This window comes from Streptomyces sp. NPDC051664 (assembly GCF_044453545.1).
In the GTDB taxonomy this organism is placed as follows: Bacteria; Actinomycetota; Actinomycetes; order Streptomycetales; family Streptomycetaceae; genus Streptomyces.
In genome coordinates, this window is sequence record NZ_JBITCU010000008.1 from 1 (window position 1) to 57,671 (window position 57,671).

39 protein-coding genes and 2 rRNA genes (1 of these 41 running past the window's edge) are annotated in these 57,671 nt (G+C 70.0%); 23 read left to right on the forward strand and 18 right to left on the reverse strand.

What is annotated here, in order from left to right:
* Both ACIA8E_RS17035 and rrf read left to right on the forward strand, forming a co-directional pair.
* Positions 1–73 (forward strand): 23S ribosomal RNA (locus tag ACIA8E_RS17035); the annotation flags it as partial.
* 79 nt (positions 74–152) lie between these two features.
* Positions 153–269, forward strand: a 5S ribosomal RNA gene (rrf, locus tag ACIA8E_RS17040).
* Between the two features lie 118 nt (positions 270–387).
* On the opposite strand, the gene ACIA8E_RS17045 is transcribed toward rrf, so the two are convergent.
* The 5 genes from ACIA8E_RS17045 to ACIA8E_RS17065 are packed head-to-tail and all read right to left on the reverse strand — an operon-like array spanning position 388 to position 5,823.
* The gene (locus ACIA8E_RS17045) at positions 388–1,698 is read right to left on the reverse strand and encodes a DUF58 domain-containing protein (protein WP_399299155.1); all 1,311 of its coding nucleotides are present in this window, start codon (positions 1,696–1,698) and stop codon (positions 388–390) included.
* Positions 1,699–1,708: 10 nt separating this feature from the next.
* Positions 1,709–2,710 carry an AAA family ATPase gene (locus ACIA8E_RS17050; RefSeq protein WP_399298724.1) on the reverse strand — a complete coding sequence of 334 codons (1,002 nt, stop codon included), beginning with the start codon at positions 2,708–2,710 and terminating at the stop codon, positions 1,709–1,711.
* Entirely contained in the window at positions 2,707–3,927 is a 1,221-nt protein-coding gene (locus tag ACIA8E_RS17055) for a DUF4350 domain-containing protein (protein WP_399298726.1), read from the reverse strand. Before ACIA8E_RS17055 ends, ACIA8E_RS17050 begins: the two co-directional genes overlap by 4 nt.
* Positions 3,924–4,613: a DUF4129 domain-containing protein gene (locus ACIA8E_RS17060; RefSeq protein WP_399298728.1), complete on the reverse strand. Its 690-nt coding sequence runs from the start codon at positions 4,611–4,613 to the stop codon at positions 3,924–3,926. The genes ACIA8E_RS17055 and ACIA8E_RS17060 overlap by 4 nt, the downstream gene beginning before the upstream one ends.
* A gap of 4 nt (positions 4,614–4,617) precedes the next feature.
* Positions 4,618–5,823: a glycerophosphoryl diester phosphodiesterase membrane domain-containing protein gene (locus ACIA8E_RS17065; RefSeq protein WP_399298730.1), complete on the reverse strand. Its 1,206-nt coding sequence runs from the start codon at positions 5,821–5,823 to the stop codon at positions 4,618–4,620.
* Between the two features lie 140 nt (positions 5,824–5,963).
* Here ACIA8E_RS17065 and mtnA point away from each other — a divergent pair, with 140 nt between their 5' ends.
* The 7 genes from mtnA (at position 5,964) to ACIA8E_RS17100 (ending at position 14,465) form a co-directional block, all read left to right on the forward strand.
* Positions 5,964–7,109, forward strand: coding sequence for an S-methyl-5-thioribose-1-phosphate isomerase (mtnA, locus tag ACIA8E_RS17070; RefSeq protein WP_399298732.1), 1,146 nt, complete (start codon positions 5,964–5,966; stop codon positions 7,107–7,109).
* A 4-nt stretch (positions 7,110–7,113) separates the two neighbouring features.
* Positions 7,114–7,803: a two-component system response regulator MtrA gene (gene mtrA / locus ACIA8E_RS17075; protein WP_007448372.1), complete on the forward strand. Its 690-nt coding sequence runs from the start codon at positions 7,114–7,116 to the stop codon at positions 7,801–7,803.
* Between the two features lies 1 nt (position 7,804).
* Complete coding sequence (gene mtrB / locus ACIA8E_RS17080) at positions 7,805–9,829, forward strand: MtrAB system histidine kinase MtrB (protein WP_399298735.1); 2,025 nt, start codon at positions 7,805–7,807, stop codon at positions 9,827–9,829.
* A gap of 85 nt (positions 9,830–9,914) precedes the next feature.
* Positions 9,915–11,684 carry an LpqB family beta-propeller domain-containing protein gene (locus ACIA8E_RS17085; RefSeq protein WP_399299157.1) on the forward strand — a complete coding sequence of 590 codons (1,770 nt, stop codon included), beginning with the start codon at positions 9,915–9,917 and terminating at the stop codon, positions 11,682–11,684.
* A 96-nt stretch (positions 11,685–11,780) separates the two neighbouring features.
* Positions 11,781–12,506 (forward strand): ComF family protein, encoded by a 726-nt coding sequence (locus ACIA8E_RS17090; protein WP_399298736.1) that lies wholly within the window; start codon positions 11,781–11,783, stop codon positions 12,504–12,506.
* 327 nt (positions 12,507–12,833) lie between these two features.
* Positions 12,834–13,523, forward strand: coding sequence for a ribosome hibernation-promoting factor, HPF/YfiA family (gene hpf, locus ACIA8E_RS17095; RefSeq protein WP_399298738.1), 690 nt, complete (start codon positions 12,834–12,836; stop codon positions 13,521–13,523).
* A 183-nt stretch (positions 13,524–13,706) separates the two neighbouring features.
* A complete protein-coding gene (locus ACIA8E_RS17100; RefSeq protein WP_030980228.1) occupies positions 13,707–14,465 on the forward strand; it encodes a response regulator transcription factor in 759 nt (252 codons plus the stop codon).
* Between the two features lie 13 nt (positions 14,466–14,478).
* Here the strand turns inward: ACIA8E_RS17100 and ACIA8E_RS17105 are convergent, their stop codons facing one another.
* Together ACIA8E_RS17105 and ACIA8E_RS17110 are read right to left on the reverse strand one after the other, a co-directional pair.
* On the reverse strand, positions 14,479–15,654 hold the full coding sequence (locus tag ACIA8E_RS17105) for a winged helix-turn-helix domain-containing protein (RefSeq protein WP_399298740.1): 1,176 nt from the start codon (positions 15,652–15,654) through the stop codon (positions 14,479–14,481).
* Positions 15,655–15,688: 34 nt separating this feature from the next.
* Entirely contained in the window at positions 15,689–16,342 is a 654-nt protein-coding gene (locus tag ACIA8E_RS17110; RefSeq protein WP_399298742.1) for a GNAT family N-acetyltransferase, read from the reverse strand.
* 241 nt (positions 16,343–16,583) lie between these two features.
* On the opposite strand from ACIA8E_RS17110, the gene secA reads away from it, so the two are divergent.
* The gene (gene secA, locus ACIA8E_RS17115) at positions 16,584–19,409 is read left to right on the forward strand and encodes a preprotein translocase subunit SecA (RefSeq protein WP_399298744.1); all 2,826 of its coding nucleotides are present in this window, start codon (positions 16,584–16,586) and stop codon (positions 19,407–19,409) included.
* A gap of 138 nt (positions 19,410–19,547) precedes the next feature.
* On the opposite strand, the gene ACIA8E_RS17120 is transcribed toward secA, so the two are convergent.
* Positions 19,548–20,003: an Rv3235 family protein gene (locus tag ACIA8E_RS17120; protein ID WP_399298746.1), complete on the reverse strand. Its 456-nt coding sequence runs from the start codon at positions 20,001–20,003 to the stop codon at positions 19,548–19,550.
* Positions 20,004–20,288: 285 nt separating this feature from the next.
* Between ACIA8E_RS17120 and ACIA8E_RS17125 the strand changes: the two genes are divergently transcribed.
* Entirely contained in the window at positions 20,289–20,795 is a 507-nt protein-coding gene (locus ACIA8E_RS17125) for a DUF6912 family protein (protein WP_399298748.1), read from the forward strand.
* A gap of 68 nt (positions 20,796–20,863) precedes the next feature.
* A complete protein-coding gene (locus ACIA8E_RS17130; protein ID WP_399298750.1) occupies positions 20,864–21,535 on the forward strand; it encodes an HAD family hydrolase in 672 nt (223 codons plus the stop codon).
* A gap of 62 nt (positions 21,536–21,597) precedes the next feature.
* Here ACIA8E_RS17130 and ACIA8E_RS17135 read toward each other — a convergent pair whose 3' ends face one another.
* A complete protein-coding gene (locus ACIA8E_RS17135) occupies positions 21,598–22,164 on the reverse strand; it encodes a DJ-1/PfpI family protein (RefSeq protein ID WP_376268764.1) in 567 nt (188 codons plus the stop codon).
* 381 nt (positions 22,165–22,545) lie between these two features.
* Here ACIA8E_RS17135 and ACIA8E_RS17140 point away from each other — a divergent pair, with 381 nt between their 5' ends.
* A complete protein-coding gene (locus tag ACIA8E_RS17140) occupies positions 22,546–27,576 on the forward strand; it encodes an NAD-glutamate dehydrogenase (protein WP_399298752.1) in 5,031 nt (1,676 codons plus the stop codon).
* 280 nt (positions 27,577–27,856) lie between these two features.
* Here ACIA8E_RS17140 and ACIA8E_RS17145 read toward each other — a convergent pair whose 3' ends face one another.
* Together ACIA8E_RS17145 and ACIA8E_RS17150 are read right to left on the reverse strand one after the other, a co-directional pair.
* Positions 27,857–28,633 (reverse strand): ABC transporter ATP-binding protein, encoded by a 777-nt coding sequence (locus tag ACIA8E_RS17145; protein ID WP_399299159.1) that lies wholly within the window; start codon positions 28,631–28,633, stop codon positions 27,857–27,859.
* A gap of 4 nt (positions 28,634–28,637) precedes the next feature.
* Complete coding sequence (locus ACIA8E_RS17150) at positions 28,638–29,585, reverse strand: ABC transporter permease (protein ID WP_399298754.1); 948 nt, start codon at positions 29,583–29,585, stop codon at positions 28,638–28,640.
* A gap of 130 nt (positions 29,586–29,715) precedes the next feature.
* Here ACIA8E_RS17150 and ACIA8E_RS17155 point away from each other — a divergent pair, with 130 nt between their 5' ends.
* The 5 genes from ACIA8E_RS17155 to ACIA8E_RS17175 all read left to right on the forward strand — a co-directional run bounded on the left by ACIA8E_RS17155 (position 29,716) and on the right by ACIA8E_RS17175 (position 37,727).
* Positions 29,716–30,324 (forward strand): TetR/AcrR family transcriptional regulator, encoded by a 609-nt coding sequence (locus ACIA8E_RS17155; RefSeq protein ID WP_399298756.1) that lies wholly within the window; start codon positions 29,716–29,718, stop codon positions 30,322–30,324.
* 359 nt (positions 30,325–30,683) lie between these two features.
* Positions 30,684–34,250 carry a CDP-glycerol glycerophosphotransferase family protein gene (locus ACIA8E_RS17160; RefSeq protein WP_399298758.1) on the forward strand — a complete coding sequence of 1,189 codons (3,567 nt, stop codon included), beginning with the start codon at positions 30,684–30,686 and terminating at the stop codon, positions 34,248–34,250.
* A 234-nt stretch (positions 34,251–34,484) separates the two neighbouring features.
* Positions 34,485–35,726 (forward strand): glycosyltransferase family 39 protein, encoded by a 1,242-nt coding sequence (locus ACIA8E_RS17165; protein ID WP_399298760.1) that lies wholly within the window; start codon positions 34,485–34,487, stop codon positions 35,724–35,726.
* Between the two features lie 29 nt (positions 35,727–35,755).
* Positions 35,756–37,273, forward strand: a complete 1,518-nt coding sequence (locus ACIA8E_RS17170; protein WP_399298762.1) for a methyltransferase domain-containing protein — start codon at positions 35,756–35,758, stop codon at positions 37,271–37,273.
* Positions 37,274–37,352: 79 nt separating this feature from the next.
* Positions 37,353–37,727 carry a hypothetical protein gene (locus ACIA8E_RS17175; protein WP_399298764.1) on the forward strand — a complete coding sequence of 125 codons (375 nt, stop codon included), beginning with the start codon at positions 37,353–37,355 and terminating at the stop codon, positions 37,725–37,727.
* A 70-nt stretch (positions 37,728–37,797) separates the two neighbouring features.
* On the opposite strand, the gene ACIA8E_RS17180 is transcribed toward ACIA8E_RS17175, so the two are convergent.
* The 6 genes from ACIA8E_RS17180 to ACIA8E_RS17205 form a co-directional block, all read right to left on the reverse strand.
* A complete protein-coding gene (locus ACIA8E_RS17180; protein WP_399298766.1) occupies positions 37,798–39,975 on the reverse strand; it encodes a CDP-glycerol glycerophosphotransferase family protein in 2,178 nt (725 codons plus the stop codon).
* Positions 39,976–40,059: 84 nt separating this feature from the next.
* Positions 40,060–42,357: a CDP-glycerol glycerophosphotransferase family protein gene (locus ACIA8E_RS17185; RefSeq protein WP_399298768.1), complete on the reverse strand. Its 2,298-nt coding sequence runs from the start codon at positions 42,355–42,357 to the stop codon at positions 40,060–40,062.
* A 191-nt stretch (positions 42,358–42,548) separates the two neighbouring features.
* On the reverse strand, positions 42,549–43,472 hold the full coding sequence (locus tag ACIA8E_RS17190) for a carbohydrate ABC transporter permease (protein WP_399298770.1): 924 nt from the start codon (positions 43,470–43,472) through the stop codon (positions 42,549–42,551).
* A gap of 97 nt (positions 43,473–43,569) precedes the next feature.
* Positions 43,570–44,955, reverse strand: coding sequence for a carbohydrate ABC transporter permease (locus ACIA8E_RS17195; RefSeq protein WP_399298772.1), 1,386 nt, complete (start codon positions 44,953–44,955; stop codon positions 43,570–43,572).
* A 4-nt stretch (positions 44,956–44,959) separates the two neighbouring features.
* Entirely contained in the window at positions 44,960–46,327 is a 1,368-nt protein-coding gene (locus tag ACIA8E_RS17200; RefSeq protein ID WP_399298774.1) for an ABC transporter substrate-binding protein, read from the reverse strand.
* Between the two features lie 262 nt (positions 46,328–46,589).
* The gene (locus tag ACIA8E_RS17205; protein WP_399298776.1) at positions 46,590–50,654 is read right to left on the reverse strand and encodes an FHA domain-containing protein; all 4,065 of its coding nucleotides are present in this window, start codon (positions 50,652–50,654) and stop codon (positions 46,590–46,592) included.
* A 511-nt stretch (positions 50,655–51,165) separates the two neighbouring features.
* Here ACIA8E_RS17205 and ACIA8E_RS17210 point away from each other — a divergent pair.
* The 4 genes from ACIA8E_RS17210 to ACIA8E_RS17225 all read left to right on the forward strand — a co-directional run bounded on the left by ACIA8E_RS17210 (position 51,166) and on the right by ACIA8E_RS17225 (position 56,838).
* Positions 51,166–52,824, forward strand: coding sequence for a serine/threonine-protein kinase (locus ACIA8E_RS17210; protein WP_399298778.1), 1,659 nt, complete (start codon positions 51,166–51,168; stop codon positions 52,822–52,824).
* A 169-nt stretch (positions 52,825–52,993) separates the two neighbouring features.
* Positions 52,994–54,232, forward strand: coding sequence for a serine/threonine-protein kinase (locus tag ACIA8E_RS17215; RefSeq protein WP_399298780.1), 1,239 nt, complete (start codon positions 52,994–52,996; stop codon positions 54,230–54,232).
* A 151-nt stretch (positions 54,233–54,383) separates the two neighbouring features.
* Positions 54,384–55,490, forward strand: coding sequence for a peptide chain release factor 2 (gene prfB, locus ACIA8E_RS17220; RefSeq protein WP_389725933.1), 1,107 nt, complete (start codon positions 54,384–54,386; stop codon positions 55,488–55,490).
* 409 nt (positions 55,491–55,899) lie between these two features.
* Positions 55,900–56,838 carry a hypothetical protein gene (locus ACIA8E_RS17225; RefSeq protein WP_399298782.1) on the forward strand — a complete coding sequence of 313 codons (939 nt, stop codon included), beginning with the start codon at positions 55,900–55,902 and terminating at the stop codon, positions 56,836–56,838.
* A 136-nt stretch (positions 56,839–56,974) separates the two neighbouring features.
* Here ACIA8E_RS17225 and ACIA8E_RS17230 read toward each other — a convergent pair whose 3' ends face one another.
* Positions 56,975–57,178: a hypothetical protein gene (locus tag ACIA8E_RS17230; RefSeq protein WP_030922919.1), complete on the reverse strand. Its 204-nt coding sequence runs from the start codon at positions 57,176–57,178 to the stop codon at positions 56,975–56,977.
* 266 nt (positions 57,179–57,444) lie between these two features.
* Here ACIA8E_RS17230 and ftsE point away from each other — a divergent pair, with 266 nt between their 5' ends.
* A protein-coding gene (gene ftsE, locus ACIA8E_RS17235; protein ID WP_356125377.1) for a cell division ATP-binding protein FtsE crosses the window boundary here: on the forward strand, positions 57,445–57,671 show its 5' portion. 463 nt of this gene lie beyond the right edge of the window; only the first 227 of its 690 coding nucleotides appear in the window; the start codon lies at positions 57,445–57,447; its stop codon lies beyond the right edge, outside the window.

Consider the following 57,671-nt stretch of genomic DNA (forward strand, 5'->3'; position numbering starts at 1 on the left):
GTTGATAGGCCAGATGTGGAAGCCCGGCAACGGGTGGAGCTGACTGGTACTAATAGGCCGAGGGCTTGTCCTCAGTTGCTCGCGTCCACTGTGTTAGTTCTGAAATAACGAACGGCCGTGTTGTTGCCCGGTGTTGGTTAATTTCATAGTGTTTCGGTGGTCATTGCGTTAGGGAAACGCCCGGTTACATTCCGAACCCGGAAGCTAAGCCTTTCAGCGCCGATGGTACTGCAGGGGGGACCCTGTGGGAGAGTAGGACGCCGCCGAACAATTATTCCGGGAAAGCCCCGCACCTCTGGTGCGGGGCTTTTCTGCGTTTACGGACCGGCCGTTTCCTGCGGCGGCGACCATGGTGCCTCGGCGTGAGTCCATGGTTGCCGCGTGGGATCAGAGACGGCCAGCTGCCTTAAGGGCGAGATAGGCGTCGGCGAGAGCCGGGGCGAGATTGTCCGGAGTGGCATCGACGACCACCACGCCATACCGCTGCAGCTGTTCCGCAGTGCGGCGTCGCTGTGCTTGGGCTTGTGTCGCCGCTGCGGCTTCGTAGACCGCGTCCACTGCGCCTCGGGCGCCGGCCATCTGTTCGATGTGTGGGTCGGCCACCGCGGCCACCAGCACCGTATGGCGCTGGGTCAGCCGGGGGAGGGCGGGGAGCAGGCCCTCTTCGACAGGGGCCGCGTCCAGACTGGTGAGAAGCACGATCAGAGAGCGACGAGGGGCGCTTGCCAGGGCACTGGCGCTGAGTCCTCGCACGTCTGTTTCCACGAGCTCCGGTTCGAGCGGAGCCATGGTCGTGACCATGGCCGACAGAACTTCCCCTGCGGCGCGGCCCTGAACCTGGGCGCGGATGCGGCGGTCATGGGCCAGCAGGTCGACGCGGTCGCCGGCGCGTGTCGCGAGAGCGGTGAGGAGCAGTGCCGCATCCATTGCCGCGTCGAGCCGGGGCACGTCACCGACCCGGCCTGCCGAGGTACGGCCCGTATCGAGAACGATCAGGATGTGACGGTCCCGCTCAGGGCGCCACGTGCGGACAGCGACAGCGGACTGGCGCGCTGTTGCCCGCCAGTCGATGGAGCGGGTGTCGTCGCCGGGGACGTAGGCGCGCAGACTGTCGAACTCCGTGCCTTCGCCACGGGTGAGGACACTGGTGCGGCCGTCGAGCTCGCGGAGCCTGGCGAGGCGGGACGGCAGATGCTTGCGGCTGGTGAAGGGCGGAAGGACGCGCACCGTCCATGGGACGTGATGGTTTCCCTGCCGGGCTGCCAGGCCCAGCGGCCCGTAGGAACGGACGGTGACTCGCTCCGCTCGGCGGTCGCCGCGACGGGTGGGGCGCAGGAGCGTGGTGACGCGACGGCGTTCGCCGGCCGGGATGTTCAAGGTGTGACGGGACGCGGTCTGCTCTGTTCCGGTGAGCCAGCTGCTGGGGGGCCAGGCGTCGCGGAGGTGCGCGCGCAACCGACGACGCGAGGGATTGGTTACGGTCAGTTGCACTTCTGCATCGTCACCGAGTCGAACGGTTGTGTCGCCGGATCGGGTGAACTGGAGCGTTCGCACTGGCGCTGCCAGGGCGTAGTCGCACAGAATTGCTAGAGAGAGCGGGGCGTTGACCGCGAGCATGCCTGTCCAGCTCGGGGCCAGGATGCCTACGGGGAGTGACCCCAGAGCGGCAAGCAGCGCGGTTCGTCCGGTGAGGGCCACGTTCACCGCCTCATCGGGGTACGGGGACGTGGGCGAGGACTGCGGTGATGACGGAGTCGGGGGTGACTCCTTCCATCTCTGCCTCGGGCCGCAGCTGGATGCGATGGCGGAGTGTGGGGAGTGCCAGGGCTTTTACGTCATCCGGGATGACGTAGTCACGGCCGGTGAGCCAGGCCCATGCGCGGGCCGTGGAGAGCAGGGCGGTTGCGCCTCGGGGGGATACACCGAGGGAGAGCGAGGGGGATTCACGCGTGGCACGGCAGATATCGACGACATAGCCGGCGATCTCGGGGGAGACCGTGGTCTTGGCGACCGCGGTGCGGGCGGCCTCCAGGTCGGCGGGGCCTGCGACGGGGCGTACGCCTGCTGACGTCAGGTCCCGGGGATTGAAGCCATCGGCATGGCGGGTCAGGACATTGATCTCCTCGTCGCGGGACGGCATCGGCACCGTCAGTTTGAGGAGGAAGCGGTCCAGTTGGGCCTCGGGGAGCGGGTACGTGCCCTCGTACTCGACGGGGTTCTGGGTGGCGGCGACCAGGAACGGGTCCGGCAGGGGGCGAGGGGTTCCGTCGACGGTGACCTGGCGCTCCTCCATCGCCTCCAGGAGGGAGGACTGCGTTTTGGGGGGCGTCCGGTTGATCTCGTCGGCCAGGAGGAGGTTGGTGAAGACCGGGCCGGGCTGGAAGGAGAACTCAGCCGTGCGGGCGTCGTAGACGAGGGATCCGGTGACGTCGCTCGGCATCAGATCCGGGGTGAACTGGACACGCTTGGTGTCGAGTTCGAGTGAGGCGGCGAGGGCGCGGACCAGAAGGGTCTTGGCCACGCCGGGGACGCCTTCGAGGAGGACGTGGCCTCGGCAGAGCAGTGCGACGACCAGTCCGGTGACGGCCGGGTCCTGGCCGACCACGGCCTTGGCGATCTCGGAGCGCAGAGCTTCCAGGGATGCGCGGGCTGTGTCGTCGTTCCCGACGGTCTCGGTTGTCCCGGCGGGCACTGGGGGCGGGGCGCTCATGAAGTGCGTACCTCTCTTTCGAGGGTGTCGAGTTGGTCTGCCAGACGGACAAGGGTGGCGTCGTCGGCCGGCTCCGGGCCGAAGAGCAGGGTGTCCAGGCCGCCTTCAGCGGTGCTGACGCGCGCGGAGACGGCGGGGAGGAGAACGGATGGGGAGTGGGCATCGCGTGGGGAGACGCCGATGAGGGGTGCGATACGGGTGCGGGTGGCGGAGCGCAGTGAGGAGGCGGCCCGGTCGCGGGCGTTCGCCTTGCGGTAGAGGCGAGCGCGACCCTCTGTGGATTCGGAGGCGCGAATAGCCACGGGCAGCCGTTCGGTGACCAGGGGGCCCAGTCGGCGGCCGCGCCAGATGGCTGCGAGCACGGCGGCGAATGCGAGCTGCAGGGTGCCCCAGAGCCAGCCCGACGGGATGAGGTCGACGAAGCTGCGCTCGTCGCCCGTGCGGTCATCGACACCTTCGTCGTTCCGAGCGGCGGAGGGATCAGCGAGCGAGGGGAGGTACCAGACCAGATGCGGGCGGGAGCCGAGGAGTTGCAGGGCCAGGGAGGCGTTGCCGTGGCTGGCGAGCCGGTTGTTGTAGAGCAGATCGGGGGAGCCGAGGAGGACGGTGTCGCCGGTGCTCTTCTCCTGGACGAGCAGCAGGGTGGGGAGGTCCCCGCTTGGGTAGCAGCCGATGGTGTCGAGGCCGTCCGCCGTGTAGCGGAAGCCTCCCGTGTCGGCGTCGCCCGCCGTGCGGGCTGCGGGCAGGGAGCACCGCGGTGCGCGGGCGGCCACCGGGCCGGAGGCGCTCGCGTGGACGCCGGGGGTCAGTACGTCCACGGACAGGGGGTCGGCTGCGAGGAGCACGGTGCGGCCGGCCGAGTCGATGGTCGCGGCGCGGAGTTCGTTCTGCTGATGCGGCGTCAGCAGGTTCGGGGCGGTGACGAGCAGAGTGGTGTCGGGGCCGGTCGCAGCGGTGGCGTCGTCGAGCGTGGTGGTCACGCGGACGGAGACGCCGCGGTCCTTGAGGAGTTCGGCGACGGCCCGGCTGCCGTGCTGGTCGGCGGAGCGGGGATCGAGGCGGCCGTGCTGGTCGCCGGAGCGCGCGGTGGCCAGCACGATTCCGGCCGCTACGAGAAGGAGAAGGGCGAAAAACAGACCGCGGGTGCGGGCCCAGACCTGGCGGGGAGAGGGGGCGGCCGAGGTGGGGGACGCGGTGGTGGTGGCGACTGCGGTCATTCGGCGGCTCCCCGGACCGCGGTGGTCAGCAGGGGCTTGGCGTTCTCGAGGTTGCGGTCCAGGGCCTGCACGGTCAGATACGTTTGCTGGTCGGCGGTCCGGCCGCCGTATGTGACGTCGTCGAAGTCGCGGGCGGCGGCGCGGAGCGTTATCTCGTGTCCGGGCAGCGAGCGGCCCGCCTCGGCGGCGGCCTCGTCGGCCGTGCGGCCGGGACGTGGGTCGAGGAGGGCGCGTTCTTCGAGGGAGCGCACGATGGCGCGCATCCGTTCCTGGACGGCTTCGTTCCAGCGCTGGGCGGCAGCGTGGGCCTCGGCCGCCGTGCGGTGTTCGGCCGCGCTTCGGGGGCTGTCGTCGAAGAGTGCGTCCGTGGTGCGGGGGGTGCGCTGCGGGGTGCCCAGCCGCCACCAGAGCGCGACGGCCAGGCCGATGACCACCAGTACGAGGACGATCAGCCCGAGCGGTCCGCCCGGTGCGGTGTTCGAGGCTGTGGCGAAGAGATCGCCGAGCCACCCCCACAAGCGGTCGAGGCCGCGCTGGAGGAGGTTCGGGTCGTTCTCGTGGTACATCGGATGGGACAGTTCGTGCTTCGCCGCCTCACGGGCGGGGACGCGCGGAGTGTCCACCGGTACGTCGCTGCTTGCGTGGATCAGTAGCCGTGCTGTTGTGGTGCCCCCCGCCCCCGACACGGCATCAGCTCCTGGTGTCGTAGCCGGGCAGGCCTGCGGCCCTGGCGAGTTCGACGTCGAGTGCTTCGCGGCGGATGCGCTGGTCCACGTAGAGGAGAGCCATCACACCGGCGGAGAGCGGGTAGGTGATCGTGGAGATGATGACCTCGCCGATACCGGAGATGATCAGGAACGGCCAGCCGAATCCGGTGGACTCGCCGGTGAGGAAGGTGCTCAGCCCGTGGCCGTCCACGATCATCGCGATGATGCCGAACGGGATCGCGATGACCAGGGTCACGATGAGCGTCAGGAGCCAGGTGAGCAGCAGGATGCCGAACATCCGCCACCAGGCGCCCCGGACCAGCTTCGCGGACCGGCGCATCGAGACGGTGATCGACTGCCGCTCCAGCATCAGCGCCGGCGAGGCGAGGCAGAAGCGGACCATCAGCCAGATGACGACGACACAGGCGGCCATGAAGCCGATGAGGATGAGGCCGACGCCTGCGGTGGAGCCCATCAGCGCACCGGGCAGCACGCCCACTGCCATGATTGCGGCGGCCATCAAGGCCAGCAGCAGGGTCAGGCCAAGCAGCTGGAGCAGGCGGGGCCGGGCCTCGGCCCAGGCTTCGGAGAGCGTCACGGAGCGGCCCAGTACCGAGCGGCTGATCACCACGGTGAGCATGGCTGTGGTGAAGAGCGTCGCGATCAAGGTGATGAGCGTGGACGGGGCGCTGTAGACCAGGGTGGACCGGGCGGAGTCGGCAGCCTGGCGGAGCGCCTCCGCGCCGGTCGCGTTCGGGTCGACCGACGCGGGTTCCGGCAGCAGGTAGCGCTGCACGAGGATGATGGCGATCTGGGCGATCACGGAGACGGTGAGTGTGATTCCGAGGACCGTGCGCCAGTGCGCACGCATCGCGGATACCGCACCGTCGAGGATCTCGCCGATGCCGAGCGGGCGGAGCGGGATGACACCAGGCTTTGCCGCAGGTGGCTGACCCCAGCCGGATCCCTGCGGCCTGGTGCCCCAGCCGGGGGCGGGCGGCGGTGCGCCGTGGTCGGGGCCGGGGCCGGGGATGCTCGGTGGGGACCACTGCCCTGCGGGCGGCTGCGTGGGAGACCAGTTCCCGGCCTGGCCGTTGCCGTCCGCGGGCGCGGAAGGCTGGGGGACGCCCGCCTCCTGGCTGTCGGAGGGGGCAGATCCGGGCGAGGCCCAGCCCGGAGTGTCGTTCATTCTCGCTCCTTCACGGTCCTGTCCGCTCATCGGGGCGGCAGGTTGGCAGCCATCGTGCCACGCGTTGGTCCGGTACGGGCCGGGTGCCCGATCTCCTTCGCACCTTCATTTGTGGGCGGCTCACCGGGCAGACTGGGCGGATGGCTGATCAGGACGCGCAATCGCCGGTGGGCATCGAGCCTCCCGCGCTTCCCTCCATCCGCTGGGACGAGCCTTCGGAAGGCCCTGTGCTGGTGCTCCTCGACCAGACGCGGCTGCCCGCCGAGGAGGTCGGGCTGGTGTGTGCGGATGTGCCCGCGCTGGTGCGGGCGATCCAGACGCTGGCTGTGCGCGGGGCGCCGTTGCTGGGCATCGCAGGGGCCTACGGGGTGGCGCTGGCCGCTGTCCGGGGTCATGACGTCGCGGAGGCCGCGGGGCTGCTGGAGCGGGCGCGGCCCACCGCCGTGAACCTCGGATACGGGGTGCGGCGTGCGGCAACGGCGTACTGGGCGGCCCTGGACAAGGGTGCGGATCCGCAGGGGGCGGCCGCGGTGGCGCTGGCGGAGGCCAAGGCGCTGCACCGGGAGGACGCCGAGGCCAGTCGGCGCATGGCGCAGTACGGGCTCGCGCTGCTCGACGAGCTGCTGCCGGGCGGCGGGCATCAGCTGCTCACCCACTGCAATTCGGGGGCTCTCGTCTCGGGCGGTGAGGGCACGGCCTTCGCTGTGGCGCTCCGCGCGCACCGGGCGGGGCGGCTGCGAAGGCTCTGGGTTGATGAGACGCGTCCGCTGTTGCAGGGGGCTCGGCTGACCGCATATGAGGCGGCGCGCAATGGGATGGCATACAGCCTGCTCACGGACAACGCAGCGGGTTCGCTGTTCGCCGCGGGGGAGGTCGACGCCGTGCTCATCGGCGCCGACCGCATCGCGGCGGACGGGTCAGTGGCGAACAAAGTCGGGAGTTATCCGCTGGCGGTGCTTGCCAAATACCACCATGTGCCGTTCATTGTGGTGGCGCCGACCACGACCGTGGATCTGGAGACCGTGGACGGGGCGTCGATCATTGTGGAGCAGCGCCCCGGCCGAGAGGTGACGGAGCTCACATCTCCACAGGTCGGACCGGATGGCGAGGATGCGGGCGGACTGCTCGTGGCACCTCTGGGAACCCAGGCGTACAACCCCGCATTCGACATCACGCCGCCGGAACTGATCACGGCGATCGTCACGGAGGAGGGTGCAGTTTCCCCGGTCACGGGGGTCGGACTGGCAGAGCTGTGTGCCAGGTCATCGCAGATAACGATTAGCTAATGGGATGATGTCGATTATGAAGGGACGCGTCCTTGTCGTCGACGACGACACCGCACTGGCCGAGATGCTCGGGATTGTGCTGCGTGGTGAAGGGTTCGAGCCGTCGTTCGTAGCGGACGGCGACAAGGCACTTGCCGCATTTCGTGAGGCCAAGCCGGACCTGGTTCTGCTGGATCTCATGCTGCCCGGACGGGACGGCATCGAGGTCTGCAGGCTGATCAGGGCCGAGTCGGGTGTGCCGATCGTCATGCTCACGGCTAAGAGCGACACGGTCGATGTGGTGGTGGGCCTGGAGTCCGGGGCCGACGACTACATCGTCAAGCCGTTCAAACCTAAGGAGTTGGTTGCCCGGATCAGGGCACGTTTGCGTAGGTCCGAGGAGCCGGCACCGGAACAGCTGACCATCGGGGACCTGGTCATCGATGTGGCCGGGCACTCGGTGAAGCGGGAGGGGCAGTCCATCGCTCTGACCCCGCTGGAGTTCGACCTGCTGGTCGCGCTCGCCCGTAAGCCGTGGCAGGTCTTCACCCGTGAAGTACTGCTCGAGCAGGTATGGGGGTATCGCCATGCCGCCGACACCCGTCTGGTGAATGTGCATGTTCAGCGGCTGCGTTCCAAGGTCGAGAAGGACCCGGAGCGGCCGGAGATCGTGGTGACCGTCCGAGGTGTCGGTTACAAGGCCGGACCGAGCTGACATGTCCCTGGGTAGCGCTGCTCCGAAGCCCGGGGGGCCGGGAGTCCGTACGGGGCGGGCTGCCGGTTCAGGACGTGGGCCTTCGCCGTTGGGGAGGCTTCTGCGGGGCGGCCGGTTGTTCCACGACCGGGCGCCCGGCGGTCCCTTGCCGCGACTGCTGATGCGCTGGGTGCGGCGTCCGCTGCTGCCCGCCGTCCGGCTGTGGCGGCGCAACCTCCAGCTGCGGGTCGTCGCAGGCACGCTGCTCATGTCGCTCGGTGTGGTGCTGCTGCTCGGCCTGGTCGTGATCGGGCAGGTGCGCAACGGTCTGCTCGACGCGAAGGGCAAGGCTGCTCAGACACAGGCTGCCGGTGGTTTCGCGGCGGCCCAGGACAAGGCGAACGCTCCCCTCACCCCCGGTGGGCAGGGAGGCGATGCCGGTGACGGGACGACCGCCAACAACTCTTGGCGGACCGAGCTCGTCGATCAGCTCGCCAGTGGCGGCAAGAACGCCTTCAACGTGGTGGCGCTCAGCTCCGACGACGGCAGCCGTGCGCCGCGCGGCTCGGGCAGCGTGGAAGCGGCCAGTGTCCCGCAGAGCCTGCGGGAGGCCGTGGACAAGGGGCCGGGTGCTTTCCAGACGTACTCGCTGATCAGGTATGCGAACGGGCAGGAGTCGCAGCCGGGGCTCGTCGTGGGCAAGCGCCTGTACGACATCGATCACAATCCGTACCAGCTCTACTACCTCTTCCCGCTGACGCAGGAGGAGAAGTCACTGACTTTGGTCAAGGGCACCCTGGCGACCGCGGGACTGTTCGTGGTCGTGCTGCTCGGGGCCATCGCCTGGTTCGTGGTGAGGCAGGTCGTCACACCCGTACGGATGGCGGCGGGAATCGCCGAGCGGCTCTCCGCGGGCCGGCTCCAGGAGCGGATGAAGGTCACCGGCGAGGACGACATCGCCCGGCTCGGTGAGGCCTTCAACAAGATGGCGCAGAACCTCCAGCTGAAGATCCAGCAGCTGGAGGAACTCTCCCGGATGCAGCGGCGCTTCGTATCGGACGTCTCGCACGAGCTGCGGACACCGCTGACGACCGTGCGGATGGCCGCCGATGTCATCCATGAGGCGCGCGTCGACTTCGACCCCGTGACGGCGCGCTCCGCCGAGCTCCTCGGGGACCAGCTCGACCGGTTCGAGTCGCTGCTCTCCGATCTGCTGGAGATCAGCCGGTTCGACGCGGGCGCCGCGGCGCTGGAGGCCGAGCCGATAGACCTGCGGCAGGTCGTACGACGAGTGATCGGCGGTGCCGAGCCGCTCGCCGAGCGCAAGGGCACCCGGATCCGGGTGGTCGGTGACGAGCAGCCGGTGATCGCGGAGGCCGACGCACGGCGGGTCGAGCGCGTGCTGCGCAACCTGGTCGTCAACGCCGTCGAGCACGGCGAGGGCCGGGATGTCGTGGTGCGGATGGGGGTGGCCGGAGGAGCGGTCGCCATCGCCGTCCGGGACTACGGCGTGGGTCTCAAGCCGGGGGAGGCGACCCGGGTATTCAACCGTTTCTGGCGCGCCGACCCGGCGCGGGCCCGGACGACCGGCGGCACGGGGCTCGGGCTGTCGATCGCAGTCGAGGACGCCCGGCTGCACGGCGGCTGGCTGCAGGCGTGGGGCGAACCGGGCGGCGGTTCGCAGTTCCGCCTGACCCTGCCGCGTACGGCGGACGAGCCGCTGCGCGGATCGCCGATACCGCTGGAGCCCGAGGACTCGCGTCGCAACCGGGAGAACCGGGAGCGGGCCGCGGACGGCGTCACGACCGGCAGCGAGCACCGGCTGACCTCGGTGCCGACGCAGCAGGCCGGCCCGGACCGGTCGCCGCTGCCCGTGTCGGCGCGTACCTCCGTGGCTCCCCGCACGGCGCCCGCTTCGGTGCATCCGGCGGCTCTGCCGGGCAGCGGCGCCCGGGTGGTCGCCCGCCCCGCCGACGACCGGCCGGGTGGCGACCTCGAATCTGCTGCGCACCACCCGGAGCGGGAGGACACGACTCGTGGGCACTGACCGTCGTCAGGACGGCCATGGACGTGCGGTGGGGCTGACCGCGTTGCTGGGGTGCGGCATCGTGCTGCTGTCCGCGTGCGGCTCGATGCCCGTCACCGGGGACGTCAAGGCGGTCGATGCCTCGCAGCCGGGTGACTCCCAGGTCCAGGTGTACGCGGTGGCGCCGCGTGACAACGCCACTCCCAGCGAGGTGGTCGACGGCTTCCTGGAGTCCATGACCAGCGACGACCCCGGCTTCCGGACCACCCGCAAGTACCTGACGAAGAAGGCGGCCGGCACCTGGAAGCCGAGCGCGTTCACCACGGTGCTCTCCAAGGCGCCGAACCGCAGCGACCGCCCGGTCCACGACGGCGACCGCAGCAGCACGGAACTCAGCTACACGTTGACCGGCGAGAAGGTGGCGACGGTCGACGCACAGAGCGCCTACCAGCCGTCCGCACCCACGGAGTTCAACCGGACCCTGCATCTGGTGCGGCAGAACGGGCCGGACGGCAAGGAGTGGCGCATCGACCTCGTGCCGGACGGTCTGCTGCTCGGCCAGTCCGACTTCAAGCGCCTCTACCGCTCCGTCAACAAGTACTACTTCGCCTCCGGACGGACGGCAGGACAGTCCACGCTGGTTGCCGACCCCGTCTACGTGCGCAACCGGACGGATCCCGTCACGGGAATGGACACCGTGACGCAGACGGTCCGCAGTCTCATCGAGGGGCCGACCAACTGGCTGCGGCCGGTGGTCGACTCCCGCTTCCCCACCAGTACGGCGCTGCGCAAGGGCGTCACCTCGCTGGCGCCCGACGACCGCAGCGTCCTGAAGGTTCCGCTGAACAAGAGGGCGGACAACGTCGGGCAGCGCTCCTGCCGCATGATGGCCTCTCAGGTGCTCTACACCGTGCGGGACCTGACGTCCGCCCGGGTCGAGCAGGTGGAGCTGCAGCGGTCCGACAGCTCGCCGCTGTGTGTGCTGGGCGCCGATCAGGCGGAGGGGTTCGCTCCGGACGGTTCGTCGGGAGGGCCCGACAGCCAGTACTTCGTCGATGCCAAGGGCCATGTCCAGTGCATCCCGGGATCCACCAGGGGCAGCGGCGATCCGGAGCCGGTGACCGGCCCGTTCGGTGACGGGCCGGTGCGGATGAGCGCGGTCGGCGTGGCCCGTGACGAGCAGTTGGCGGCAGCGGTCTCGCAGAACAACGAGTCGCTGTACGTGTCCTCCATCGTCTCGGAGGGCGAGCTGCCCGCGCCCGCGGTGACCAGCAGCGGCAAAAAGCTGAACGACCGTCTGTCGGCGCCCAGCTGGGACGGGCGGGGCGATCTCTGGGTGGCCGACCGTGACCCGGAGAACTCCCGGCTGCTGCGGCTGGCCGGCGGTGCCGGTAAGCCGTCGGAGGTCACGGTGCCGAGCCTGGACGGCGCGCGGCTGGAGGCGTTGCGGCTGTCGGCGGACGGGGTGCGGATCGCACTGCTGCTGACCAAGGGCGGGCACACCACGCTGAAAATCGGCCGGATCGAGCGTCAGGGACCGGCTTCGAAGCAGGAGGTCTCCGTCGTGGAGCTGCGGCAGGCCGCGCCGCAGCTGGCGGATGTCACCGCGATGTCCTGGTCGGGCCGGAGCCGTCTCGTGGTGGTCGGCAAGGAGCAGGGCGGCGTGCAGCAGGTGCGCTATGTCCAGGCGGATGGTTCGGCACCGGCCTCGGGTGTGCTGCCCGGGGTGAACCAGGTGTCGGCGGTCGCGGCGGCGGACGACGAGCAGTTGCCGCTGATGGCGGACACCGAGGGTGACGGGATAGTGAAGCTGTCGCCGGGTGACAACTGGCAGACGGTGCTCAAGGAAGGCTCGTCGCTGGTCTACCCGGGCTGAGGCCTGTGCAGGTGGGTCAAGGACGGGTCCTGGGCAAGGGCGCCTGCGTTTTCCACAGGGGTGGCCGGGTTCGTGGGCCGGGGGCACAGTGGAGATATGCGGGGGTGGTGGCGGGAGATCGCCGGGCTGGTGCTGCCGGTGGCCTGTGGTGGCTGCGGCAGGCCGCGGAGCGAGCTGTGCGAGGGCTGCCGGGCGGCGCTGTACGGCGCGGCGCCGCAGCGGGTGAGACCCGCGCCGGAGCCCGCCGGACTGCCGGTGGTGCATGCCGCCGCCGCGTACGAGAACGCGGTACGGGCGGTGCTCCTGGCACACAAGGAGCGTGGCGCGCTTCCGCTGTCGCGGGCGCTCGGCAGGGCGCTGGCGGGGGCCGTGCGGGCCGGGACAGGGCAGGTGGGCGGTCCGGGGCCGCTGCTACTCGTACCCGTGCCGTCGGCGAGGCGGGCCATTGCGGCGCGCGGGCATGATCCGGCACGCCGGATCGCGCTGGCCGCAGCGGGGGAGCTGAGGCGTGGCGGGATTCCGGCCAGAGTGGTTCCGGTGCTGCGGCAACGGCGCCCGGTGACCGATCAGTCGGGGCTCGGCGCCTGGCAGCGGCAGGCGAATCTGGCGGGTGCGCTGGAGGTGGTGGCCGGTGGTGAGCGGCTGCTTGCGGCCGAACGGGTAGTACTCGTGGACGACCTCATGACGACCGGGGCCTCGCTGACGGAGGCTGCACGGGCGGTCGAATCCGCGGGCGGGCAGAGAAGACCGGGTTCCGGAACGGGGCAGGCGGCCGTTGTCGCAGCATCTCCGACTGCCTTCGCAATAAACCGGAACTGCTAGTGGACTTGTGTCGTTGCAGGTAGTGAGTGGGTAAAGGGCCCTGAACGGAGGTACGTGCGAGTAGCGGGTGCCGACATCCGGCCGATCAGGCTATGTTCGGTTGTGAGGGATGGTGAATGCCAGACCTCGACGAGTGCACCACCAGGTTTCGGGCAGGCGACTCACCGGTAGGCCAGACGTTCAAAAAGATCGGTGGGATGGAGACCTCCCCGACGGGGGAGGAGGAGGTGGAAGTCACCGAGTCCGCGGCTCCGGCGACCACCGGGGCCTGGTGCAAAAGGGAGATGCTCCGCCGCTGAGCGGAGCGATCCGGGAACGGAGTTCTGCGTGGACATCGTCGTCAAGGGCCGCAAGACCGAGGTGCCCGAGCGGTTCCGCAAGCACGTGGCCGAGAAGCTGAAGCTGGACAAGATCCAGAAGTTCGACGGCAAGGTGATCAGCCTCGACGTCGAGGTGTCCAAGGAGCCAAACCCTCGTCAGGCAGACCGCTCCGACCGGGTGGAGATCACGCTCCGCTCGCGTGGGCCGGTAATTCGGGCTGAAGCGGCCGCAGGCGACCCGTACGCAGCGCTGGACCTGGCCACCGGGAAGCTGGAGGCGCGGCTGCGCAAGCAGCACGACAAGCGCTACAGCCGCCGTGGAAACGGCCGGATTCCCGCTGCCGAAGTCGGCGAGACGGTGCCGGGTACGGCGTCCTTCAACAGCGAGGGCGACCTGACCGGCGACGGCGCCGGCCCGTCTGTACCGGTCACCAGGATCGGCTCGCTCGAGGTACAGGGCGAAGGACCGCTGGTGATGCGCGAGAAGACGCACGTCGCGGCACCGATGACGCTCGACCAGGCGCTCTACGAGATGGAGCTGGTCGGGCACGACTTCTATCTGTTCGTCGACTCCGAGACGAAGGAGCCCAGTGTCGTCTACCGGCGGCATGCTTACGACTACGGTGTCATTCATCTGAGGACCGACCCGCTGGCCGCTGATGGGGCGGGCGGCGCGGGCGGTGCGCTCGGCGGCTGACGCCCCGCATCGGTGGTGCCCCTGGGGCGTAATTCGCGCCAGGGGCACCCGCGTGCGACGACAGAACCACCGCTCTGACGTCCAGGCATGAAATCATGGCGCCCCAAGCCAATCGGTGCTCTGTGAACTGCCGTTGGCGATGAGTTTGTGAACTTCAGGCCATGGCCTTCAGGGGGAGGAACGATGGCGGACACCTTCGGGCCCGTGCGCGATGCGAATGACGGCGGAGACGACGCTGCCGGTGCCGATACCGGCGCGGACACGGACAGCGGTTCCCGCAAGGAGCCGATCCGCGTTCTGGTGGTGGACGACCACGCGCTCTTCCGTAGAGGCCTGGAGATCGTCCTCGCCCAGGAGGAGGACATCCAGGTCGTCGGCGAGGCGGGTGACGGGGCGGAGGCGGTCGACAAGGCGGCTGATCTGCTGCCCGACATCGTGCTGATGGATGTGCGCATGCCCAAGCGGGGCGGCATCGAGGCCTGCACGTCCATCAAGGAGGTGGCCCCCAGTGCGAAGATCATCATGCTGACGATCAGCGACGAGGAGGCCGACCTCTACGACGCGATCAAGGCGGGCGCCACCGGCTATCTCCTCAAGGAGATCTCCACGGACGAGGTGGCCACGGCGATCCGTGCGGTCGCCGACGGGCAGTCCCAGATCAGCCCGTCCATGGCGTCCAAATTGCTCACCGAGTTCAAGTCGATGATCCAGCGGACCGACGAGCGCCGACTGGTGCCGGCGCCGCGGCTGACCGACCGGGAGCTCGAAGTCCTCAAACTGGTTGCCACGGGCATGAACAATCGCGATATCGCGAAGGAACTGTTCATTTCCGAGAACACCGTGAAGAACCACGTCCGCAACATTCTGGAGAAGCTGCAGCTGCACTCCAGGATGGAAGCAGTGGTCTATGCCATGCGGGAGAAGATCCTCGAGATCAGGTAAAGCGACGGCATGGTCAATTGAGGGCGCGGCCGATTTCCTGGGCGAGCGGCTCGCGCAGCTCCGGTGCGTCGACCCGCTCCAGTCGTACGTCCGTACAGCTGACCCAGGACGCCGCTTCCACCAGGGCCTCGGCCATCGGCGCCACGGCCTTCCTGCCCGCCAGGGACACCTGCCGGGCGACCAGCGTGGTGCCCTCGCGTGCCGGATCGACCCGGCCCAGCAGCTTGCCGCCGGCCAGCAGTGGCATCGCGAAATAGCCGTGGATCCGCTTGGGCTTGGGGACGTACGCCTCCAGGCGGTGCGTGAAGCCGAATATCCGCTCCGTCCGGGCCCGCTCCCAGATCAGTGAGTCGAACGGCGACAGCAGCGTCGTACGGTGTCGTCCCCGGGGCTCCGAGGCCAGCGCCGCCGGGTCGGCCCAGGCAGGCTTCGCCCAGCCCTCCACCGTCACCGGTACCAGACCGGAGTCCGCCACCACCGCATCGAACTGCTCGCCCTTGAGCCGGTGGTAGTCAGCGATGTCGGCGCGGGTGCCGACCCCCAGGGACCGGCCCGCGAGCGCGACCAGCCGCCGCAGGCACTCCCTGTCGTCCAGATCGTCGTGGAGTACGGCGTCGGGCAGGGCGCGCTCCGCGAGGTCGTACACCCGCTTCCAGCTGCGCCGCTCGGTGCACACCACCTCGCCGTACATCAGGGCTCGCTCGACGGCGACCTTCGACGCGGACCAGTCCCACCACTCCCCGCCGTTCTTCGCGCCGCCCAGCTCCGTCGCTGTCAGCGGGCCCTCGGCGCGCAGCTGCTTGATCACCGCGTCGTAGGCCCCGTCCGGCAGGTCGTGGTGCCAGTGCGGGCGCGAGCGGTAGGCGCGGCGGCGGAACGCGAAGTGCGGCCACTCCTCGACCGGCAGGATGCACGCCGCATGCGACCAGTACTCGAAGCTGCGGCCGGCCGACCAGTACGCGTCCTCGACGGTGCGTCGGCCGACGGCGCCGAGGCGTGCGTACGGGATCAGTTCGTGCGAGCGGGCCAGTACCGAGATCGTGTCGAGCTGTACGGCACCGAGGTGCCGCAGCACGCCCGGCACCCCGGCCCGCCGGTTCGGCGCGCCGAGGAAACCTTGGGCGCGCAGGGCGATTCTGCGGGCCTGGTCGGCGGAGAGTTCGGCGGCGGGAGGCGGCACTGGCGTCATGTCTCGCACCCTAGAGGGCGGCACTGACATCCGTTCACGGTGCGGTGGACAGACCTGTGGGGAGACCGGGGACCGGATGGGAGGAGAGGTCGGCCGAGGGGGCGGCGGCGGTGGAGGCCGTGGCCGGGAGATACGGGTGGGTGCCCGGCAGGCCGAGGTCGGAAGGGAGCAGCGCGCCGACCCAGGTGTCCCGCCGCACGCCCTTGTTCAGCAGCCCCGACCGCTGCTCGCCCTCCATGCGGAAGCCCGCTCGCCGTGCCACGGCCCGCGAGGGTTCGTTGCCCACCTCGGCCCGCCACTCCAGCCGGTCCCCGCCGAGCGAGGTGAAGGTCCAGTGGGCCGCGGCCCGTACCGCCTCCGTCATGTAACCGAGACCGCGGTGCTCCTTCGCGGTCCAGAACCCCACCTCGTACGTGCCGTGCAGGTTGCGGCGGTTGATGCCGAGCGCACCTGTCACGGCCCCGCCATCGCGCAGAACCACCGCGAAGTTGTACATCGAGTCGTCCTGCCAGCCGCCGGGGGACAGCTTTCGGGTGAAGAGTTCCGCGTCGGCGTGGGTGTACGGGGAAGGGACGACCGTCCAGCGCTGGACGTCCGGGTCCTGACAGGCAGCGTGCACCTCGTCCGCGTCACCCCCACGGAAGGGGCGCAGCAGTAGACGCTCGGTGGTGAGAGTGATCGGCTCCATGTACGGATTCTGCTGAGGCGCCGACAGTGATGCGAACACTTTTCGGGGTTCCCCGGCACCTTCGGGACCCTCTGTCCGTTGACTCGGAGGGGCCCAGTGGGGGCAACGCGGCGACAGCCCTCCCGGCGCGGCGGGGTCCTCGCTTACGATGGCCGTTGCGGTGGGGCCCACCTGCCGTGCCCGCGCCAGTGTCCATAACACGACCCAGTGCCAGGCCCGACCGGCAAGGAGACCAGCCTCAGTGTCCGTCTTCAACAAGCTCATGCGTGCAGGCGAAGGCAAGATCCTGCGCAAACTGCACCGCATCGCGGACCAGGTCAGCTCCATCGAAGAGGACTTCGTCAACCTCTCCGACGCCGAGCTGCGGGCGCTCACCGACGAGTACAAGGAACGGTACGCGGACGGCGAGAGCCTGGACGACCTGCTTCCCGAGGCATTCGCAACGGTCCGAGAGGCCGCGAAGCGCGTCCTCGGACAGCGCCATTACGACGTCCAGATGATGGGCGGCGCGGCCTTGCACCTCGGCTATGTGGCCGAGATGAAGACCGGTGAGGGCAAGACCCTCGTCGGCACCCTGCCCACGTATCTCAACGCGCTCTCCGGCAAGGGCGTGCACCTGATCACGGTCAATGACTATCTGGCCGAGCGAGACTCCGAAATGATGGGCCGGGTCCACAAGTTCCTGGGCCTGACCGTCGGCTGCATCCTGGCCAACATGACACCGGCCCAGCGCCGCGAGCAGTACGCCTGCGACATCACGTACGGCACGAACAACGAGTTCGGCTTCGACTACCTCCGCGACAACATGGCGTGGTCCGCGGACGAGCTCGTCCAGCGCGGCCACAACTTCGCCGTGGTCGACGAGGTCGACTCGATCCTCGTCGACGAGGCCCGTACGCCGTTGATCATCTCCGGCCCGGCCGACCAGGCCACCAAGTGGTACGGCGACTTCGCCAAGCTGGTCACGCGTCTGACCAAGGGCGAGGCAGGCAACCCGCTCAAGGGCATCGAGGAGACCGGCGACTACGAGGTCGACGAGAAGAAGCGGACCGTCGCCATCCATGAGCCCGGTGTCGCGAAGGTCGAGGACTGGCTCGGCATCGAGAACCTCTACGAGTCGGTGAACACCCCCCTCGTCGGGTACCTCAACAACGCCATCAAGGCCAAGGAGCTCTTCAAGAAGGACAAGGACTACGTCGTCATCGACGGCGAAGTCATGATCGTCGACGAGCACACCGGCCGTATCCTCGCCGGCCGCCGCTACAACGAGGGCATGCACCAGGCGATCGAGGCGAAGGAAGGGGTGGACATCAAGGACGAGAACCAGACTCTCGCCACGATCACCCTGCAGAACTTCTTCCGCCTCTACGGCAAGCTCTCCGGCATGACCGGTACGGCGATGACCGAGGCGGCCGAGTTCCACCAGATCTACAAGCTGGGCGTCGTGCCGATCCCGACGAACCGGCCGATGGTCCGCCAGGACCAGTCCGACCTGATCTACCGCACCGAGGTCGCGAAGTTCGCCGCGGTCGTCGACGACATCGCCGAGAAGCACGAGAAGGGCCAGCCGATCCTGGTCGGCACCACCTCGGTCGAGAAGTCCGAGTACCTCTCGCAGCAGCTCTCCAAGCGCGGTGTGCAGCACGAGGTCCTCAACGCCAAGCAGCACGACCGTGAGGCGACGATCGTCGCCCAGGCCGGCCGCAAGGGCGCGGTCACGGTCGCGACGAACATGGCCGGCCGCGGTACGGACATCAAGCTCGGCGGCAACCCCGACGACCTCGCCGAGGCGGAGCTGCGCCAGCGCGGTCTCGACCCCGTAGAGCACGTCGAGGAGTGGGCAGCCGCGCTGCCCGCCGCGCTGGCGAGGGCCGAGCAGGCCGTGAAGGCGGAGTTCGAAGAGGTCAAGGAGCTCGGCGGGCTGTACGTGCTCGGTACCGAGCGGCACGAGTCGCGGCGTATCGACAACCAGCTGCGCGGTCGTTCCGGCCGTCAGGGCGACCCGGGCGAGTCCCGCTTCTACCTGTCACTGGGTGACGACCTGATGCGGCTGTTCAAGGCGCAGATGGTCGAGCGCGTCATGTCGATGGCGAATGTGCCGGACGACGTGCCGATCGAGAACAAGATGGTGACGCGGGCCATCGCGTCCGCGCAGTCGCAGGTCGAGCAGCAGAACTTCGAGACGCGTAAGAACGTCCTGAAGTACGACGAGGTGCTCAACCGGCAGCGTGAGGTCATCTACGGCGAGCGCCGGCGCGTCCTCGAGGGTGAGGACCTGCAGGAGCAGATCCGCCACTTCATGGACGACACCATCGACGACTACATCCGGCAGGAGACCGCCGAGGGCTTCGCCGAGGAGTGGGACCTCGACCGGCTGTGGGGTGCGTTCAAGCAGCTCTACCCGGTGAAGGTCACCGTCGACGAGCTGGAGGACGCGGCCGGGGACCGGGCCGGGATCACCGCCGAGTTCATCGGCGAGTCCATCAAGGACGACGTCCACGAGCAGTACGACGAGCGCGAGAAGCAGCTCGGCTCGGACATCATGCGTGAGCTCGAACGGCGTGTGGTGCTGTCCGTCCTGGACCGCAAGTGGCGTGAGCACCTCTACGAGATGGACTACCTCCAGGAGGGCATCGGCCTCCGGGCCATGGCGCAGAAGGACCCACTGGTCGAGTACCAGCGCGAGGGCTTCGACATGTTCAACGCCATGATGGAGGGCATCAAGGAGGAGTCCGTCGGCTACCTGTTCAACCTGGAGGTCCAGGTCGAGCAGCAGGTCGAGGAAGTTCCGGTGCAGGACGCGGCCGAGCGGCCGTCGCTGTCCAAGGAGGACGCCGCGGTTCCGGCCGGGGCGCGTCCGGAGATCCGCGCCAAGGGGCTGGACGCTCCGCAGCGTCCCGACCGGCTGCACTTCTCCGCTCCCACGGTGGACGGGGAGGGCGGCGTCATCGAGGGCGACTTCTCCAACGGTGACGGTGGAGCGGTGTCGGAGTCGGACGGGCTGACCCGGGCGGAGCGGCGCAAGGCGCAGAAGAATGGTGGCGGCGGGCGGCGCCGCAAGAAGTAGTTTGCGGTTGCCGTGGCGCCTGCGGCTCTTCGTCGGCGTGGGTTGTGTTGCAGGGCGGCTGGGGCCGGGCACCGAGGGGTGTCCGGCCCCAGCCGTGTCCTGGGGCGGGTTGCCGGGGCGCCCGGTGGACGCCTTGTCTCAATCGCCGGGCGGGCCCGGGGTGGCGGACGGGTTTGATTTGGTGGGCGGGGTGGGGATGCCGAGTTCCACTGCGGCGCAGCGCCAGCGGAGGTCGGGGCCCTGTTCCAGGCGGAAGGCCATTGCTCGTACCTGTTCGCCCGCCGCGATGCTCGCGCAGGCCTCCACCACGCCCGGGGCGGGTTGCGCGCCGTGGCACTGGCGTACCACCGGGCGGGCGCCGCGGGCCCTCAGCGGGGTGGCCGGGGCCAGTTCGGCGAGCTGGTCGTACGCCTCGCCGATCGTGTGGCCGAGCATCCAGTGCACCGGGCGCTGGCCGCTGAGGACCGCCAGGAGGCGCTCCGCGAACCAGTGGTGCGGGCGCAGCATCCGCTGAGGGGTCCGGCGCTGCGACGGTACGGTCTCGGGCCTGCGCCGGTCGTGGCGTCCGGCGGGCCGGGTCCTGTTCACGCTCATCATTGATCGCCCCCGTGATCCGAGCCCGGCTCATACCGGGCGGTAACTTCTGCTGTGGATCTTCTACGGGGGCGGCGGACGCGACCGCAAGCGCCGAGGGGCTGCGTGGCGCGGTGCGTGAAGTTCACCTATCAGGGTGGCGGACCCGGTGCCGCAAGGCTCCGGGAAGGCCTGGGGAGGGTGACAGGCGGTTGCTGGGTGGACGGGTCGGGGGCCGTACTCGTAACCCCGAAGGGGGACGCGCACGTATCCTGAGGGCGTCTCCGACTACGAAAGCGGCCAGCCATGCGCGTGTACGTCCCCCTGACCCTCTCCGGTCTCGCAGCGGCGCACCGGGCGGGCGAAATCGGCCCCGGTCCGCTGACCGCGTACGCGGTGACTCCCGCGCTGCGTGAGTGGTACGTCTCCGACGACATCGAGGAGCTGGAATACGCGGCGCTCAACCGGGCCGCGGCCGCCTCGCTGCGCCTGATCGCCGGAAACCCCGGTGCGGTGCGCAGGCGAGTGGTCGTCGCCGTCGACGTGCCGGACGGGCAAGCCGTCGCCGACCCCGACCACAGCCTGGACCCCTCGTCGCTCGGCGAGGTGCGTATCGCTTCCGCGGTGGCCCTGGCGAAGGCGGCCGCGGTGCATGTCGACGCGGACGATGCGGAGAAGGACGTGGCGGCGGCCGCGTCGGTGCTCGGCGCCGCGGACCTCGGCGACGACGACGCGCAGTTCGTCGTGGACGGCGCGGAGGACCATGAGCTGCTCTGGTTCGGGGTGCAGGAGATTCCCAACCTGATCGGCTGACGGGCGCAGGCCGAGCGCGCGGACGAGGGCGCGGGCCCGTTGTCGTACCGGGCGGGTATTTTCATTCCATGGGGACGAACGGGAAGCACCGCACACATCTGGTCTGGGACTGGAACGGCACACTGCTCGACGACAACACAGCGGTCATCGGTGCGACGAACGCCGCGTTCGCCGAGGTCGGCATGGAGCCGATCACGCTTGAGCAGTACCGCGAGATGTACTGCATCCCGATCCCGCGCTTCTACGAGCGGCTGATGGGCCGGCTGCCCACCGAGGCCGAGTGGGAGCGGATGGACGGGATCTTCCACCGGTACTACATGGAGCAGCGGGTCGGCTGCGGTCTCACCGCGGGTGCCGAGGAACTGCTCGCCCAGTGGCAGCTGGCCGGCCGTAGTCAGTCGCTGCTCAGCATGTACGTCCACGAGCAGCTGGTTCCGGTGGTGCGGGGGTACGGAATCGAGCGGCACTTCACGCGGGTCGACGGCCGCACCGGGCCGTCCGGCGGCAGCAAGGCGCAGCACATGGAGCGGCACCTCGCCGCGATGGGCGGGGTGTCTCCCGATCACACGGTGGTGATCGGTGACGCGGTGGACGACGCGGTGGCCGCGGCGCATGTCGGTGCGCGAGCGGTGCTCTACACCGGAGGGTCGCACAGCAGGAGCAGCCTGGAGGCGGCCGGGGTGCCGGTGGTGGACAGCCTGGGCGAAGCCGTGGCGCTCGCCGAGCAGATGGTCGGCTGAGGGGCGGGACCGACGGGCCAGGAATGATCCGAAAGGGCCAGGAATGATCCGTGAGGGAGGGCCTAGACCGCCGGGGCCGTCGTGCGCAGGACTTTCAGGAACTCGCGCATCCAGGCCGAGTGGTCCGGCCAGGCGCGGGACGAGATCAGGGTGCCGTCGACCACCGCTTCGTGGTCCTCGAAGCTGGCGCCCGCCGCCTGCATGTCGAGTTCCAGTGCGGGGTACGCCGTGACGCGGCGGCCGCCCAGCTCGCCGATCGCCGCCGTCAGCAGGGGGCCGTGGCAGATCTGGGCCACCGGCTTGTCCGTGTCGAAGAAAGCTTTGAGGATCTTGCGGAGCTCGGCGTCGTTGCGCAGGTACTCGGGGGCGCGTCCGCCGGGGATGACCAGGGCGACGTAGTCACCGGCGTCCACCTCGGAGAACGCCAGGTCGGCCGGCCAGGTGTAGCCGGGCTTCTCGGTGTACGTGTCGAAGCCGGGCTCGAAGTCGTGGATCACGAAGCGGAGTGTCTTGCGGGCGGGGGCCGCGATATGGACGTCATACCCCTCCTCGCGCAGCCGCTGGTACGGGTAGAGGACCTCCAGGGACTCGGCGGCGTCGCCGGTGACGATCAGGACCTTCGGTGCCATGGTGCGGCTCCCCTCGCGCGGACGTCTCCCATAAGCGTGCATCTGTCCGTTGCGCGCTGTCCAGAGTGTCAAAGTTCGGGACCATCTTTTGTACACATACGGCTCATGACGGTTCCGGGTACCGGCGAGATAGCCTGGACCCCGTGATCAGCGCGATACGCCTCGGGGGCAGCGAAGCCCCCGGCCTGCGCCCGGAGTGCCAACGTGCCCGGGCGATGACTGATCCCCTCAGCCCGGACCCTCTGCCAAAAATGGCCAATAAGGTCCCGGGTATCTCTCATAGCGGCATAGCGTCGTCCCAGACCGGAAACCCCGTGTCGTGGCGCTACGTCGCCTTTTTCACCTACGTCACGCAACGGCGCGCGACAGGAGCCAGAGGACATGCAGACCAAGCTGGACGAAGCCAAGGCCGAGTTGCTCGCACGGGCCGCCAAGGTAGCTGACAACGGCCCGGGCGGTGGTGTCGGCGGCCCGGGAGGTACCCCCCGGGTGCAGGTTGCAGGCACCGGGGCCGAGGGCACCGGCGCCGGGCAGGACGAGCTTCCCGGCCAGGATGTGCTGCTCTCCTACCTCCAGCGCTACTACCTGCACACCGCTCCGGAGGACATCGCGGGCCGCGACCCGGTCGATGTCTTCGGCGCCGCTTCCTCCCACTACCGGCTCGCGGAGAACCGCCCGCAGGGCACCGCGAACGTCCGGGTGCACACCCCGACCGTCGAGGAGAACGGCTGGACGTCCAGCCACTCCGTGGTCGAGGTCGTCACGGACGACATGCCGTTCCTGGTCGACTCCGTCACCAACGAGCTGTCCCGGCAGGGCCGCGGCATCCATGTCGTGATCCACCCGCAGATCGTCGTCCGCCGCGATGTCACCGGCAAGCTCATCGAGGTCCTCACCGAGGGCAACGGCCTCTCGGCGGCCCCGCAGGCCCGCAAGGGCGCCGACGGGACCAAGGAGACCAGGACCGCGCTGCCGCACGACGCGGTCGTCGAGTCCTGGATCCACGTCGAGATCGACCGCGAGACCGACCGCTCCGACCTCAAGCAGATCGACGAGAACCTGCTCCGGGTGCTGTCCGACGTACGGGAGACCGTCGAGGACTGGGACAAGATGCGTGACGCCGCGCTGCGCATCGCCGACGACCTGCCCGGCGAGCCGCTCGACGCCCTCGCCGACGAAGAGGTGAACGAGGCGCGGGAGCTGCTGCGCTGGCTCGCCGCCGACCACTTCACCTTCCTCGGCTACCGCGAGTACGAACTGAGGGAGACCGACGCACTGGCTGCCGTCCCCGGCACCGGCCTCGGCATCCTGCGCTCCGACCCCCACCACAGCGAGGACGAGGCGCACCCGGTCAGCCCGTCCTTCGACCGGCTGCCCGCCGACGCCCGCGCCAAGGCCCGTGAGCGCAAGCTGCTCATCCTGACCAAGGCGAACAGCCGGTCGACCGTGCACCGCCCCAGCTACCTCGACTACGTCGGGGTGAAGAAGTTCGACGCCGACGGCAATGTCATCGGTGAGCGCCGCTTCCTCGGACTGTTCTCGTCCGCCGCCTACACCGAGTCCGTGCGCCGGGTGCCCGTCATCCGCCGCAAGGTCGCCGAGGTGCTGGAGGGCGCGGGCTTCTCGCCGCACAGCCACGACGGCCGCGACCTGCTGCAGATCCTGGAGACGTACCCGCGCGACGAGCTCTTCCAGACGCCCGTCGACCAGCTGCGCTCCGTCGTCACCTCCGTGCTCTACCTCCAGGAGCGGCGCCGGCTGCGGCTGTACCTGCGCCAGGACGAGTACGGGCGTTACTACTCCGCGATCGTCTACCTGCCGCGCGACCGCTACACCACCGGCGTGCGGCTCCGGCTGATCGACATCCTGAAGGAGGAGCTCGGCGGCACCAGCGTCGACTTCACCGCGTGGAACACCGAGTCGATCCTGTCCCGGCTGCACTTCGTCGTCCGTGTCGCACCCGGCACCGAGCTGCCCGACCTCACCGATGCCGAGAAGGACCGCATCGAGGGCCGTCTCGTCGAGGCCGCCCGCTCCTGGTCGGACGGCTTCCAGGAGGCGCTGAACGCCGAGTGCGGCGAGGAGCGTGCCGCCGAGCTGCTGCGGCGGTACGGTCACTCGTTCCCCGAGGGCTACAAGGCCGACTACTCGCCGCGCTCCGCCGTCGCCGACCTGGTCCACCTCGAAGCGCTCAAGCACGACGAGCAGGATTTCTCGCTCAGCCTGTACGAGCCGGTCGGCGCCGCCCCGGGCGAGCGCCGCTTCAAGATCTACCGGACCGGCGAGCAGGTGTCCCTCTCCGCCGTCCTGCCGGCGCTCCAGCGGCTCGGGGTCGAGGTCGTCGACGAGCGTCCGTACGAGCTGCGCTGCGCAGACCGTACGCACGCCTGGATCTACGACTTCGGTCTGCGGATGCCGCAGGTCAACGGCAGCGGCAACTACCTCGCCGACGACGCCCGCGACCGCTTCCAGGACGCATTCGCCGCGGTGTGGACCGGTGAGGCCGAGAACGACGGCTTCAACTCCCTGGTGCTCGGCGCCGGCCTGAACTGGCGGCAGGCGATGGTGCTGCGCGCCTACGCGAAGTACCTGCGGCAGGCCGGTTCGACCTTCAGTCAGGACTACATGGAGGACACCCTCCGTAACAACGTCCACACCACCCGTCTGCTGGTCTCCCTCTTCGAGGCCCGGATGTCGCCTGGCCGGCAGAGCGCCGGCACCGAGCTGATCGACGGTCTCCTCGAAGAGCTCGACGGGGCGCTCGACCAGGTCGCCTCGCTCGATGAGGACCGGATCCTGCGATCCTTCCTCACCGTGATCAAGGCCACCCTGCGCACCAATTTCTTCCAGCAGGCGGAGAGCGGCAAGCCGCACTCCTACGTCTCGATGAAGTTCGACCCGCAGGCCATCCCGGACCTGCCGGCGCCTCGCCCGGCGTTCGAGATCTGGGTGTACTCGCCGCGTGTCGAGGGCGTCCACCTGCGCTTCGGCAAGGTCGCCCGCGGTGGCCTGCGCTGGTCGGACCGGCGGGAGGACTTCCGTACGGAGATCCTCGGCCTGGTCAAGGCACAGATGGTGAAGAACACCGTCATCGTGCCGGTCGGCGCCAAGGGCGGCTTCGTCGCCAAGCAGCTGCCGGACCCGGCCGCCGACCGCGACGCCTGGATGGCCGAGGGCATCGCCGCGTACCGGACGTTCGTCTCGGCGCTGCTCGACATCACCGACAACCTGGTGGCCGGCGAGGTCGTGCCGCCCGCAGGCGTCGTCCGGCACGACGAGGACGACACCTATCTCGTCGTCGCCGCGGACAAGGGCACCGCGAGCTTCTCCGACATCGCCAACGAGGTCGCCGTCTCGTACGGCTTCTGGCTCGGCGACGCGTTCGCCTCCGGCGGCTCCGCCGGATACGACCACAAGGGCATGGGCATCACCGCCCGCGGCGCCTGGGAGTCCGTCAAGCGGCACTTCCGCGAGCTCGGCCACGACACCCAGACCGAGGACTTCACGGTCGTCGGCGTCGGCGACATGTCCGGTGACGTGTTCGGCAACGGCATGCTGCTCTCCGAGCACATCCGGCTCGTCGCAGCCTTCGATCACCGGCACATCTTCCTCGACCCGACGCCGGACGCCGCCACCTCGTACGCCGAGCGGCGTCGCCTCTTCGACCTGCCGCGCAGCTCCTGGGCCGACTACAACAAGGAACTGCTGTCTGCGGGCGGCGGCATTTACCCCCGTACCGCGAAGTCGATCCCGGTCAACGCGCACGTCCGCGAGGCGCTCGGCATCGAGTCAGGTGTCACCAAGATGACGCCTGCCGATCTGATGAAGACCATCCTCAAGGCCCGCGTCGACCTGGTGTGGAACGGCGGCATCGGTACGTACATCAAGTCGTCCACCGAGTCGAACGCGGACGTCGGCGACAAGGCCAACGACGCGATCCGCGTCAACGGCGAGGACCTGCGGGCCAAGGTCGTCGGCGAGGGCGGCAACCTCGGCGCCACCCAGCTCGGCCGGATCGAATTCGCCCGGGGCGGCGGCCGGATCAACACCGACGCGATCGACAACAGTGCCGGTGTGGACACCTCCGATCACGAGGTGAACATCAAGATCCTGCTCAACGGCCTGGTCCGGGACGGCGACATGACCGTCAAGCAGCGCAACAAGCTGCTCGCCGAGATGACCGACGAGATCGGGCATCTGGTGCTGCGCAACAACTACGCCCAGAACACCGCGCTCGCCAATTCCGTCGCCCAGTCCGCCTCCCTGCTCCACGCCCAGCAGCGCTTCATGCGCCGTCTCGGCCGCGACGGACACCTCGACCGGGCGCTGGAGTTCCTGCCCGCCGACCGGCAGATCCGCGAACTGCTGAACGGCGGCAAGGGGCTCACCCAGCCCGAGCTCGCGGTGCTGCTCGCCTACACGAAGATCACCGCGTCCGACGAGCTGATCAAGACAAGCCTGCCGGACGACCCGTACCTGCAGAAGCTGCTGTACGCGTACTTCCCCGCGCAGCTGCGCGCGCAGTTCCCCGAGGCGGTCGACGGGCACGCGCTGCGCCGCGAGATCATCACCACGGTGCTGGTCAACGACACGGTGAACACCGGTGGTTCGACCTTCCTGCACCGGCTGCGGGAAGAGACCGGCGCGTCGATCGCGGAGATCGTGCGGGCCCAGACCGCGGCGCGCGAGATTTTCGGCCTCGGCCAGGTGTGGGACGCCGTCGAGGCGCTCGACAACAAGGTCGCCGCCGATGTGCAGACCCGGATTCGGCTGCACTCGCGCCGGCTCGTCGAGCGCGGCTCGCGCTGGCTGCTCGGCAACCGGCCGCAGCCGCTGGAGATCGCCGAGACGATCGGCTTCTTCAAGGACGGCGTCGACCAGGTCTGGGCCGAGTTGCCCAAGATGCTGAAGGGCGCCGACCAGGAGTGGTACCAGTCGATCCTGGACGAGCTGACCGAGGCGGGTGTCCCGGACGAGCTGGCGCAGCGCGTCGCGGGATTCTCGTCCGCCTTCCCGGCGCTCGACATCGTGGCGATCGCCGAGCGCATCGGCAAGGACCCCCTTGCCGTCGCCGAGGTCTACTACGACCTCGCCGACCGGCTGGGCGTCACCCAGCTGATGGACCGGATCATCGAACTGCCGCGGAACGACCGCTGGCAGTCCATGGCCCGCGCCTCCATCCGCGAGGACCTGTACGCCGCGCATGCCGCGCTCACCGGGGATGTGCTGAGTGTGGGCAACGGGACGTCGACGCCGGAGGAACGGTTTGCGGCCTGGGAGGACAAGAACGCGGCGATCCTGACGCGTTCGCGCACCACGCTGGAGGAGATCCGGGGGTCGGACTCGTTCGATCTGGCCAACCTGTCGGTGGCCATGCGGACCATGCGGACGCTGCTGCGTACGCACGCGTAGTGGTCTGAGGGGGAGCGGCCGCCGGGCGTCCGGCGGCCGCTCCCCCCTCGAACGCCGGACGGGGCCGGGTGTGGTGTCCGACCTTCCGGCGGTGGGGGTGTTCTCGACCGCCGGAAGGGTTTGATTCCTGGACCGGTCACGGGCTGCCGCCCGCCCGCTGGGCACGGATGGGCGCTCTGCCGGCGCGCGGCGAACCGGAGGAGCGGGCTGCTGCCGCTGTGGGGGAGTACGCCCGCGAGTGACCGCGCCGCCCGCCGCCCCTAGTTCTCGGCGACGGACTTCACTTCTTGGTGGTGAACTTCTCGTACGCGGCGACGACTTCCTTCGCCGGACCGTCCATCCGCAGCGTCCCCGCCTCCAGCCACAGTGCCCGGTCACATGTCTCGGTGATCGACTTGTTGCTGTGGCTGACCAGGAACACCGTGCCCGCCTCCTGACGCAGCTCGATGATCCGCTCCTTGCTGCGCCGCTGGAACTTGGCGTCGCCCGTGGACAGTGCCTCGTCGATCAGCAGAACGTCATGGCTCTTGGCGGCGGCGATGGAGAACCGGAGCCTGGCCCCCATGCCCGACGAGTACGTACGCATCGGCAGGGTGATGAAGTCGCCCTTCTCGTTGATGCCGGAGAAGTCGACGATCTGCTGGTAGCGCTCGCGGATCTCGTCACGCGTCATGCCCATCGCCAGCCCACCGAGGATGACGTTCCGCTCGCCGGTCAGATCGCTCATCAGCGCGGCGTTCACGCCGAGCAGCGACGGCTGCCCCTGGGTGTGCACCCGGCCCTTCGACGGCGGGAGCAGACCGGCGATCGCCTTCAGCAGCGTCGACTTCCCCGAGCCGTTGGAACCGATCAGGCCGATCGCCTCGCCCTTGTAGGCGGCGAAGCTGACGCCCTTCACGGCGTGCACCTCGCGCACGCCGGGGGCCTGCCGCCGGGAAGCGATCCTGCTGAGAGCCGAGGTGGCGCTGCCCTTTCCGGTGCGCGCGCCGTTGACCTTGTAGGTGATGTGGACGTCGTCCACGACGACGGTCGGTACCCGCTCGTTGTTGTCCGTCATGTTCTCAGCCACGTCCGTACAGCTCCTCGGCCTTCCAGAAGTACACGAAGCCGCCCACTCCGCACACGAGCGCCCAGCCCGTGGCGACGGCCCACACATGCGGGGGCAGCTGCGACCCGCTGAAGCTGTCGATGAATGCGAACCGCATCAGGTCGATGAAGACGGCGGCCGGATTGCACTCCAGTGCCACCTTCACGAGGTGCGGACCCCTGTCCCCCAGCTTGTCCTCGATGCTGAACATGACGCCCGACGCGTACATCCAGGTGCGCAGGACGAACGGCGTCAGCTGCGCGACGTCCGGGGTCCGGGCGGCCAGCCGCGCCACGACCATCGAGAGCCCGGTGTTGAAGACGGCCTGAAGAATCAGCGCCGGGATCGCCAGCAGCCACGACGGCCGGGGGAACTGCCCGAACCCGATCAGGATCAGGACCAGCGCGCCCAGCGAGAACAGCAGCTGCTGGAGCTGCTGCAGCGCCAGCGCGACGGGCAGCGAGGCGCGCGGGAAGTGCAGCGCCCGGACGAGGCCGAGATTCCCGCTGATCGCGCGGGTGCCCGCGGTGATCGAGCTGGCGGTGAAGGTCCAGATGAACACGCCCGTGACGAGGAACGGAACGAAGTCCTCGACGTTCTTCTTCGTGTTCATCACGACGCCGAAGATGAAGTAGTAGACCGTCGCGTTGAGCAGCGGGGTCATGATCTGCCAGATCTGGCCGAGCTTCGCCTGGCTGTACTGGGCGGTGAGCTTGGCGGTGGCGAACGCCGTGATGAAGTGCCGCCGGCCCCACAGCTGCCGGATGTACGCGCCGAGCGTCGGCCGTTCCCCGCTCACGGTCAGCCCGTGCCGGGCCGCGAGCGCGGCGAGCTCACCCGGCTCGTGGACCGGAAGGAGGGGGGTGGGGGCTGCGTCGGTCACCGCCGGGGTGGTCGGCGGGGCTGTTGTCTGGCTCACCACGATCGCTTTCGACGGGAGGACAGGAACCATCGCGAACGCCGGAACGGAACCGTATCGTCGCAACGCCGAGAGTAGGACGTGACCACGTCGCAACGCAACCGTTTCGTCGTTACGGACTATCATTCGGGTCATGACCACCGACCCGGGAACCCGCCGCCGCGTCCCCGCCGGAGCCGCAGTGCTGCGCGAGGACGTGACCGATGCCATCCGCAGCGCGGTCTTCGAGGAACTGGCGGCGGTCGGCTTCGCCCGGATGTCGATCGAGGGCATCGCCCGGCGCGCGGGCGTCGGGAAGACCGCCGTCTACCGCCGCTGGAAGTCCAAGCTGGCGCTCGTCCTTGACCTGGTCTCCGCCGTCGCGGTCCAGGGCATGCCGGCGCCGGCCACCGGTTCGCTGTACGGAGATGTCCGCGCCGTGCTCCAGCTGGCCGCCTATGCGCTGCGCCACCCCGTCGCCTCGCAGGTCATCCCGGATCTGCTGGTCGAGTCGGCGCGCAACCCGGAGATCTCCGACACGATCAAGTCGGCCCTGCTGGACCCGCAGCAGGGCATCGCCGCCGTGGTCGTCCGGGACGCCGTCGCCCGCGGTGAGCTGCCCGAGGACAGCGACCCGGACCGCGCCCTGGACCTGATCGTCGGCCCGCTCTACTGGCGGCTCGCCGTGGTCCGTGGCGATCTACCCAAGGGCTATCTGGACGATCTGGCCGAATCGGCTGTCGCCGCCCTCAAGAAGAACTGACCGCCCGACCATCGGCTGCCCCCGGACCGGTCCGCCTACCGGACCTCGCACGGCGCGTACGCCGGCCCGCTGTCCGGCCGCCCCGGCGACACCCCCGGAGCTGTCGCCGCCACCGAGGGCGAACTGCCGGGGGACTTCGGACAGGGGAGCGGAGGTCACAGCGGGCGGCCGGGTTCCGGGGCATGCTCCGGGAGCGGTTCCGTCCGCACCACGGCGGCCACGCCGCCGACCGCGTGGTGCGATGGTGTTCCTGAACGGATTGTGATGTCACTCGTTCGAGGCCGTAACCGGTGACCCCCGGCTGTTCACGCGGTTGAGCCATACGGACAACCAGGCCCCGATGAACGGACGTGCTCAACATGCCGCCACGGCTCAGTGTCGTCGTCCCCGTCTACAACGTGGAGCTCTATCTGACGGACTGCCTGAAGTCCCTCGCGGAGCAGACCATGGACGACCTGGAGGTGGTGATGGTCGACGACGGGTCCACCGACGACAGCGCCGCCCTGGCCACTGCCTTCGCCGAACAGGACAGCCGGTTCCGGCTGGTGAGCCAGAAGAACGGCGGCCTCGGGCACGCCCGCAACACCGGGGTCCGCAACTGCGACCCGGACAGCGGCTACGTCGCCTTCGTGGACAGCGACGACATCGTGCCGCCCCGGGCGTACGAACTCCTCGTCGGCGCACTCGACGAGACGGGATCGGACATCGCATCCGGCAATGTGCTCCGGCTGCGGGCCTCCGGCAAGCTCCAGCAGTCGCCCAACTTCCGCAAGCCCATGGCGACCACCCGGCTGCGCACCCACATCTCCCGAGACTGGGACCTCGCCGCCGACCGGATCGCCTGCAACAAGGTCTTCCGCCGGTCCTTCTGGGACGAACACGCCTTCGCCTTCCCGGTCGGCACCCTCTACGAGGACATCCCCGTCGTCCTCCCCGCCCACTTCCTGGCCCGCTCCGTCGATGTCGTCAAGGACGCCGTCTACCACTGGCGCGACCGGGCCGGCTCGATCACCACCCGCCGCGCCGTCGTCCGCGGCATCCGGGACCGGGCCTCGCACGTACTGGGCGTCTCCACCTTCCTCGAACAGCACCGCAGCGCGGCCGACAAACGCCGCTACGAGGCGCATGTCCTCGCCAACGACCTCTGGTACTTCATGGAGGCGCTGCCCGACGGGGACGACGAGTACCGCCGCGCCTTCCTCACCTACGCCAACGAGTTCACCGACCAGGTCGACCCGGCCGTCCTCGACGGGCTGCCGCTGCGGCTGCGGCTGATGTGGCATCTCGTACGCGAACGCCGCACCGGCGAACTGCTGGAGCTGCTCGCCCACGACAAGGCCGAACCGGGTGCCTTCGCCGTACGGGGCGTGCGGCGCCACAGCGCCTCGTACCCGGCCCTCACCGGACCGGTACCGAGCTCGGTGCTACGGGTCGGCGACCGGGACCTGCCCCTCACCGCCCGGCTGCGCGAGGCGCACTGGCAGGGCGGCAAGCTGCACCTCAAGGGGTACGCGTACATCCGTAACCTGCCTGCCGGCTCGTGGCACAGCGAGTTCCGGGCCGGCTGGCTGCGGGCCGGGCGCCGGCATGTGGTGCCGCTGCGGCTGCGTACGGTCGACGAGCCGGAGGCCACCGTCCGCTCCCGGCAGAGCCTGCACGACTACGACCGGTCCGGCTTCGAGACGGTCATCGACCCGGCCCGGCTCCGGATCTCCGCCGACGGTGACACCGAACGGCTCACCTGGCGCCTCGAAGTCGGCATCGCCGGACACGGGATGCTGCGCCGCTCCGACGTCTCCACCGACGTGGCTGCGGCGGCGCCGCCCGTGCACCGGCCGGACGGCGACCACCGCATCGTGCCCGTCTTCGAGAGCGGCAAGCTGGTGGTGCACGCGGAGCGGATCGACGCCCGGTTCGAGACGCACCGGGCCGGCGACGCGGGCGACGGGACCGCCACCGTGGTGATCAGTGGCATGATCCGCGACCGTCTCGGCAAGGGGCCGCTCCGCATCGGTCTCACCCACCGCGCCTCCGGCACCTCCCTGGACTTCCCGGCGACCGTCCACGAGGGCGCCGTTCCGTCGACGTCGGGCTGGCGGCGCTTCACCGCCGCGATCCCGCTCGCAGCGGTCACCGACGCGCGGCCGACGAAGGAGGCGGCCACCCTCGCGTACAGCCTGCATCTGGTCGGACCGGACGGCCGCAGGACACCGATCGACGTGCCGGGGCCCGTTCCGCCGGGCCGCTACCAGATCGGTTCGCCCGCACCGGAAGAGGGCGGCGACGGGCCGCGGGAGCTCGCGCTCACCACCAGCTCCCGAGGCAACCTGCTGGTCAGCGACCGGCCCGTGCAGCCCTCCTGCGAGCTGGCGAGCTGGACGGAGGACGGGCTGCTGCTCCTGGAGGGCACCTTCCCCGACGACCCCGACCGGCCCGTCGAGCTGGTGGCCCGGCACAGCGGGCACCACGAGGAGGCCGTATTCCCGGTGGTGTTCTCCGGGCCTGCGCAGGCCCGGCGGTTCCGGGCCGAGCTGCGGCCCGACGCCGTCGAAGCGCCCGGTGGCCCACTGCCCCTGGGGGAGGGCCACTGGTACTTCTTCCTCCGCCCGAAGGGCGCCGCCGACGACACGGGCGACATGCCGCTGCGCATCCCGGCCGCCGCCCACCGCACCCTTCCCGCCGCCCGTACGCTCGTGGGCCGTACCTACGTCATCGAGCGGCGTTACCACGACCAGCTGCTCGTCAACGCCGCATCCATGCTCGCCCCGGCGGAACGCGGCGCCCGCGGCAGGCGGCTGCTGCGCGAGGCGTACGCCGGACAGCGCACCGCCGCCCTGCGCGACACCGTCCTGCACAGCAGCTTCGACGGCCGCCAGTACTCCGACTCGCCGCGCGCGATCTACGAGGAACTGGCCGCCCGCGCCACCGCGTTCGAGCATCTGTGGGTCGTACGCGATCAGCAGGCCCGGATCCCCGCGGGCACCACCGCCGTCGTCCACGGCTCCGCCGCCTGGCACGAGGCGCTGGCCCGCAGCCGCCACATCGTCACCAACACCCAGTTGCCCGAATGGTTCGAACGGCGCGACGGCCAGACTGTCGTCCAGACCTGGCACGGCACCCCGCTCAAGCGCATCGGCCTCGACCTCGCGGGCACGGCGCAGGCCAATGCCGCCTACATCGCCACCATCGAACAGCGCGCCGGCCAGTGGAGCGTCCTGGTCTCCCCGAACAGCTTCTCCACCCCCGTCCTGCGGCGCTCCTTCGGCTATCGGGGGGAGATGCTGGAGTGCGGCTATCCCCGTAACGACCTCTTCCAGGCCTCGGACCGCACCAAGGTGGCCGCCGCGGTACGGGAGCGGCTGGGGATCCCCGCGGGCAAGCGGGTTGTGCTGTACGCGCCGACATGGCGTGAGGACCGGCCGCGGAGCGGCGGCAGATTCGCCCTCGACCTCCAGCTCGACCTGGCCGCCGCGGAACGCGAACTCGCCTCCGACACCGTGCTGTTGGTGCGGCGGCACTATCTGGTCACCGACCGGCTCCCGGACACCGGCAGCGGTTTCGTACGCGACGTCTCGCGCTATGGGGACGTCGGTGAGCTGATGCTGATCAGCGACGCGCTCGTCACCGACTACTCCTCGCTGATGTTCGACTTCGCCCAGACCGGCCGCCCGATGCTGTTCCACACGTACGACCTCGCTCACTACCGCGACACTCTGCGCGGCTTCTGTTTCGACTTCGAGAACCGCGCCCCAGGCCCGCTGATTGCCGACTCCGCGGACCTCGTCGAGGCGCTGCGCGACCCGGTCCGGGCCACCGCGGGACACGCGCAGGCGTACGAGGCATTTCGGCGGGACTTCTGCGACCTCGACGACGGGCATGCGGCGCAGCGGGTGGTCGACCGGATGCTGCAGCCCGAGCCCCGGTAGTCCACCCCGCAGTCCGGTTCCGGTTCCCGTGCCATTGCGGGACCGGAACCGGACTCCGGGGTGAAGCGGTGGTGAACGACAGGAAGCGCCCGCGCAATGGGGGATAACGTAAGCCGTTCGAGTGATTCGCGACGTCCGGTGTACGTGCAGATGGGCGGAGAGCGATTCACTCGTTCGCTTAAGTATGTTGATCGGTGCGCTGGATAGCGGCTGCGGGTTGCTACGTTCGTTTTCATGGGTATCCGAACGTGGTGCGACGCCTGGAGCGTGCGGCGCGCAAGAGCTGTCGTGTTCGTCGCCGCGGCCATAGGGCTGCTCGTCAGAATGCTGATCGCGGCGAACACGTCAGGCCCCGCCGATGTTCGTATTTTCCAAGGTTTCGCCAAGGCCGTCACCGTTTACGGCCCCGTTCGCATTTATGAGCAGCCGCTGCCGGGCCTGCCCGTCTACAATCATCCGCCGCTGGCCGGCTGGATGCTCCTCGGACTGAATGAACTCGCCGAACTCGGAATTCCGTTCGGGACGCTGATCCGGTCACCTGCTTCGATCGCCGACTTCTTCTGCACACTCATCGTGTTCGAAATTGTCCGGCGGCGCCGCAATCTGCGCACCGCGGTCGCCTGCGGGATCGGAGTGGCCCTCAGCCCTGTGCTGATCGCCACCTCGGGCTACCACGGCAACACCGACGCGGTCGCCATCGCTTTCGCCCTCGCCGCCGCGTATCTACTGGCCGACCGGAGGTCGCCGCTGGCCGCCGGGGCGGCCGCCGCGCTGTCGATCAGCGTCAAGTTCATCCCGATCGTGGTGATCCCGGCGCTCTTCGTCGTCGCGCTGCGGGCCGGCCGACCGGTGTTCGTCCGCTTCACCGCGGGGTTCACCGCGCTGGTCGCGCTCGTCTGGGGACCCGTGCTGGTGACCGTGCCGGAGAACCTCAACGAGAACGTCCTGGAGTACACGGGGGGCACCTACCGCCTCTGGGGCCTCGTTCGGTTCGCCGATGTGCTCGGCCTACCGGAGTCCTTCATCGCCTTCATCCGCGGCGAGGGCCACTTCCTCTTCGTGCTGATCTGTGTGGCCGTCGGTGTCTGGCTGGCCTGGGTGCGGCCCGGGCAGCTGCCGGGTGTCGTCGCCGTGACGATGGGCCTCCTGCTGCTGCTCTCCACCGCGTCCGGCCTGCAGTACCTGACCTGGGCGGCCGCCGCGATGTTCGTCATCGGGTTCTGGGAAGGGGTCGCGTACAACTGTCTGCTCGGCTGGACAGCCATCCTCGGCTATCAGGGACGTTCCCCCGTGCGCTGGAGCGAAACGACGCTGCAACTGGGCACTGCCGGCTGGTTCGTACTCGCGGTCTGTCTGGTCAGCGGCGTCCGCAGGATCCTCGCCGCCCCGCCGGACGGGTCCCCGTCGTCCCCCGCAGAACCGGCATCGGTCACTGCGTCCCGCACCTCGCATCCGTTCGGTTCCGCCGTCAACTGACCACACCCGAGCACACTGGAGAACCTCCCGTGAAGGAAAGCACGAGCCCCAGGATCGGCATCCTGGTGGTCGCGTACAACGCCGAGACGACGCTGGAGAAGACCCTCGACCGGATTCCGGAGGATTTCCGGGCCCGGGTCTCCGAGATCCTCATTCTCGACGACGCGAGCCATGATGCGACCTTCACCGCAGGATGCCGCTGGTCGCTGGCGGAGGGAATGCCGCGGACCGTCGTGATGCGGCACACCAAGAATCTCGGATACGGCGGAAACCAGAAGGCCGGATACGCGCTGGCCGCCGAACACGGACTGGACATCATCGTGCTGCTGCACGGCGACGGACAGTACGCCCCCGAACTGCTGCCCGATATGGTCGCACCGATCGAGCGCGGCGAGTGCGAGGCCGTGTTCGGTTCGCGGATGATGAAGTCCGGCAGCGCCCTCAAGGGCGGCATGCCGGTGTACAAGTGGCTCGGCAATCGAATTCTCACCCGCCTGGAGAACAGGCTCCTCGGCTCGAAGCTCACCGAATTCCATTCCGGCTACCGCGCCTACAGCGTCGCGGCGCTCAAGAAACTGCCCATCGCCCGGAACACCGACGCGTTCGACTTCGACACCCAGATCATCGTCCAACTGCTCAACGAAGGGATGCGGATCAAGGAGATCCCCGTCCCCACGTACTACGGCGACGAGATCTGCTACGTCAACGGCATGAAGTACGCGAAGGACGTCGTCAAGGACGTCCTCGAATACCGCCTCGCCATCAAGGGGTTCGGCACCTGCGCCTGGATCCCCAAGCCCGTCGAGTACGCCTTCAAGGAGGGCGACGGCTCCTCGCACGCCGTCATCCTGGAGAAGATGCGAGCACTGCCGCCCGGCCGCGTCCTCGATCTCGGCTGCTCCGGCGGCCTGTTCGCGCAGCGTCTGGAGGCGCTCGGCCACGAAGTGACCGGCGTGGACTACATCGAGGTCCCGGGCGTCCGCGAGAAGTGCACGCACTTCCACCTCGCCGACCTGGAGGAGGGGCTGCCCGACGAGATCGGCGCCGACTTCGACTATGTGGTCGCCGGCGATGTCATCGAGCATCTCTCCCGCCCCGAACGCGTCCTCTCCGAGGCCGCGACCGTGCTCCGGCCGGGCGGCCATGTGCTGCTGTCCGTACCGAATTTCAGCCACTGGTACTCACGGCTGCGGGTCGCGCTCGGAGTCTTCGACTACGACCGGCGCGGCATCCTCGACGAGACGCATCTGCGCTTCTTCACCCGGGCCAGCCTGCGCCGCACCGTCCGGAACGCCGGCTACGACGTCCTCGACATCGCGTCCACAGGGGCGCCGTTCTGGTCGCTGCTCGGTGGTCGCGGACCGCTCGCCACGACCCTCGGCGGCCTGTCGAAGCTGCTGACCAAGGTCCGGCCGACGCTGTTCGGCTATCAGCACGTCGCACTGCTCACCCCGCATGCGGCCGAGACGATCATCGCTGGAGAGCACGTCGATGTACAGGACATCCTCAACCGACAGTACGTCCCTGCCGGCCGGGTCGGAGTCTGAGACGGCCACCACCGCCTCCGTGCCCCACTCCGCATGTGCCCCCGAGCCGGTGCCCGCCGCCCCTGTCAGGAGCAAGACCTTGACCCTGCCCAGTCTGACGCTGCTGCTGTTCGCCGTGTTCGCGTCGGCGGGGGGGCAGATCATGCTCAAGCACGGGATGAAGGGCGCCGCGGCGACCGTCGGGCGTGAGGGCGGATCCCTGGCGATGCGCGCGGCGACCAGCCCGTGGGTCATCTTCGGGCTCCTCGTGTTCGCGGTGTCCGCACTCGCCTGGATGGCGACGCTGGCCAAGGTGCCGCTGAGCATCGCGTACCCGTTCAACGCGCTCGGCTATCTGCTGATCGTGCTGGCCGGATCGACGGTGCTGCACGAGCGGACCTCGATGTGGACCTGGGGCGGCTCGCTGCTCGTGGTCATCGGCCTCGCCACGGTCATGGCGGGCCAGCAACGCTGAGGCGTATCCCGGGAGCGGGTGCGCGATCAATCGCCGGGCGGCAAGAACAAGCCCGTCCGGCGATTGAGTACTAACGCCCGCCGGGTGCCCCTCCTTCCCCCAGCAGCACCGCCCGAACCACCCGCTCCGCCGCCCGCCCGTCGTCGTACGGACAGAACCTCGCCCGGAACGCGGCCCGCAGCGCCTCGTTCTCCGGGCTGTTCCAGCTGCCGTCGAGGAAGATCCGGGCCAGCTCGTCCGTGCTCGTGGAGACGGCCCCCGGGGTGTCTCCCGGCTCCCCGGACAGCAGGTCGAAGCAGGCCCCGCGCACCGTGCGGTACGTCTCCCAGTCCGGGGCGTGCACCACGATGGGCCGGTCCAGTGCGGCGTAGTCGAACATCACCGACGAGTAGTCCGTCACCAGCACGTCGGCCGCCAGGCACAGCTCCTCGATCCGCGGATGGTCGCAGACATCGAGGACCGACGGACGGTCCGGCAGCCCCGCATCGTCGTAGAAGTAGTGCGCGCGGACCATGATCACGGTGTCGGGGCCGAGTGCTTCGGCGAGCCGTTCCAGATCGATCCTGCTGGTGAACGACGCCTCGTAGTCGCGGTGGGTCGGCGCGTAGAGCACGCTCCGCCGGCCGGGGCGGATGCCCAGCCCGGCCCGGATCTCAGCGATCCGCCCGGCCGTAGTCGTGGTGAGGACGTCATTGCGCGGGTAGCCCGTCTCGAGCGAGCGCGCGGCGCTCGGGTAGGCGCGGGCCCACACCTCCGTGGAGTGCGGGTTGGCGGAGATGCTCCAGTCCCACCGGTCGACGCGTTGCAGCAACCGGTCGAAGTTCAGCCCCTGCGCCGCCGCCGGATAGTCCTGCTGGTCCAGGCCCATGATCTTGAGCGGGGTGCCGTGGTGGGTCATCACATGGACCTGACCGGGGCGTTTGACCAGGTGGTCGGGGAAGTTGACGTTGTTGATGAAGTACGTGGCACGGGCCAGCGTCGCCCAGTAGCGGCGGGTCCCCGGCACCACGTGGTCGATGCCGGGCGGCACCGTGTCCACCTGATTCTTCGAAACCACCCACACCCCGCGGACCTCCGGGGCCAGCTCCTGGGCCTTGCGGAAGATTGCCTCCGGGTTGCAGCTGACCCCGCGGTTCCAGTACGCGGCGTAGACGGCGAGCCCGCGGTCCAGCGGACGCCTGCGCTGCCACCAGTAGTAGCGTGCGGACAGCGTGCGCTTCGCCCGCGCCCGGAGTGCGGCGGGCACTGAGCGCGTCGTCCGGCGCAGGGCGAGAACGGTGTCGAGGGCGCCGAGTGCGGCGAACCGGCCGCCGCCGATCAGCCGTGGCCGCAGCCCCTTGGCGCCGCTCGGGAACCGGTGCCCCTCGGGCCGGTGCCTACGGTGGAACGCGGCCACGGACCGCACGTACCGCCTGCGCCGTCGCTCCACCGACGGGTATCCGGCCAGGAGTTCCTGGGTGGCCCGCTCGAAGAGCAGCGCCCGCAGCGGATGGAGGGCCGGCCGGTCCCGGAGGAAGGTCATCAGCCCCGCGTACGCCTCGACGAGCTGGAGCGGTGTCGTGCCGTCGGTCGGCTCCGACTCGTCGGCGAGTTCCGGCAGATAGCGCTGCTGGCGGTGCTCGACGCAGGCGACCGGCAGAACGGCGACGGACTCGGCGGCGGCCAGCGTCTGGAGTGCGTACATCCGCTCGCCGTGCTGTCCGGGGCCGAAGGCCAGCTTCTCGGACTCGTGGAGGGTGCGGCGTACGGCCCGGTTCCAGGAGACCTGCGCGATGTCGAGGAGTTCGGGGTGGTCGGCGAGGGTAAGGGGTCCCGTGGGCAGTTCGTGCAGCAGCTCCAGCGACCGGGTCGGCCGCGGCCTGCCGCGGAACGACCGCTTGTGATGGCCGAACAGCAGCAGTTCCGGGTCGCCCGCCGCGTTCAGCGCGTCGGCGACGGCCTGCAGCGCGCCCGGCAGCAGGACGAAGCTCCCCTCCAGGAAGAGCAGATGGTTCCCGACGGCCCGCTCGGCCCCGGCGTTGCGCCGCCCGGCGGGGCCCGCGCCCTCGCCCGCCGGGAGGTGGATGGCCTGCACCCGGTCGTCCCGGGTGGCGAACTCGTCCAGCAGCAGGCCCGAACCGTCCGGCGCCCCGTCGTCGACTCCGATCACTTCGATGTCCGTGAACGACTGCGAGAGCACCGATTCCAGGCACTCACGCAGATGTCCTCGGGCGCGACGGACGGGGATGATGACACTCAGCCGGGGCATACACGCTCTTTCTCGGTCACTGGCACCCGTGGGCGCAGACAGCGGGGGAGACGGGGGACAACAGGAAGTCGGAAGGCCGGTAAGTCAGATGACCGGGCGCTCGGGTCCGGTTGACGGACTGCGTCCCGGCGAGGTCCCGCTCAGGAGGGCCGGTACCGGCATGGACGCAGGGACCGGCGTGGGCCCCGGCTGCCGTTCCGCGAGGGACGCCGCGGACATCGCGGGCACCTGCACGGCCGTTTCGCCCAGGAACACCCGGCGCACCACCCGCTCCGCCGCGTGCCCGTCGTCGTACGGGCAGAACCGCGCCCGGAACGCCGCCCGCAGCTGCGCGGAGCGGGAGCCGCGCCAGTGGCCCGTGGCGAAGATGTCCAGCAGTTCGTCCTCGCTGTGGGCGATCGCGCCCGGTGGGCAGGAGCGCAGATCGAAGTAGGTGCCGCGGGCTGCCTCGTACGCCTCCCGGTCACTGTTGTGGATGACGATGGGCCGGTCCAGATTGGCATAGTCGAACATCAGCGACGAGTAGTCGGTGACCAGTGCGTCGGAGGCGAGCGCGACCGCCTCGACCGAGGGATGGTCGCTGACGTCGATGATCCGCGGGTGCGTGCCGCGGACCAGCGGGGCCTCGTACGAGTAGTGCGCGCGGGTCAGGATCACGAAGTCGGGGCCGAGCGCGCGGATCACCCGCTCCAGGTCGAGGCCGAGGTGCTGGGTGCGCCGGTAGTCGCGGTGGGTGGGGGCGTACAGCAGGGCGGTGGCGCCCTCGGGGATGCCGATCGACTCGCGAAGCCGGGCCACATCGGCGGCGGTGGCCCGCGGGAAGAGGTCGTTGCGCGGACTGCCGTACTCCAGCGTCTCCAAGGCGGCGGATCCGGACGGGTAGGCCTTCTCCCACACGAGGGTGGAATGCCGGTTCGCGGAGAGCGAGAAGTCCCACTTGTCGACGTTGGCGAGCAGCTGCTCGAAGTCCATCGTGCCGGCCGCCGCGGGACGGTCCTGAAGGTCCAGGCCCATCGTCTTCAACGGGGTGCCGTGATGGGTCTGGAGCAGCACCTGGCCGCGCCGTTTGACCAGCCGCCGGTCGAAGTTGACGTTGTTCACCAGGTACTTGGAGCGGGCCAGCGCCTGCCAGTAGCGGTACGTTCCCGGGGTGAGCCGGCGGATTCCGGTGGGGACGGTGTGCTCGTCCTCGGCGCGGCAGATCCATGATGTGTGCAGCCCGGGCACCAGTTCGCGGGCCTTCTCCTCGATCGCCGCCGGGTTGCAGGCGTAGCCGCGGTGCCAGTACGCGGCGAACACCGCCCGGTCCGCGCGCACGGGCAGCCGGAGCTGCACGCGGTAGTACGCCTGGAGCGCGCCGGCCCGCACCACCCGGCGCGCGGACCCGGCGATCCGGCGTAGCCGCCCCCGCAGCAGCCGCGCGGTCCACAGTGCGCGGTACGTGCGGTGCGCGCCCAGCCGGATCAGTCCGTGGCGCAGCCGGGCGCGGCGCGGGGCAGGGGCGCCGGGGACGCGGTAGCGGCCGCAGTGGGCGCGGGCGCGGCGGAAGAACTCGCCGCGGCTGCCGCGCGGCAGCCTGCCGCGGGTGGTGAACAGTGTCGAGAAGTGGTCGAGCATCCGGCGGTAGATCACCGGCCGCCAGTCGGTGAGCCGGGGGTGGGCGTCGATGAACGCGAAGACCCGGTCGTACTGGTCGAAGATGTCGAAGTGCTTGCGGCTGGTGGTGGACAGGATGTTGCCCTGGCGCCGCTGCCGGTAGTGGACGCACACTTCGTCGAGGACGGCGATCGAACCGGCGGCCATCAGCACCGGATAGGTCCAGGGGGTGTCCTCGTAGTAGCCGGGCGGGAAGGTGAACCCCTCGGCCTCGACGAACTCGCGGCGGTACGCCTTGTTCCAGACGACCATGAGGACTTTCAGCAGACCGGGCCGGTCGGCGAGGGTGAAGGTGGCGGCGCCGGTCTCGGCGAGGTGCCCGGCGAAGGCGTTGCGCACGCTCTCGCCCGTCCAGTAGGTGCGGGCGTAGTCGTAGACCAGGACGTCCGGCTCCCCGGTCCGCGCGATCCGGTCGGCGATGGTCCGCAGGGCGCCCGGAGCGAGAGTGTCGTCGCTGTCCAGGAAGATCAGGTAGTCGCCGGTGGCCTGTGCGATCCCGGCGTTGCGGGCGAGGCCGAGGCCCATGTTCTCCGGCAGGTGCAGGGCTCGCACCCGGCTGTCGCGGGCGGCGAACCCGTCGATGATCGCGCCGCAGGAATCGGGGGAGCAGTCATCGACCGCGATGATCTCGAAGTCCGCGTAGGACTGGCTCAGCACCGAGTCCAGGCTCTCGTGCAGATACGCCTGAACCCGGTACGCGGGCACGATGACACTGAACCTGGGCACAACACATCCATGGGTCGTTCGCTGGTGCGGGCGGGTGGTCCGCAAACGGCCGATGGGGCGCGAAGGTTACGCCGAAACGTGGCATGCGCGCGAAGTGCCAGGTGGGGCGTGCCCGTTGGGAGTAACGGGACACGCCCCACGTTGACGTACATCCGGTCGACGTACAGTTGATGGATTTCTGAGCGGTGCCGCTACTTGACCGCACCCGCCATCACGCCGGAGACGAACTGGCGCTGGAAGGCGAAGAACACCGCAAGTGGAATCACCATCGACACGAAGGCGCCGGGCGCCAGTACATCGATGTTGTTGCCGAACTGGCGTACCTGCTGCTGCAACGCCACGGTGATCGGCGGCGAGTCGGAGTCCGCGAAGATCAACGCGACCAGCATGTCGTTCCACACCCAGAGGAACTGGAAGATCCCGAGCGAGGCGATCGCCGGACCGCCCAGCGGCATCACGACCCGGGTGAAGAGCCGGATCTCGCCCGCCCCGTCGAGCCGGGCCGCCTCCAGGAGTTCGCGCGGGATCTCCGCGAAGAAGTTCCTCAGCAGGAAGATCGCGAAGGGCAGGCCGAACGCCGTGTGGAAGAGGATCACACCGAAGGTGGTCTCGAAGATCCCGATCTCGCCGAAGAGCTTGGAGACCGGGATGAGGGCGACCTGCACCGGGACCACCAGCAACCCGACGACCAGCAGGAACCACCAGTCGCGGCCGGGGAAGTCCATCCAGGCGAAGGCGTACCCGGCGAGAGAGCCGATCACCACGACCAGGACCGTCGCCGGGACGGTGATCATCACCGTACTCAGGAGGGAGTGGGTGATGGTCGGATTGTCCAGCAGCCGGGAGTAGTTGTCGAAGGTGAGCTGGGACGGGGCGGTGAAGATCTTCCACCAGCCGGTCGCCGCGATCTCCTCGCCGCTGCGCAGCGAGGAGAGCAGCAGTCCGATGGTCGGCATCAGCCAGAACAGGCCCACCAGGATGAGGAAGACCCGCATCACGCCGCCGCCGGCGCGGGCCGCGATCCGTGAACCGAGGGACTGCTTCGCCTGCTCCGCGCCGCTGCGGGAGGCCGAAGCCGTGCGGGTGGCCGCGGCCGTGGTCGACGGGGTTGTCATCGGCGCCCCTCCTTCCGTATCCGGCGGATATTGCCGTGCTTCTCCGGGGGACAGCTCTCGGGCCCCCGGTCGGAGGTGACCGTGGTCGACGGGGTCGTCATCGGCGCCCCTCCCTCCGCATCCGGCGGATATTGAAGATCATCACCGGGATCACCAGCAGCAGCAGGAGTACGGCGATGGCGCTGCCGATCCCGAGGTCCGCATCCGTGCCGAACGAGGACCGGTACAGCTGGAGGGCCAGGACGTTCGCGTCGTCCTGGGAGGAGCCCGGGGCGATGATGAACACCAGGTCGAAGATCTTCAGGACGTTGATCATCAGCGTGACCAGCACGACCGCGAGCACGGGCGCGAGCATCGGCACGGTGATCCGTCGGAACACCTGCCACTCGTTGGCGCCGTCCACCCGGGCCGCTTCGAGGAGTTCACGCGGCAGGCCCGCGAGCCCGGCCGCGATCAGCACCATCGCGAAGCCCGCCCACATCCAGACGTAACTGCCGATGATCCCGGGCGTCACCAGGGTGGGGCCGAGCCAGTCGACCCCGTTGTACGGCTCCTTGAAGTTCGATGCGGGAAGCCGGAGCAGGGCGCCGTCGGCCGAGGCGGGCAGGGTGAACGTCCCGTCCGCGGCGGCCTTCGCCGAGGCGACCACCTTGCCGTTCTTGACCGCCTCGACCTTGAGCCCCTTGAGACCGAGCTCCTTGGTGTCGATGACATTGGGTTTGCCGCCGCCGCCCTTGGTGAAGTCCAGCCATGCGGTACCGGCGACCTTCCCGGACTGCGCGGTGGCCGCCTCGGCCGGCTTCGCGTCGGTCGGCATCTTCGCGGGCGCCACCCCGACCAGCGGCAACTGGACCGGCTCGCCGGCCCGTACCGGCACCTTCGTGACGAACGATCCGCCGCCGCCCGCCTTGAGCGGATGGACGGGCAGCGGATGCGCCTTCGGGTAGCCGGCCGAATCGGCGAACGTGTCGTGCACACCGACCCATACGGCGTTGGCGACCCCACGCTCCGGGGCCTGGTCGTACACCAGCCGGAAGATGATGCCCGCGGCCAGCATCGAGATCGCCATCGGCATGAAGACGATCAGCTTGAACGCCGTACCCCAGCGGATCCGCTCGGTCAGTACCGCGAAGATCAGCCCGAGCGCGGTGGAGATCGTCGGTGCGAAGACGACCCAGATCGCGTTGTTCTTGACCGCCGTACGGATGGTGTCGTCCGTGAACAGCGCCTTGTAGTTGTCGACACCGGCGAAGCCCGTCCCCGACTGGTCGAAGAACGACCGGTAGACGGAGTAGCCGATCGGATAGAGCACGAGCGCGCCGAGCAGCACCAGCGCGGGCAGCAGGAATGCCGTCGCGACGATCTTGCGGGTGCCGGTCACGCTTCTGCGGGGGCGCGGCTGCGCAGGGCGCTCGGAGCGCTCAGGGGGACGCTTGTCGGCGGGGGGCGCCGCGTCGGAGCCCCCCGCTGTCGCTGTCGTCATCCCGTCAGCTCTTGTACGCCTTGGCCGCGTCGGACTCCAGTTTCGCCTGGGTCCCCGCGATGTCCTTCGGGTTCTTGAGGAAGTCCTGGAGGGTCTTCCACTCGCCCTTCCCGGGCGTCCCGCCGAACGACTGCGGGGCCTGGTCGGACATGTCGAACCGGACGGCGTCACCGGCGGCGATCAGCGCCTTCGCCATGGTGCGCTGCACCTCGTTCGGATATGCGGCGGTGTCCAGGGCCTTGTTCGGGGAGATGAACCCGCCCTGCTCGGCCCAGATCTTCGCCGCGTCCGTCGAGGCCAGCCAGGTCAGCAGGGCCTGGGCGCCCTTGCTGTCCTTCAGGGCCACCGCCGCGTCGCCGCCCGTCACCACGGGGGACTCGGCGCCGACCGCCGGGAACGGGAACACCTTGGCGTCCGTACCGATCTTCGCCTTGGTCTGCGCGATGTTGATACCCACGAAGTCACCCTCGAAGACCATGGCGCCCTTGGGCTGGTCACCGCCGGTGAACGTCTGCGTGACCGAAGCCGGGAACTCCGTCTGCAACGCACCGTCCGCGCCGCCCGCGATCAGGGACGGCTTGCCGAAGAGCTCGGCGAGCGTGGTCAGCGCATCCTTGACGGACGGGTCGGTCCACTTGATCTTGTGCTGGGCCAGCTGGTCGTACTTCTCCGGGCCCGCCTGGGAGAGGTAGATGTTCTCGAACCAGTCGGTGAGGGTCCAGCCGTCCGCCCCGCCGACCGAGACCGGGGTGACACCCGAGGCGGAGACCGTCTCGGCCGTCGCCATGAAGTCCTTCCAGGTCTTCGGCTCGCTCGCCCCGGCGTTCTCGAACGCCTTGGTGTTGTACCAGATCAGGGACTTGTTGGCGGCCTTGAAGTAGACGCCGTACTGGGTGCCGTCCACAGCGCCGAGGTCCTGCCAGACCTTCGAGTAGTTCTTGTCCAGCTGGGCCTTGGCGTCGGCGCCCACCGGCTTGGCCCACTTCTTCTCCGCGGCCTGCTTGATCGCGCCGACCTGCGGGATCATCGCGACGTCCGGCGGCTGACCGCCCGCGATCTTCGTGCCGAGGAAGTTGACGATCGGGTCCTGCGCAGGGACGAAGGTGACCGTGGCGCCCGTGCGCTTCTCGAACTCCTTGAGAACCTTGACGAAGTTGGCCTGCTCGGGGCCGGTCCAGACCGCCGCGACCGAGATCTTCTCGCCGTCCAGCTTGGGCAGCGAGACGCCCGAAGGCGTCTCCTCGGAGCTGCTGGAACCTCCGCCCGTCTTTCCCTTTCCGCTGCCACCGTCGTCACCGCAGCCGGTGAGGGCCAGTGCGCCGATGGCTGTGAACACCATGGCGGCCCTGCGAATCCGAAGCGTTGTGCGCATCCGTGCCCCGTCTCTCCTGTGCGCCTGCCTGTACGTGTGGGTGTCTGCTCCTGTGCGCACAGTCCTACGCCGGGTGCACGGGGCGCCGCAATACCGCTTTCGGTGTCAACATGTCGATCGTGATGGGCTCGTGACGTGAGCTCAGTGGTCTTCGGTCGCCGGACGGGCTCGATGTCCCAGCCCGTCCGGCGATCGGGGACGAAATGACGAAATGACGCAATGGCGACCGGGGCGAGGATGCCCCGGTCGGGGTGAGGGTGCCTCAGAAGTGGTGGGCCACGAGCGGAGCTATTCGCTCGGCGTTCACCGAACGGGCCGCCCGCTCCAGCGCACTGGCCAGCAGCGCCAGGTCCGTCGGCCCGTTGCCCAGCTCGCGGACCGGGCGCCGGGTGGGCGGATCGCCCATCCGCTCCCACTCCAGCGGGACGACGGTGGGCCGAAGGGTCGCGGTACGCGGAATGCGGCCCGTCACCCGGCCCCCCTGGAACGGTGTCACCCGCCCGTCCGGATGCCCCAGCCTCCCCCGGCCGGGCAGCGGGTCCTCCGGCGAGGGCGGCACGACGGGCGCGTCGAGCACCACCCGCAGCCGCGCCCCACGGGCCAGATCCGTGTCCTCGGTACGGTCGGCGCGGGCGGACGTCGCGACCAGATGCACGCCCAGTCGGCCGCCGTCCCTCGCGACGGCCTCCAGGGCCCGGACGACCGAACCGGCAGCGGGCCGGCCCGGGCTGCCGAGGGCGGGTGCGACCAGCGCGTCGAAGTCGTCGACCAGGACGACGAGACGGGGCAGCGGCGACGGGCCGGGATCCACGGACCGGGCGGCGGCGGGCCGCAACCGGAGCGTGCCGCTCGCCGCCGGGTCCAGATCGCCGCGCTGCTCGGCGGCGCTCGGTGCCCGCTGGCCGACCATCCGCTGCGCCACCTCGTGCCGGACGTGCCAGTCGTCGAAGTCGAGCCGCCCGAGCAGCTCGGCCCGCCGCTTCAGTTCGCCGCCCAGAGCCTGGGCGAACTCGCGCATTCTGAGCGGATCGGAGGCCGTCAAGTTCATGAACGCGTGCGGGAGTTCGGTGCAGGGCCGCAGGCTCTCGCCGCGCTCGCCACCGGCGCCGTCGACGAGCAGGATGCCGAGCCGGTCGGGCCGCGCCGCGGCGGCGAGCGAGGCGGCGACGGCGCGCAGCAACTCGGTACGTCCACTGCCGGCCGGGCCCTCGATGAGGAGATGGGGCCCTTCGTCCGCAAGATCGACACTGAGCGCACCCCGGGGCCCGGCGCCGAGAACGACGACGGGCCGGGCGGCGACTGCGACGGCGGTCGCGTCGGGGGCCGGGGCAGCGCAAGCCGCAGCAGCCCTGACCGAGCTCGCGCCCTCGGTCACCCGAGCAGCGACCTGCGGCGCATCGCCGTCACGGGGCCCGCTCACCCGGCTTGCGGCACGCTCGGCGGGCTCGGCACCAGGGCCGGTCCGAGGACTGGGTGAGTCGCCTGCCGAACGGTCGTGACGCTGCGCGCCGATCCGTGGGGTGGCGGGGTACGGGGTCCGTCCGGAGTCCGATGCGTCGGTACGGGGGTACGGGGAGCGGCCCGAACCGGACGTGTCGCCGGCCGGGTACGGGGTCCGCCCGGAACCGGAGGAATCCGCCCGCGGGTACGGCGTGCGTCCTGAGCCCGAGGTGTCCCTGCCGGGATACGGGGCTCGGCCGGAACCGTGGTTGTCCGCTCCTGGGTACGGTGTTCGGCCCGAGCCCGGGATGTCCGTGCCCGGGTACGGGGTGCGCCCGGGGTCCGACGCCTCGGTACGGGGGTACGGGGTGCCGCCCGAACCCGAGGCATCCGCCCCTGGGTACGGCGTGCGGCCCGAACCCGGTGTGTCCGGGCCCGGATACAGGGTGCGTCCCGACCCGGTGCCCGACAGGCTGCCGTCGCCGCGAACCGACGTATGCCGTGGAGTGCCCGCATGGGTGTCGTTGCTCGTGCCGGGGGTGGCGCCGGAGCCGGACGTGTCGGTGCCGGGGTACGGAGTGCGCCTCGACTCCGACTCGCCACCGGGGTACGGCGTAGGCCCCGACCCGGATCCGTACACGTCATCCGCACCCCGGGCACCGTTGGCACCCGCACCGGCCGGGCGCGAGGGTGGCAACGGGGCGCCTGCCCCGCCGTCGGCCGTGCGCTGCGCGCCCACACGGGGACCTGTGCTGTCCGGGTACTGCGTGCGGCCGGAACCGTGGGTGTCGACCGCCGGCACCTTCATACTGCCGAGCCCATGCACCGTTGCCCCGGGCTGGTCGTCCGACGTCGACGCCCAGCGGGCCATCAGCGAGGCCGGGGTGGCCCTGGCCAGGCCCAGCTCGTCCAGCAGGCGGGCGGACGCCGGGAGGGACGCAGCCGTCCGGCGGCCCGGTGCCGTCGCCGAACCGTCCGTACGCAACGGAGCCAGCGCCCGCCCGAACCGCTCCGCCCAGGCGGCCGACACCGCGTCCACCGCGGCCACCGTGCCGTGGCCCGCGGCCTGCCCGCCCGCCGTGCGCAGCAGCCGCAGTGCCGTCGCCACATCGCCGCTCAGCATCGCCACCGCCCCGCACTCGCGGAACGCGATCGACGCGTGGCAGGCCGCCTCGTACGTCGCCGGGACCGGCGAGGTGGGCGACGCGGCCGGTGTCTCGGCAAGGCAGATCAGATGGATCCCGGCGGCCGCACCCGCGGCGGCCAGCCGTGCCGTGGTCTCGCGCAGGACCGCGGAACCGGGGTCGCCGTCGACGATCACCACGGTGTGCGGCCCCACGTACCGCCGGGCGGCCTCGGCGACCGTGCCCCGGTCGACACTTGCCCAGCCGGTGCCGAGCGGCCCGTCGTCCAGCCGGCGCACCAGTTCCGTCGTACGGGCGGTGGCCTGCTCCCGGTCGTGCGCGAGCAGCAGCCGACAGTCCTGGCCGTGCATCGGCCGTAGATGGGGGAGCCAGCCGAGCCACGCCCACTGACGCCTGCGCTCGTCCGCGTTGCGGGCGCGGTCGGTACTGATGAGCACGATCTCCAGGTCGGCCGGGGAGTGCAGCGCGGCGAGCTGTGCGACCACCGAGCGGGCGAGCCCGGCCAGCCGCTCCCGCGGTCCGGCGAGCCCGAGTGAACCGGCCTCCCGCAGTCCTACGGTCACCGGTACTGCGGGCAGCTCGGCCCGGTCGGTGGTGCCCAGCCGGACCACCAGAGCCTCCGGGTGCTCGGCGTCGCGCTCCCACAGCCGGGGGCCCGGTCCGAGGGCGGTCAGCAGAACGGTCGCCGGATCGGGCCATGTCTCCCCGACCGACGAGCCCGACGAGGGGCGCGACGCCGCGACGGAGGGCGAGGCGGACGGGACCGGTCGGCCCACCGGCCGCGTCTCATCGGGCGTGGCCTCGTGCACCGGCTCGGCCTTGTTGCCCGCCAGTCTGCGGGCCCAGGCTCCTATCCCGCCGCGCCGGGGTGCCTCGTCGTCCGTGGCCCGGCCGGCCGGGCCCTGCCCGCCCCGGTCACCGGCCTCGGCCGGTGCGCCACTCCCGTACGCATGCGCGACGCCCTCGCCGGACCCGAAGCCGGGCGAGACACCCGCGCTGTACGCATGACCGGAGCCGTACCCGCCCGACCCCGACCTCGACTTCTCCGACCCCGAATCCTCCGGGAAGTTCCCGTCCTCGCCGGCGCCGCCCGCTGCCCGCGCCACCCGCAGATGCCCCTCGCCGTCCGGCGCCGTGGCCAGCGTCGGCGTACGCGCTCCCGAGGCCAGTCGCAGCGTCGATTCGCCGAGCCGCAGCAGCGCACCCGGCTTCAGCCGGACCGGGCGGTCGTGCACCTCCGCGCCGTCCAGCGAGGTGCCGTTCGTGGAGCCCAGGTCGGCGACCGAGACCCGGCCGTCCTCGGAGACCGTCACCGCGCAGTGCAGCCGGGACACATCGGGGTCGTCGAGCGGGACGTCCGCGTCGGCGGAGCGGCCGATCCGGATCTGCCCGCCGTGCAGCAGATGGACGCCACCCGCGTCGGGGCCCGCCACCACATGGAGCTGCGCCGGTACGGCATCGTCCGCGGCCTCGTCCTCGCCCGGGACCTGGAGCGACAGCACCGCCCCGTCGACCAGGGGCGGCTCACCCAGCGCGCACCGCTGCGCGTCGAGCCGCTCGCGCCCGGCGAACAGCACCACCGCACCGGTGCCGAGCGAGCCGTCCGGCCCGGTGACGGCCGCGGCGAGATTGGAGGCCACAGTGGCGAGCGCCGTCCCCGCAGGGGCGGTGACGAGCACGTCACAGGTGCGAGCCGGGGTCTGGCCGCTGGGCGGCGCGAGGACGGTCAGCCGGATCTGCATCGCCGTCAGCGGTCCCTTCTGCGCGGGGTGCCCGGCAGGGGAAACGCCCTGTGATTCCCCCCACCCGGCACGGACGCGTCGTCCGGTACAGGTCGTCACGTACCGCGAGGTTCCCGACCCCACAGTTCCGTGCTGGAGGCATCCTCGCACCTGCCACTGACAACACGCCCGGGGGCCACCTGGAATTGATCTTGGAGCGTCGGCTGTGGTCCCAAAAATGCCTGCTTGGGGCGTTCCCGGGAGCCGCGCACGGGAACCGGGCGGCCGCCCGGGAGCGGACATGGGCACGTTTGTGCGGCAACTGTGCGGCAACCATCCGTCCGGCGTGCGCGTCTTCTTCCGGACACGACGGATCACACGTTCCGGACACGACGGCTCACTCGCCGTTCACGACCGGAGAACGACCGACCGGTGTCCCGTTCGAAGGCCGCGGAGCGGCACTAGAGTGGGCCGGAACTCCCGGGCGGCCCCGGGGGACCGCAAGCACCACGATCAGCAGGGAGCGCATGACGTGCGGCCGGTAGGCAGCAAGTACCTGCTCGAGGAGCCGCTGGGACGCGGCGCCACGGGCACCGTCTGGCGTGCCCGCCAGCGGGAGACCGCAGGTTCCGAGGCGGCCGTCGCGGGCCAGCCCGGCGAGACGGTGGCGATCAAGGTCCTCAAGGAGGAGCTCGCCAACGACGCGGACGTCGTGATGCGGTTCCTGCGCGAGCGCTCCGTGTTGCTGCGGCTCACCCACGAGAACATCGTGCGCACCCGTGACCTGGTCGTGGAGGGCGATCTCCTCGCCCTTGTGATGGACCTGGTCGACGGCCCCGACCTGCACCGCTACCTCCGCGAGAACGGCCCGCTCACCCCGGTCGCCGCCTCGCTCCTCACCGCCCAGATCGCGGACGCGCTCGCCGCCAGCCATGCCGACGGCGTCGTCCACCGCGACCTGAAGCCGGCCAACGTCCTGCTCTCCGAGCGCGACGGCCAGATGCACCCGATGCTCACCGACTTCGGCATCGCGCGGCTCGCCGACTCCCCGGGGCTGACCCGGACCCATGAGTTCGTGGGCACGCCCGCCTACGTGGCACCGGAGTCCGCCGAGGGCCGGCCGCAGACGTCCGCGGTCGACATCTACGGTGCGGGCATCCTGCTGTACGAGCTGGTCACCGGGCGACCGCCGTTCGCCGGCGGCACCGCCCTCGAAGTACTGCAACGGCACCTCAGCGAGGAGCCCCGCCGCCCCACCACCGTCCCGGCGCCGCTGTGGACAGTCATGGAGCGCTGCCTGAGCAAGGACCCGGACCGGCGGCCCAGCGCCGAGAACCTGGCCCGTGGACTGCGTACCGTCGCGGCCGGCATCGGCGTGCACGCCAACTCGGCCCAGATCGCCGCCGCCGACGGGGTGGGCGCCCTGCTCGCCCCCGACCCGGCGCCCCCGGCGGTCCCGGGGACCCAGGGTGCGGCCGACCCGACACAGGTGCTGCCGAGCAATGCGGGTGCGTACGACCCGAACGCGGCGACCAGTGTCATGCAGCACGCGCCCGGTCAGGGATACGGGCAGGGCCAGGGCGGGTACGCCGACCCGACCGCGGTCATGCCGCCCGTGCCGACGCGCCCGGACGGCCCGCCGCAGCCCGAGGGCCCGCACCCGTGGCAGTCCCAGCTGCAGGCGGCCCGCGACCGCAACGAGCAGACGCAGGTCCAGTACCTCGACCCGAGCCAGGACCCGCTGCGCCGCCGCCCCCAGCGCCAGCAGCAGCGTCCCCAACAGCCCCAACAGCCCCAGCAACAGCGGCCGCAGCACCAGCAGTACGGGCAGCAGCCCCAACAACAGCAGCAGTACCCCCAGCACCGCCAGCAGCAGCAGTACCCGCAGCAGCAGCCGCAGCGCCAGCAGTACGCGCCCCCGCAGCAGCCGCCGCCCCAGCAGCCGGCCCCGCGCCAGCCCCGCGAGCCGAGGCAGCGCAGCGCCAACCCGACGAAGATCCCGGGCCTCGGCTGCCTCAAGGGATGTCTGTTCACCGTGGTGCTGCTGTTCGTCGCGGGCTGGCTCATCTGGGAACTGACGCCGCTGCAGGACTGGGTGGCCCAGGGCAAGAGCTACTGGCAGGCGATCGGCGACGGGATCTCGGCCGCCACCGACTGGCTCTCCAAACTGGGCGACAGCGGCGCCAACTGACAGCGTGCGCACCACCGACTTCGTGGCTTTGTCGACTTCTGCGGGGCAATTTCGCCCGTAGAAGTGAAGGTTGGCGCCGTGCAGGGCACGCAGCACCCCGATCGACGCGTAACTTTGTCGACCGGGGGTTAGTGAGCGAGGTCCATCGCCAGCCGCTGAGGGAGCAGTCTTGGCACGGAATATCGGCAGCCGGTACACCGCCCACCAGATCCTGGGGCGCGGCAGCGCCGGCACGGTGTGGCTCGGTGAGGGTCCTGAGGGCCCCGTGGCCATAAAGCTCCTCCGCGAGGACCTCGCGTCCGATCAGGAGCTGGTCGGACGCTTCGTCCAGGAGCGCGCCGCCCTGCTCAAGCTCGATCATCCGCACATCGTCGGCGTCCGCGACCTCGTCGTGGACGGCAACGACCTGGCGCTGGTCATGAACCTGGTACGCGGCACGGATCTGCGCACCCGTCTCGACCGCGAGCGCCGCCTCGCCCCCGAGGCAGCGGTCGCGATCATCGCGGACGTGGCCGACGGCCTCGCCGCCGCGCATGCCGCCGGAGTGGTGCACCGCGACGTCAAGCCGGAGAACATCCTGCTCGACATGGAGGGCCCGCTCGGCCCCGGCGGCTCGCACCCGGCCCTGCTCACGGACTTCGGCGTCGCGAAGCTCATCGACACCCCGCGCCGCACCAAGGCCACGAAGATCATCGGTACGCCGGACTATCTGGCCCCCGAGATCGTCGAGGGTCTCCCGCCGCGCGCCGCCGTGGACATCTATGCCCTCGCGACGGTGCTGTACGAGCTCCTCGCGGGCTTCACGCCGTTCGGCGGCGGCCACCCCGGCGCGGTGCTGCGCCGCCATGTCACGGAGACGGTGGTCCCGCTCCCCGGCATCCCCGAGGAGCTCTGGCAGCTCCTGGTCCAGTGCCTGGCCAAGGCCCCGGCCTCCCGGCTGCGCGCCTCCGAACTCGCGGCCCGCCTGCGCGAACAGCTCCCGCACCTGGCCGGCATCCCGCCCCTCGACGTGGACGAGCCGGACACCGAACCGGAACCGCAGCCGTACGACGAGCAGCAGTACACCCCCAACCCCGACGAACCCCGCCGCCGCGGCGCGGTCCCGCTGGTCCCCGGCGCGTCTCCCGACTCCAACCGCGACACCCACACGAGCATGCGCGTCCCCGCCCCGGACGAACTCTCCGGCGGCCCCAGGGGCACGGCCCGGGCCCCGCGGGCCCCGGGCCAGCCTCGCCCCGGCTCGGCCCGCAACAAGTCAGCCGCCATCCGCAAACGCCGCATCACGCTCGGCGCGGTGGCGATAGTGCTGTGCGCGGCACTGGGTGTCGGCGGCTGGATGGCCCTGAGCGGCAACGACGCGGGCGCGACACCACAGGACCCGGGGAGCTCGGCACCGGCGGTGCCGTAGGCCCGTGGAGGTTCGAGCGGGTCCGGCCACTGTGGTCCCGGACACCCTGAGTCCGGCCGCCGGGCGGCCCGGCGGCCCCGTGCGCAAGGATTCCGGGCAGTGATCAAGCAGCCCGGGGCAGGTCCGCGCCGACAGCCGTTACGCTGGACCCGTGGCAGTCGTCGATATTTCCGAAGAGCTGAAGTCCCTCTCCTCGACCATGGGGTCGATCGAGGCCGTCCTGGACCTGGATGCGCTGAGGGCGGACATCGCCGCGCTCGAGGAGCAGGCGGCGGCGCCGTCCCTCTGGGACGACCCCGACGCGGCACAGAAGATCACCAGCAAGCTTTCGCACCTCCAGGCCGAGGTCCGCAAGACCGAGGCGCTGCGCGGCCGCATCGACGATCTTGCGGTTCTTTTCGAGCTCGCCCAGGACGAGGCCGACGCCGACACCCTCGCCGAGGCCGAGGCGGAGCTGGAGTCCGTCAGGAAGGCGCTCGACGAGATGGAGGTCCGTACCCTCCTCTCCGGGGAGTACGACTCCCGTGAGGCGCTGGTCAACATCCGGGCCGAGGCCGGTGGCGTCGACGCCGCCGACTTCGCCGAGAAGCTCCAGCGCATGTACATCCGCTGGGCCGAGCGGCACGGCTACAAGACCGAGGTCTACGAGACGTCGTACGCGGAAGAGGCCGGCATCAAGTCGACCACCTTCGCCGTGCAGATTCCGTACGCCTACGGCACGCTCTCCGTCGAGCAGGGCACCCACCGGCTCGTCCGGATCTCGCCCTTCGACAACCAGGGCCGCCGCCAGACGTCCTTCGCGGGCGTCGAGGTGCTGCCGGTGGTCGAGACGACCGACCACATCGAGATCGACGAGTCCGAGCTGCGCGTCGACGTGTACCGCTCCTCCGGCCCCGGTGGCCAGGGCGTCAACACGACCGACTCCGCGGTGCGCCTGACCCACCTGCCGACCGGCATCGTCGTCTCCTGCCAGAACGAGCGCTCGCAGATCCAGAACAAGGCATCCGCGATGAACGTCCTCCAGGCGAAGCTCCTTGAGCGCCGCCGCCAGGAGGAGCAGGCCAAGATGGACGCGCTCAAGGGCGACGGCGGCAACTCCTGGGGCAACCAGATGCGTTCGTACGTCCTGCACCCGTACCAGATGGTCAAGGACCTGCGTACGGAGTTCGAGATCGGCAACCCGGAAGCGGTCTTCAACGGCGAGATCGACGGCTTCCTGGAGGCGGGCATCCGCTGGCGCAAGCAGCGGGAGAAGTAGCAACCAGTTCGCGCGCGTACGGCGGTGCCGGGGCCCTCACAGGGCTCCGGCACCGCCGTTTTCGGTACCCGGCGGACACCGTGGCGCGTGCGGAATTCCGTCGCCCGAAGGGGAGTTGGGGCCGCGAGTTGCGTAGGCCCCGTGGTGAGTGCGTCACAGTCGTGATTCTGATTGGCGGTCAACTGCTCGCAAAACGGTGCACATTGCACGGAACAGGCTTGACGTAGTCCTTAACTCTGGACAGGGTGCTAGTGCAGCATGCGTATGTCTGGGACGGGTGTGGGCGGGGGAGGGCGGCTTGGCTACGGCAGTACGTGGCCCGGCAGGCCGAGAGCGCAACCCCTGGCAGAGCCGTGAGCCCGCATATGGCTGCTCCATTGACGAGAACAGCTACTGGGGGTAGCAGCAGATGACCAAGAAGACGCGAGTCCGCGTCGCGCGGATAGCCGCCGGTGCGGTAATCGCCGCGGGTGCCTCGCTGACCGCTGCCGGCGCGGCGCAGGCCGTCGGTATCGGTGTCAACATCGGTGGGCTCTCGGCCACGGCCGAGGCCAACGAGGACGGTCTCGACGTCGGCCTGGGTATCCAGGGAGACACCGAGGGCGGTGACGCCGCCGGCGGTGCCGATGTGTCCGGTGGCGGTGACGCTGCTGGTGGTGGCGATGCTGCTGGTGGTGGTGACGCTGCTGGTGGTGGTGACGCTGCTGGTGGTGGCGATGCTGCTGGTGGTGGTGACGCTGCTGGTGGTGGCGATGCTGCTGGTGGCGGTGACGCGGCTGTTGGTGGTGGCGACGCGGCTGTTGGTGGCGGTGACGCGGCTGTCGGCGGTGGCGACGCTGCTGTTGGTGGTGGCGACGCTGCGGTTGGTGGCGGTGACGCGGCTGTCGGCGGTGGCGACGCTGCTGTTGGTGGTGGCGACGCTGCTGTTGGTGGTGGCGACGCTGCTGTTGGTGGCGGTGACGCTGCGGTTGGTGGTGGCGACGCTGCGGTTGGTGGCGGTGACGCTGCGGTTGGTGGCGGTGACGCGACTGTCGGCGGCGGCGACGCTGCAACGGGCGGTAACGGCTCAGGCGGTCAGCAGGCCGGCGGCAGCAACTCCTCCGGCTCGACCACCGGCGGTGACACCAACACCTGCACCGTCGACCTCGACAGCGTCGCGTGCGCGGACAACACCGACACCGACAGTGTCGGCAACCAGCCGGTCGAGCAGGGCAAGGGCAAGGACGAGCTCGCCGAGACCGGTGCGGCCGAGACCACGTTCCTGCTGGTCGGCGCCGCGACGATGATCGCCGGCGGCATCGGCTTCCGGATCCTGCCGCGTCTGGTGAACGGCCGTACGGTCGCCTAAGGCCCCTGTGGCCGGTGGACGCGCCTGCGTACACAGAAGGGCCCGGGACAGCCGATCGGCTGTCCCGGGCCCTTCTACGTACGCTCACGTACTCACTCCGCCATGCGGGCGGCGGCGGTTACAGACAGCTACCCGGTCATACGGTCTGGTGCGCCAGCAGTGCCAGCGTCGCCAGCAGTACCACCAGCAGCGCGACCAGCATCGCCGGGCTCAGGCCCGCGAAGAGTCCCTGTTGCTCTTCCTGCTGCTGCAGCCGTGCGCGGCTGGCCCGGCATACCGGGCACCGGCCCTCGTTCACGGGCGCCGCGCAGTTTGCGCAAACCAATCGGTCATAGGTCATGCGCTTTCCTCCTCCCGCGCGGCGGAGCCGCATACGTTCTCTCCGCACAACGCTCATGGAAACGCATCCGTTCCCCCTCCACTCTGCCAGCTCGCGCGGATTTCGGCGCGGCCCGCCGGAAACGCCCGGTCCGTTCCGGCTCCGGTTGAGCCCCGGCGCGGTTCCGTTCCGCCATAAATCGCCCATCAGCGGACGCGCGCCTGCACGCCTCAGCCCGGTTCGCGTATGGTCACGCACACCTACTCCCGGCCGACCGTGGTGCATCCGTGATCCGATTCGACAACGTCTCCAAGACCTACCCGAAGCAGAGCCGTCCCGCTCTACGGGATGTGTCTCTCGATATCGAGAAGGGCGAGTTCGTCTTCCTGGTGGGCTCCTCCGGCTCCGGCAAGTCCACCTTCATGCGACTCATCCTCCGCGAGGAGCGTGCCAGTCAGGGCATGGTCCACGTCCTCGGCAAGGACCTCGCGCGCCTGTCCAACTGGAAGGTGCC

What these genes read in the sequence shown, in the direction of transcription:
- ACIA8E_RS17050 (WP_399298724.1), bottom strand. Translation starts at nt 2,710, where the DNA reads ATGAGCGCCCCGCCCCCAGTGCCCGCCGGGACAACCGAGACCGTCGGG.
- ACIA8E_RS17055 (WP_399298726.1), bottom strand. Translation starts at nt 3,927, where the DNA reads ATGACCGCAGTCGCCACCACCACCGCGTCCCCCACCTCGGCCGCCCCC.
- ACIA8E_RS17065 (WP_399298730.1), bottom strand. Translation starts at nt 5,823, where the DNA reads ATGAACGACACTCCGGGCTGGGCCTCGCCCGGATCTGCCCCCTCCGAC.
- mtnA (WP_399298732.1), top strand. Translation starts at nt 5,964, where the DNA reads ATGGCTGATCAGGACGCGCAATCGCCGGTGGGCATCGAGCCTCCCGCG.
- mtrA (WP_007448372.1), top strand. Translation starts at nt 7,114, where the DNA reads ATGATGTCGATTATGAAGGGACGCGTCCTTGTCGTCGACGACGACACC.
- mtrB (WP_399298735.1), top strand. Translation starts at nt 7,805, where the DNA reads ATGTCCCTGGGTAGCGCTGCTCCGAAGCCCGGGGGGCCGGGAGTCCGT.
- ACIA8E_RS17085 (WP_399299157.1), top strand. Translation starts at nt 9,915, where the DNA reads ATGCCCGTCACCGGGGACGTCAAGGCGGTCGATGCCTCGCAGCCGGGT.
- ACIA8E_RS17090 (WP_399298736.1), top strand. Translation starts at nt 11,781, where the DNA reads ATGCGGGGGTGGTGGCGGGAGATCGCCGGGCTGGTGCTGCCGGTGGCC.
- ACIA8E_RS17100 (WP_030980228.1), top strand. Translation starts at nt 13,707, where the DNA reads ATGGCGGACACCTTCGGGCCCGTGCGCGATGCGAATGACGGCGGAGAC.
- ACIA8E_RS17105 (WP_399298740.1), bottom strand. Translation starts at nt 15,654, where the DNA reads ATGACGCCAGTGCCGCCTCCCGCCGCCGAACTCTCCGCCGACCAGGCC.
- ACIA8E_RS17110 (WP_399298742.1), bottom strand. Translation starts at nt 16,342, where the DNA reads ATGGAGCCGATCACTCTCACCACCGAGCGTCTACTGCTGCGCCCCTTC.
- ACIA8E_RS17120 (WP_399298746.1), bottom strand. Translation starts at nt 20,003, where the DNA reads ATGAGCGTGAACAGGACCCGGCCCGCCGGACGCCACGACCGGCGCAGG.
- ACIA8E_RS17125 (WP_399298748.1), top strand. Translation starts at nt 20,289, where the DNA reads ATGCGCGTGTACGTCCCCCTGACCCTCTCCGGTCTCGCAGCGGCGCAC.
- ACIA8E_RS17130 (WP_399298750.1), top strand. Translation starts at nt 20,864, where the DNA reads ATGGGGACGAACGGGAAGCACCGCACACATCTGGTCTGGGACTGGAAC.
- ACIA8E_RS17135 (WP_376268764.1), bottom strand. Translation starts at nt 22,164, where the DNA reads ATGGCACCGAAGGTCCTGATCGTCACCGGCGACGCCGCCGAGTCCCTG.
- ACIA8E_RS17140 (WP_399298752.1), top strand. Translation starts at nt 22,546, where the DNA reads ATGCAGACCAAGCTGGACGAAGCCAAGGCCGAGTTGCTCGCACGGGCC.
- ACIA8E_RS17145 (WP_399299159.1), bottom strand. Translation starts at nt 28,633, where the DNA reads ATGACGGACAACAACGAGCGGGTACCGACCGTCGTCGTGGACGACGTC.
- ACIA8E_RS17155 (WP_399298756.1), top strand. Translation starts at nt 29,716, where the DNA reads ATGACCACCGACCCGGGAACCCGCCGCCGCGTCCCCGCCGGAGCCGCA.
- ACIA8E_RS17160 (WP_399298758.1), top strand. Translation starts at nt 30,684, where the DNA reads ATGCCGCCACGGCTCAGTGTCGTCGTCCCCGTCTACAACGTGGAGCTC.
- ACIA8E_RS17165 (WP_399298760.1), top strand. Translation starts at nt 34,485, where the DNA reads ATGGGTATCCGAACGTGGTGCGACGCCTGGAGCGTGCGGCGCGCAAGA.
- ACIA8E_RS17180 (WP_399298766.1), bottom strand. Translation starts at nt 39,975, where the DNA reads ATGCCCCGGCTGAGTGTCATCATCCCCGTCCGTCGCGCCCGAGGACAT.
- ACIA8E_RS17190 (WP_399298770.1), bottom strand. Translation starts at nt 43,472, where the DNA reads ATGACAACCCCGTCGACCACGGCCGCGGCCACCCGCACGGCTTCGGCC.
- ACIA8E_RS17195 (WP_399298772.1), bottom strand. Translation starts at nt 44,955, where the DNA reads ATGACGACAGCGACAGCGGGGGGCTCCGACGCGGCGCCCCCCGCCGAC.
- ACIA8E_RS17200 (WP_399298774.1), bottom strand. Translation starts at nt 46,327, where the DNA reads ATGCGCACAACGCTTCGGATTCGCAGGGCCGCCATGGTGTTCACAGCC.
- ACIA8E_RS17205 (WP_399298776.1), bottom strand. Translation starts at nt 50,654, where the DNA reads ATGCAGATCCGGCTGACCGTCCTCGCGCCGCCCAGCGGCCAGACCCCG.
- ACIA8E_RS17225 (WP_399298782.1), top strand. Translation starts at nt 55,900, where the DNA reads ATGACCAAGAAGACGCGAGTCCGCGTCGCGCGGATAGCCGCCGGTGCG.
- ACIA8E_RS17230 (WP_030922919.1), bottom strand. Translation starts at nt 57,178, where the DNA reads ATGACCTATGACCGATTGGTTTGCGCAAACTGCGCGGCGCCCGTGAAC.